The organism is Actinomadura xylanilytica, from assembly GCF_030283145.1.
GTDB classification, from domain to species: domain Bacteria; phylum Actinomycetota; class Actinomycetes; order Streptosporangiales; family Streptosporangiaceae; genus Spirillospora; species Spirillospora xylanilytica.
Window position 1 is genome coordinate 799,704 of sequence record NZ_JASNWE010000004.1, and the last position, 57,671, is coordinate 857,374.

Annotated in this window: 45 protein-coding genes, 1 other RNA gene and 1 pseudogene (1 of these 47 only partly in view); 18 read left to right on the forward strand and 29 right to left on the reverse strand. The window is 72.9% G+C overall.

The window, feature by feature from the left end:
* Positions 1-11 precede the first annotated feature (11 nt).
* A complete protein-coding gene (locus QP090_RS27600) occupies positions 12-1,190 on the forward strand; it encodes a lipid-transfer protein (RefSeq protein ID WP_285942804.1) in 1,179 nt (392 codons plus the stop codon).
* A gap of 212 nt (positions 1,191-1,402) precedes the next feature.
* A complete protein-coding gene (locus QP090_RS27605) occupies positions 1,403-1,795 on the forward strand; it encodes a J domain-containing protein (RefSeq protein WP_285942334.1) in 393 nt (130 codons plus the stop codon).
* A gap of 65 nt (positions 1,796-1,860) precedes the next feature.
* Here QP090_RS27605 and QP090_RS27610 read toward each other — a convergent pair whose 3' ends face one another.
* A complete protein-coding gene (locus QP090_RS27610) occupies positions 1,861-3,144 on the reverse strand; it encodes an ABC1 kinase family protein (RefSeq protein ID WP_285942335.1) in 1,284 nt (427 codons plus the stop codon).
* Positions 3,145-3,298: 154 nt separating this feature from the next.
* Here QP090_RS27610 and QP090_RS27615 point away from each other — a divergent pair, with 154 nt between their 5' ends.
* Positions 3,299-4,492 carry a sensor histidine kinase gene (locus tag QP090_RS27615; protein ID WP_285942336.1) on the forward strand — a complete coding sequence of 398 codons (1,194 nt, stop codon included), beginning with the start codon at positions 3,299-3,301 and terminating at the stop codon, positions 4,490-4,492.
* Positions 4,489-5,139, forward strand: coding sequence for a response regulator (locus QP090_RS27620; RefSeq protein ID WP_285942337.1), 651 nt, complete (start codon positions 4,489-4,491; stop codon positions 5,137-5,139). The genes QP090_RS27615 and QP090_RS27620 overlap by 4 nt, the downstream gene beginning before the upstream one ends.
* 67 nt (positions 5,140-5,206) lie before the next feature.
* Here QP090_RS27620 and QP090_RS27625 read toward each other — a convergent pair whose 3' ends face one another.
* Positions 5,207-5,677, reverse strand: coding sequence for a MarR family winged helix-turn-helix transcriptional regulator (locus tag QP090_RS27625; RefSeq protein ID WP_285942338.1), 471 nt, complete (start codon positions 5,675-5,677; stop codon positions 5,207-5,209).
* Positions 5,678-5,947: 270 nt separating this feature from the next.
* Here QP090_RS27625 and QP090_RS27630 point away from each other — a divergent pair, with 270 nt between their 5' ends.
* On the forward strand, positions 5,948-6,469 hold the full coding sequence (locus tag QP090_RS27630; RefSeq protein WP_285942339.1) for a hypothetical protein: 522 nt from the start codon (positions 5,948-5,950) through the stop codon (positions 6,467-6,469).
* Here QP090_RS27630 and QP090_RS27635 read toward each other — a convergent pair.
* The 5 genes from QP090_RS27635 to QP090_RS27655 are packed head-to-tail and all read right to left on the reverse strand — an operon-like array spanning position 6,404 to position 12,753.
* Positions 6,404-7,981: an acyl-CoA synthetase gene (locus QP090_RS27635; protein ID WP_285942340.1), complete on the reverse strand. Its 1,578-nt coding sequence runs from the start codon at positions 7,979-7,981 to the stop codon at positions 6,404-6,406. The two genes, QP090_RS27630 and QP090_RS27635, sit on opposite strands and share 66 nt — an antisense overlap.
* 54 nt (positions 7,982-8,035) lie before the next feature.
* Entirely contained in the window at positions 8,036-9,193 is a 1,158-nt protein-coding gene (locus QP090_RS27640; protein ID WP_285942341.1) for a thiolase family protein, read from the reverse strand.
* The gene (locus QP090_RS27645; protein WP_285942342.1) at positions 9,193-10,242 is read right to left on the reverse strand and encodes a thiolase family protein; all 1,050 of its coding nucleotides are present in this window, start codon (positions 10,240-10,242) and stop codon (positions 9,193-9,195) included. Before QP090_RS27645 ends, QP090_RS27640 begins: the two co-directional genes overlap by 1 nt.
* Positions 10,242-11,198 carry a Zn-ribbon domain-containing OB-fold protein gene (locus QP090_RS27650; RefSeq protein WP_432763082.1) on the reverse strand — a complete coding sequence of 319 codons (957 nt, stop codon included), beginning with the start codon at positions 11,196-11,198 and terminating at the stop codon, positions 10,242-10,244. Before QP090_RS27650 ends, QP090_RS27645 begins: the two co-directional genes overlap by 1 nt.
* The gene (locus tag QP090_RS27655) at positions 11,188-12,753 is read right to left on the reverse strand and encodes an acyl-CoA synthetase (protein WP_285942806.1); all 1,566 of its coding nucleotides are present in this window, start codon (positions 12,751-12,753) and stop codon (positions 11,188-11,190) included. Before QP090_RS27655 ends, QP090_RS27650 begins: the two co-directional genes overlap by 11 nt.
* Positions 12,754-12,913: 160 nt before the next feature.
* Here QP090_RS27655 and QP090_RS27660 point away from each other — a divergent pair, with 160 nt between their 5' ends.
* From QP090_RS27660 to QP090_RS27670, 3 genes are all read left to right on the forward strand, one after another.
* Positions 12,914-13,726 carry a crotonase/enoyl-CoA hydratase family protein gene (locus QP090_RS27660; RefSeq protein WP_285942343.1) on the forward strand — a complete coding sequence of 271 codons (813 nt, stop codon included), beginning with the start codon at positions 12,914-12,916 and terminating at the stop codon, positions 13,724-13,726.
* Positions 13,727-13,823: 97 nt separating this feature from the next.
* Positions 13,824-14,453, forward strand: a complete 630-nt coding sequence (locus QP090_RS27665) for a class I SAM-dependent methyltransferase (RefSeq protein ID WP_285942344.1) — start codon at positions 13,824-13,826, stop codon at positions 14,451-14,453.
* Between the two features lie 81 nt (positions 14,454-14,534).
* Complete coding sequence (locus tag QP090_RS27670; protein WP_285942345.1) at positions 14,535-15,077, forward strand: dihydrofolate reductase family protein; 543 nt, start codon at positions 14,535-14,537, stop codon at positions 15,075-15,077.
* A gap of 55 nt (positions 15,078-15,132) precedes the next feature.
* Here QP090_RS27670 and QP090_RS27675 read toward each other — a convergent pair whose 3' ends face one another.
* The 3 genes from QP090_RS27675 to QP090_RS27685 all read right to left on the reverse strand — a co-directional run bounded on the left by QP090_RS27675 (position 15,133) and on the right by QP090_RS27685 (position 17,989).
* Positions 15,133-16,248, reverse strand: coding sequence for a hypothetical protein (locus QP090_RS27675; protein WP_285942346.1), 1,116 nt, complete (start codon positions 16,246-16,248; stop codon positions 15,133-15,135).
* Between the two features lie 102 nt (positions 16,249-16,350).
* Positions 16,351-17,466, reverse strand: a complete 1,116-nt coding sequence (locus QP090_RS27680) for a hypothetical protein (protein ID WP_285942347.1) — start codon at positions 17,464-17,466, stop codon at positions 16,351-16,353.
* Positions 17,467-17,695: 229 nt separating this feature from the next.
* Complete coding sequence (locus QP090_RS27685) at positions 17,696-17,989, reverse strand: hypothetical protein (RefSeq protein ID WP_285942348.1); 294 nt, start codon at positions 17,987-17,989, stop codon at positions 17,696-17,698.
* 290 nt (positions 17,990-18,279) lie between these two features.
* Here QP090_RS27685 and QP090_RS27690 point away from each other — a divergent pair, with 290 nt between their 5' ends.
* A complete protein-coding gene (locus QP090_RS27690; RefSeq protein WP_285942349.1) occupies positions 18,280-18,786 on the forward strand; it encodes a SigE family RNA polymerase sigma factor in 507 nt (168 codons plus the stop codon).
* 1 nt (position 18,787) lies between these two features.
* Positions 18,788-19,678, forward strand: a complete 891-nt coding sequence (locus QP090_RS27695; RefSeq protein ID WP_285942350.1) for a hypothetical protein — start codon at positions 18,788-18,790, stop codon at positions 19,676-19,678.
* Positions 19,679-19,729: 51 nt separating this feature from the next.
* Here the strand turns inward: QP090_RS27695 and QP090_RS27700 are convergent, their stop codons facing one another.
* On the reverse strand, positions 19,730-20,842 hold the full coding sequence (locus QP090_RS27700; protein WP_285942351.1) for an NAD(P)H-dependent flavin oxidoreductase: 1,113 nt from the start codon (positions 20,840-20,842) through the stop codon (positions 19,730-19,732).
* 114 nt (positions 20,843-20,956) lie between these two features.
* On the reverse strand, positions 20,957-22,009 hold the full coding sequence (gene pgfA / locus QP090_RS27705; protein WP_285942352.1) for a cell envelope lipid trafficking protein PgfA: 1,053 nt from the start codon (positions 22,007-22,009) through the stop codon (positions 20,957-20,959).
* A gap of 98 nt (positions 22,010-22,107) precedes the next feature.
* Between pgfA and QP090_RS27710 the strand changes: the two genes are divergently transcribed.
* From QP090_RS27710 to QP090_RS27720, 3 genes are read left to right on the forward strand one after another with little or no spacing between them, the layout of a single operon-like run.
* Positions 22,108-23,673, forward strand: coding sequence for an MFS transporter (locus QP090_RS27710; RefSeq protein ID WP_285942353.1), 1,566 nt, complete (start codon positions 22,108-22,110; stop codon positions 23,671-23,673).
* Between the two features lie 11 nt (positions 23,674-23,684).
* Complete coding sequence (locus QP090_RS27715; protein ID WP_285942354.1) at positions 23,685-24,491, forward strand: glycosyltransferase family 2 protein; 807 nt, start codon at positions 23,685-23,687, stop codon at positions 24,489-24,491.
* Positions 24,488-25,786 (forward strand): acyltransferase family protein, encoded by a 1,299-nt coding sequence (locus tag QP090_RS27720; RefSeq protein WP_285942355.1) that lies wholly within the window; start codon positions 24,488-24,490, stop codon positions 25,784-25,786. The genes QP090_RS27715 and QP090_RS27720 overlap by 4 nt, the downstream gene beginning before the upstream one ends.
* Before the next feature lie 1,075 nt (positions 25,787-26,861).
* On the opposite strand, the pseudogene QP090_RS27725 reads toward QP090_RS27720, so the two are convergent.
* The 8 genes and pseudogenes from QP090_RS27725 to QP090_RS27760 all read right to left on the reverse strand — a co-directional run.
* Positions 26,862-30,104 (reverse strand): annotated as a pseudogene (locus QP090_RS27725) (alpha-(1->3)-arabinofuranosyltransferase domain-containing protein); the annotation flags it as partial.
* Positions 30,105-30,163: 59 nt separating this feature from the next.
* Positions 30,164-31,549, reverse strand: coding sequence for a glycosyltransferase family 4 protein (locus tag QP090_RS27730; RefSeq protein WP_285942356.1), 1,386 nt, complete (start codon positions 31,547-31,549; stop codon positions 30,164-30,166).
* Positions 31,549-32,400, reverse strand: a complete 852-nt coding sequence (locus QP090_RS27735; RefSeq protein ID WP_285942357.1) for a glycosyltransferase — start codon at positions 32,398-32,400, stop codon at positions 31,549-31,551. Before QP090_RS27735 ends, QP090_RS27730 begins: the two co-directional genes overlap by 1 nt.
* A 37-nt stretch (positions 32,401-32,437) precedes the next feature.
* The gene (locus QP090_RS27740; RefSeq protein ID WP_285942358.1) at positions 32,438-32,569 is read right to left on the reverse strand and encodes a hypothetical protein; all 132 of its coding nucleotides are present in this window, start codon (positions 32,567-32,569) and stop codon (positions 32,438-32,440) included.
* Between the two features lie 17 nt (positions 32,570-32,586).
* Positions 32,587-34,305 (reverse strand): MmpA family trehalose lipid delivery protein, encoded by a 1,719-nt coding sequence (locus QP090_RS27745; RefSeq protein WP_285942359.1) that lies wholly within the window; start codon positions 34,303-34,305, stop codon positions 32,587-32,589.
* A 387-nt stretch (positions 34,306-34,692) separates the two neighbouring features.
* Positions 34,693-36,477, reverse strand: a complete 1,785-nt coding sequence (locus tag QP090_RS27750; protein WP_285942360.1) for a hypothetical protein — start codon at positions 36,475-36,477, stop codon at positions 34,693-34,695.
* An 87-nt stretch (positions 36,478-36,564) separates the two neighbouring features.
* Entirely contained in the window at positions 36,565-37,368 is an 804-nt protein-coding gene (locus tag QP090_RS27755) for an EI24 domain-containing protein (protein WP_285942361.1), read from the reverse strand.
* 146 nt (positions 37,369-37,514) lie between these two features.
* Positions 37,515-38,390 carry an SDR family NAD(P)-dependent oxidoreductase gene (locus tag QP090_RS27760; RefSeq protein ID WP_285942362.1) on the reverse strand — a complete coding sequence of 292 codons (876 nt, stop codon included), beginning with the start codon at positions 38,388-38,390 and terminating at the stop codon, positions 37,515-37,517.
* Between the two features lie 137 nt (positions 38,391-38,527).
* On the opposite strand from QP090_RS27760, the gene QP090_RS27765 reads away from it, so the two are divergent.
* On the forward strand, positions 38,528-39,487 hold the full coding sequence (locus QP090_RS27765) for an ATP-binding protein (protein ID WP_285942363.1): 960 nt from the start codon (positions 38,528-38,530) through the stop codon (positions 39,485-39,487).
* A 196-nt stretch (positions 39,488-39,683) separates the two neighbouring features.
* Positions 39,684-40,475 carry a GntR family transcriptional regulator gene (locus tag QP090_RS27770; RefSeq protein WP_285942364.1) on the forward strand — a complete coding sequence of 264 codons (792 nt, stop codon included), beginning with the start codon at positions 39,684-39,686 and terminating at the stop codon, positions 40,473-40,475.
* Positions 40,476-40,524: 49 nt separating this feature from the next.
* Here the strand turns inward: QP090_RS27770 and QP090_RS27775 are convergent, their stop codons facing one another.
* The 6 genes from QP090_RS27775 to ftsE all read right to left on the reverse strand — a co-directional run bounded on the left by QP090_RS27775 (position 40,525) and on the right by ftsE (position 46,955).
* Complete coding sequence (locus QP090_RS27775; protein WP_285942365.1) at positions 40,525-40,911, reverse strand: SCO5389 family protein; 387 nt, start codon at positions 40,909-40,911, stop codon at positions 40,525-40,527.
* Positions 40,912-41,666: 755 nt separating this feature from the next.
* Positions 41,667-42,039, reverse strand: a transfer-messenger RNA (tmRNA) gene (ssrA, locus tag QP090_RS27780).
* A gap of 369 nt (positions 42,040-42,408) precedes the next feature.
* Positions 42,409-44,331 (reverse strand): penicillin-binding transpeptidase domain-containing protein, encoded by a 1,923-nt coding sequence (locus QP090_RS27785; protein ID WP_285942366.1) that lies wholly within the window; start codon positions 44,329-44,331, stop codon positions 42,409-42,411.
* A 105-nt stretch (positions 44,332-44,436) separates the two neighbouring features.
* Positions 44,437-44,910 carry an SsrA-binding protein SmpB gene (smpB, locus tag QP090_RS27790; RefSeq protein ID WP_285942367.1) on the reverse strand — a complete coding sequence of 158 codons (474 nt, stop codon included), beginning with the start codon at positions 44,908-44,910 and terminating at the stop codon, positions 44,437-44,439.
* A gap of 304 nt (positions 44,911-45,214) precedes the next feature.
* Positions 45,215-46,120, reverse strand: a complete 906-nt coding sequence (gene ftsX / locus QP090_RS27795; RefSeq protein ID WP_285942368.1) for a permease-like cell division protein FtsX — start codon at positions 46,118-46,120, stop codon at positions 45,215-45,217.
* A gap of 145 nt (positions 46,121-46,265) precedes the next feature.
* On the reverse strand, positions 46,266-46,955 hold the full coding sequence (gene ftsE / locus QP090_RS27800; RefSeq protein WP_285942369.1) for a cell division ATP-binding protein FtsE: 690 nt from the start codon (positions 46,953-46,955) through the stop codon (positions 46,266-46,268).
* Between the two features lie 548 nt (positions 46,956-47,503).
* On the opposite strand from ftsE, the gene QP090_RS27805 reads away from it, so the two are divergent.
* Positions 47,504-47,686: a hypothetical protein gene (locus QP090_RS27805; RefSeq protein ID WP_285942370.1), complete on the forward strand. Its 183-nt coding sequence runs from the start codon at positions 47,504-47,506 to the stop codon at positions 47,684-47,686.
* A gap of 37 nt (positions 47,687-47,723) precedes the next feature.
* Here the strand turns inward: QP090_RS27805 and QP090_RS27810 are convergent, their stop codons facing one another.
* Positions 47,724-48,782 carry a DUF8094 domain-containing protein gene (locus tag QP090_RS27810; protein WP_285942371.1) on the reverse strand — a complete coding sequence of 353 codons (1,059 nt, stop codon included), beginning with the start codon at positions 48,780-48,782 and terminating at the stop codon, positions 47,724-47,726.
* A 145-nt stretch (positions 48,783-48,927) separates the two neighbouring features.
* On the opposite strand from QP090_RS27810, the gene prfB reads away from it, so the two are divergent.
* The gene (prfB, locus tag QP090_RS27815; RefSeq protein WP_285942372.1) at positions 48,928-50,037 is read left to right on the forward strand and encodes a peptide chain release factor 2; all 1,110 of its coding nucleotides are present in this window, start codon (positions 48,928-48,930) and stop codon (positions 50,035-50,037) included.
* Positions 50,038-50,161: 124 nt separating this feature from the next.
* Entirely contained in the window at positions 50,162-51,127 is a 966-nt protein-coding gene (locus QP090_RS27820) for a DUF8094 domain-containing protein (RefSeq protein WP_285942373.1), read from the forward strand.
* A gap of 174 nt (positions 51,128-51,301) precedes the next feature.
* Here QP090_RS27820 and QP090_RS27825 read toward each other — a convergent pair whose 3' ends face one another.
* Both QP090_RS27825 and QP090_RS27830 read right to left on the reverse strand, forming a co-directional pair.
* Positions 51,302-56,161, reverse strand: a complete 4,860-nt coding sequence (locus tag QP090_RS27825; RefSeq protein ID WP_285942374.1) for an NAD-glutamate dehydrogenase — start codon at positions 56,159-56,161, stop codon at positions 51,302-51,304.
* A gap of 198 nt (positions 56,162-56,359) precedes the next feature.
* Positions 56,360-57,671 carry the 3' portion of a serine/threonine-protein kinase gene (locus tag QP090_RS27830; RefSeq protein ID WP_285942375.1) on the reverse strand. 287 nt of this gene lie beyond the right edge of the window, so only the last 1,312 of its 1,599 coding nucleotides appear in the window; its start codon lies off the right edge, out of view; the stop codon is at positions 56,360-56,362.

A 57,671-nucleotide genomic window follows, 5' to 3' on the forward strand; every position in this document is an offset into this window, starting at 1 on the left:
TGAGCACAGATATCGCCGTGCTGGGCGCCGGGATGCACCCGTGGGGGAAGTGGGGGCGCAACTTCGTCGAGTACGGGCTGGCGGCGGCGCGGGCGGCGCTCGCCGACGCGGGCGTGGCCTGGCCGGACGTGCAGTACGTCGCGGGCGCCGACACCATCCGCAACGGGTACCCGGGGTTCATCGCGGGGGCGACGTTCGCGCAGGCGCTCGGCTGGTCGGGCGCCCGGGTGTCGAGCAGCTACGCCGCCTGCGCGTCCGGCGCGCAGGCGATCAACTCCGCCCGCGCGCAGATCCTGGCGGGCCTGTGCGACGTGGCGCTGGTCGTGGGCGCCGACGCCGCGCCGAAGGGGTTCTTCAAGCCGGTCGGCGGCGACCGTCCCGACGATCCCGACTGGCTGCGGTTCCGGCTGCTCGGCGCGACCAACCCGATCTACTTCGCGCTGTACGCGCGGCGCCGGATGGCGATGCACGGCGCGACGCTGGACGACTTCGCCGCCGTCAAGGTGAAGAACGCGCGGCACGGGCTCGCCAACCCCAACGCCCGCTACCGCAAGGAGGTGACGCTGGAGGACGTCCGCGCGTCGGCGGTGGTCGCCGACCCGCTGCGGCTGCTGGACATCTGCGCGACCAGCGACGGCGGCGCGGCGCTGGTGCTGACGTCCATGGACTACGCGCGCCGGCACGGGATCGCGAGCCCGGTGCGCATCCCGGCGCTGTCCACCGTCACTCCGACGTTCCCCAAGACCGTGCTGGACCTGCCCGACTTCGCCACCGACTCGGCGATGACGGCGCCCGAGCCCGAGCGCCCGTTCCGGGCGGCGATGACGCACGCCGCGTACGAGGAGGCGGGGATCGGGCCGGACGAGCTGTCCCTGGCCGAGGTCTACGACCTGTCCACCGCCCTGGAGCTCGACTGGTACGAGGACATCGGCCTGTGCGCGCCGGGCGGCGCGGAGAAGCTGCTGCGGTCGGGCGCGACCGCGCTGGGCGGCCGGATGCCGGTCAACCCGTCCGGCGGGCTGGCCTCGTTCGGCGAGGCGATCCCGGCCCAGGCGATCGCGCAGGTCTGCGAGCTGACCTGGCAGCTCCGCGGGCAGGCCGAGGGCCGCCAGGTGGACGGCGCCCGCGCGGGCATCGCGGTCAACCAGGGCCTGTTCGGCCACGGCTCCGCCGTCGTGGCCGTCCGCTGACGGAGGCGGCGGGCAGAAGCGGCCCCACGCTCGGTGGGCTCCCCGCGGTCAGGCGGACCGGGCGACGCACCGAATACCCGGAATCAGGACACGCATTTAAAGGCTCGCCATAAACGCCGGTGCAACCTTTCGCAATGACACAAAGATGAGCACCGGCGGACCTTTTATGGCCGGGCTAGTACGATGGTCCCTTCGGTAGCCGAGGAGGAGCTATGACCGCAGCCGCGTGGGGGCCCGCCGAGACGGAGGGCGAGGGGCCGTGGGAGGCCCGGTGGCGCTGGTCGACGGGCCTCCGGGGCGCCGATCGCTTTCTGGACGAGAACAAGGTCATCACCTTTTGTGAAGAAATGTTCCGCCGGGCCGATCCCCCCGAACTCGACGTCAGCATCTCGGTGCGGAACCGGGAAACCGGTGAGGGGCTGAGAGATTATCTTCACCGGTGTTACGGCGAGGTCCCCGATTCGGTCCTGGTGCACCTGCCCGAACAGTGGCAGGCTCCGGACACGGCCGCCTGCGGAACCTGCGGCGGAACCGGAAGGATCACGATAATCCAGACCGGCAAGCAGAAGGCGTGCACCAGGTGCAGGGGAACCGGCAAGGAATGACGGGACGGGCCGCGCCGGATACGGAGTACCGGCGGCCGTCTGGACGGCCCCCGAGGGCTCGGCCGTCACTCGCCGAGCCAGCGCAACGCCTCCGCCTGGAAGGGGACGTCGGCCTCGAGCTGGCAGAGCACGCCGATGCCGACGCCGAGCGCGCGCTGAGCGTGCACGAAGTCCGGTGGGAAGGCGAGGCTGAGCCCCACCGACAGCGACGACGTCATCCGCTCCAGGGTCTCGCGCAGGTACGTGCCGTCGAACCTGAACACCTCCGTCCGTGCCGGAGCACCGGACCGGTCGAACAGCTCCAGCAGTCGGCCGCCGTCCGCCCGCACTCCCGGCCGTAGGAACTCCAGCTCGCGCAGCACCCGGACGAGCTCGTCGGGATCCTGCGCCAGATGGATCCGCATCCACTTCCCCAGCGGGCTCTCGGTGCCGGGCGGGTGCCGGTACATCGCGCCGAAGTCCAGGACGCCGAGGCCACCGCCGGCGAGCAGGCGGAAGTTGCCCGGGTGCGGGTCGCCGTGCAGCAGCCCCGAACGCGGGACGGCCGCGAACATCAGCCGGGTCAGCAGCAGCCCGGCGCGGTCGCGCTCCGCCCGGCTCCCGGTGGCGATGACCTCCGCCAGCGGCGTGCCGTCGATCCACTCGGAGATCAGCACCCGGCCGCGTTGCAGGACGACGTCCGGGACACGGAAGTCGGGATCCGCGCGGAACCCGGACCGGAACCGCCGCTGCGCCCCGGCCTCGCGCGCGTAGTCGAGCTCCTCGGCGAGCCGGTCCATGAGCTCGGCGGCCAGCGCCCCGCCGTCCAGCTCGGGCGCCACCACCTTGGTGAGCAGGCGCATCGCCAGGATCACCGCTTCGCGGTCACCGAGCAGGTGGTCCCGTGCGTACGGGTACTGGACCTTGACCGCGACCGGCCGCCCATCGCTCCGGACGGCCCGGTGGACCTGGCCGAGCGACGCCGCTGCCGCCGCGTCGGGTTCGAAGGAGCCGAACAGGCCGCGCCAGTCCGGGCCGAGGTCCTCCTCCAGCACCCGGAACACCACGTCGGCGGTCTCCGGCCGCGCCTGCTCCTGCAACCGGGCCAGCCGTTCCCGGTAGACCGCGGAGATCGACGGCGGCAGCACCGTCTCGTACACCGACAGCACCTGACCGAACTTCATCACCCCGCCCTTGAGGCCCCCGAGCACCTCGAAAAGCTGGTCGGCGGTGCGTTCGTGCAGCTCCAGGGCGGACTCGTCGGTCAGCCGGCCCAGGGCCTTGAGCCCCCCGGCGGTGGCGAGCCGCCGGGTGACGCCCAGCGGGACCCGCGACAGCCGGGCCATCCGGCCCAGGGTGTGCATCTTCATGGTGGCCAGCATCGCCGCGGGACGGCGGCGGCCACATCGGCCGCCGGTCCCGAACCGGCTCCGACCGTGGGCCCGCCGCCTCCGACCGTGGTCGGAGCGGGCCCGGCCCACGGTCGGATGTGGCCGGCCGCCGGCGAGATCTAGGATCTGCACCATGGCACGCGCCCAGGCAGCCCTGCGCGGCGGCGATCCGCCGTGGCCGCTGCTCCGCCTGTCCGCCGCGACAGGGGTCGCCTGGACGGTCCTGGCCGTCGCGCTGTCGCCGGCCCCGCCGGCACGGACCGTGCTCGTCTCCGCCGTCGCGGTGCTGTGGACCTGGCAGCTGGCCGGGCCATGGCGACCGCCTCGTCAGGCCGTCCCGCTGCTGGCGCTCGCGGCCCTGGCGCTGCTGGCCGCGGCACCGACCACGGACGCCGACCTTGCGGGCTTCCGTCCGTTCCCGTCCGCCGAGGGCAGCTTCGCCGACGGGGCGCTGGCGGTGGCCACCGCCCCCGCGTGGACCCACCTGGTCGTCCTCTCCCGGGGCCGCGACCTGGTCTGGTCCGTGCCGCTGGCACTCGCCCTCGCCCCGGCCCGGCACCTGCTCGCCGGAGACTTCCCGCTCTGGCCGGCCTGGCTGATGTGGGGGGTCGGGTTCATGCTGCTCGGCGCGGCCTTCCGGATCCACGGCATGCTGTACGAGGCGCGCCTGCGGCTGGACCGCGAGGCCGTCGCCGAGGAACGCCGGAAGATCGCCCGCGAGGTCCACGACCTGGTCGGCCACGGGCTCGGCGTGACCCTGCTGAACCTCACCGCGGCCCGGCTGGCCGTCCTGCGCGGCGACGCCACGGCCGCGGTCACCGCCCTGGAGGAGGCCGAACGGGTGGGCCGGCAGAGCGTCCGCGACGTGCACCGCGGCCTCGTCCTGCTCCGTGATCCGTCACCGCCGGACCACCGGGCGTCCGTTGCCCCGGCGCCTCCGACCGCCGAGGACGTCCGCGCTCTGGTCGCCCGGTTCCGGGCGGGCGGGCTCGCCGTGGACCTCACCACCCGGGGGGACCTGTCGGCGCTCGACCCCGCGGTCGGCCTGACCGTCTTCCGGATCGTCCAGGAGGCGCTGTCCAACACCGCCCGCCACGCCCCCGGCGCGACCGCCGGCGTCACCATCGACCTGGGCGGCCGGCACGCCGAGGTGACGGTGGACGACGCCGGCGCCGGGACGGGCGGCGGGCGCACCCCGCGGGGCGGCTTCGGCCTGGTCGGCATGCGCGAGCGGGTGGCCGCGCTCGGCGGCACCCTCCGCACCGGGCCGACCCCGGCCGGGTGGCGGGTACGGGCGACCATCCCCACGCCGGGGACGTCCGGATGAGCCCGATCCGGCTCCTGCTCGTCGACGACCAGCAGCTCGTCCGTGCCGGGCTGGCCCGGATCTTCGAAGGCCGGCCCGACCTGCGGATCGTCGGGGAGTGCTCCGACGGTGACGAGGTGGTGGACGCGGTCGTCCGGCACCGGCCCGACCTAGTGCTCATGGACGTGCGGATGAGACGCCTGGACGGGGCCGAGGCCACCCGCCTGCTGACCCGCCTGCCGGACGCGCCCCCGGTGCTCGTCCTCACCCTGTTCGACGATCCGGAGGTCGTCTCGGCCGCCCTCACCGCGGGCGCGGCGGGCTTCGTGCTCAAGGACGCGCCCGGCGAGGAGATCATCCAGGCGGTACGGGCCGTGGCCGCGGGCCGGGGCTGGCTGGACCCCTCCATCGCTCCTGCGGTCCTCGCCGTCTACCGGTCCCTGCGCCCCCGGGCCGGCGGATCCGCGGCGGCCGCCGAGCTGTCGGCACGCGAACGCGAGGTGCTGGCCCTGATGGGCGGCGGCGCCACCAACCAGGAGATCGCCGCCCGCCTGCACATCGCCGAGGGCACCGTCAAAGCGCACATCGGCAACATCTTCGCCAAGCTGGACCTGCGCGACCGGGCGGCGGCCGTCGTCTTCGCGTTCCGCCACGGCCTCGCCGAGTGACGGCGGGCGGGCCGCGTCCGTCGGGTCGTCGGGCCCGGCCGCGACGCGCCGCCGGACGGGGGACCGGTCAGGGGAGCCTGCGGATCTCCTCGATGATCTCCGGCATGGCGTCGTTGTTGTGGCGGAGGTAGTCGAGCAGGAAGCCCACCTGCTCGTCGCTGTAGGAGTCGATCCGATCGCCGAACGCCCGGCCGATGGGGGCGAAGTACTGCCCGAAGCGCTGCACGTTCTCCTCCACCAGCTCGACGATCACGCGGCGGCGGTCGTCGGAGTCGCGGCTGCGGCGGACGTAACCGGCCTTCTCCAGCCGGTCGATCACCGCGGTGATCGCACCGCCGGTGGTGATGCCCATGAGGTGCGCGAGCTGGCCCGGGGTCTGCGGGCCGTCCAGGTAGAGCGCGTTGATGCACTGGGCGTCGGTCACGTTCATGCCGGCCTTGCCCGCGGTGGTGTGATGGAGCAGCACCGTGTACATGGTGCTGCGCCGGACCGCCGCGGTCAGGTCGCGCACCATCCGCTCGCGTTCTGGGGTCGGCACGCGGAACCTCGATTCCTTTGTAGAGAAACTCTCATATCGAGCAACTCTCTACGGGAGACTCTAGTCTCCCCGCGGACGGACCGCCACGGCCGCCGGACCTGTGGCGGACGAGACAGGCCGGCACCCGATGACGGATATCAGTCAAGACGTATCATGGATTTCGGTTAGGGCCGCTGACAGTCGCCCTGGCGTGGCCCGGGTCCCGCGAGGCCCCCGGGCCCACCTTCCCCGGGCACCGCGGCCGAGTATCGCAAACTCGGAGGGCGGCAATTGAGCACCCACTCCCTCTCCGCCACGACGATCGATCTGGACGGCGCGGCGGCCGGCACCACCCGGCTTCACCTGGACGGCCTCACCTCCGGCGAGCGCGGCACCGAATCGGTCACCGCCCACTACCGGGGCGACGCCGACGCCACCGTCGCGCTCTACGTGTGCGCCGCGCACGCCGCCGACGGCGGGGACTTCGCCCAGCGGGTACGGATCGGCGTCTTCGAACGCTCCCGGGACCTGCTCCCCTTCCCCGTCTTCACCGGCACGCTGGCCGATCTCGCCGAGCGCGACCGCTTCGAGCGGGGCGTCGGCCGCTGGACGGGCCGGGGCGACGGCGCCGACCACGAGGTCACCTACGAGATCACCTGGCGGGCGCCCGCCGACGCCACCGGCCTGGACGACCGGGGCGCCGACCTCGGTCTCGTGCTCGAGGCCCGGCCGGAGCCAGCCCCCGGGTCAGGCCCCGGCGACCCCCTCGGCGATCTCCCGGGCCCAGCGGTAGTCGGCCTTCCCGGCGGGTGACCGCTTCATCTCGGGCACGAACGCGTACACGCGCGGGACCTTGTAGCCCGACAGGGCCTTGCGGCAGTGCGCGTCAAGATCGGCCTCGAGCGGCGGCCGGCCGCCCGCGGGCTGGACGACGGCCGCGACCCGGCTGCCCCAGCGCTCGTCCGGGACGCCGGTGACGACCGCGTCGTACACGCCCGGATGCCCCTTGAGGACGGCCTCGACCTCCTCCGGGTAGACCTTCTCGCCGCCGGTGTTGATGGTCTGCGAGCCGCGCCCGAACACCGCGATCGACCCGTCCGCCTCGACCGTGGCGATGTCGCCGGTCAGCAGCCAGCGGCGCCCGTCCACCACGGGGAACGTCCGCGCGGTCTTGTCCGGGTCGTTGTAGTAGCCGCGCGCGATGTGCCCGCTGCGCGCGACCTGGCCGAGCACCCCCGACCCCGGCCGGACGGGCCGCAGCGCGTCGTCCAGCACCGTCACGTCGGCCACGTCCGGCGCGAAGCGCAGGCCCTTCTCGGGCGCGGAGCCGGCGACGGCCTCGGCGGTGGAACCGGACTCGGTGGACCCGAACCGGTCCATGATGATCGTGTTGGGCAGCAGCGCCTGGATCCGGTCCCGGACGGTGCCGGTCAGGATCGCGCCGGTCGACACGTACGCGAGCAGCGAGGACGTGTCGTAGGAGGCGCGGGCCAGCTCCTCGGCCATCGGGATCGCCATCGCGTCGCCGGTGACGGTGAGCGAGTTGACCTTCTCCCGCTCGATCGCCCGCCACACCCCGGCCGCCTCGAACTTGCGCGTGTAGACGACGGTGGCGCCCATCCACCAGGCGATGAACGTGGCCATCTGCGCGGCGCCGTGCATCAGCGGCGCCACCGGCATCATGGTCATCGGGCCGGAGTCGCGGGCCAGCCCGACGACGTCGGCGGGCTTGTCCGGCCGGGGGAAGGTCGGGTTCCAGAACGCGAACAGGAGCTGCTCGGTCGACCACATGACGCCCTTCGGCATCCCGGTCGTCCCGCCCGTGTAGATCACGTAGAGGTCGTCCGCCGACCGGGCCGCGAAGCCCCGCGTCGCCGGGCTGTCGCGGACGGCGTCGGAGTAGGAGACCGCGCCCGGGATGCCGGGCTCGCCGCCCACCGCGATCAGGTGCCGCAGCTCCGGGACCTGCGGGGCGGTGGCCCGCACCCGGTCCTCGAACTCCACGTCGTACAGCAGCGCCACGCTGTCGGAGTCCCGGTAGAGGTAGAGCAGCTCGCTCTCCACGTACCGGTAGTTCACGTTGATCGGCACGGCGCGGATCTTGAGGGCGGCGAGCATCGCCGCCGCGTACTCGACGCCGTTGTAGAGCTGCACCGCGACGTGCTGCCCGGGGCCGACCCCCACCGACTCCAGATGGTGGGCCAGCCGGTTGGCGTGCGCGTCCAGCTCGGCGTAGGTGAGCCGCTCGGCGCCGCAGACCAGGGCGGTGCGGTCCCCGATCGCGTCCGCGACTCCCTCGAACAGGTCAGCGTGGTTGAACTCCATCGGACGTCCTCCGGAGGGGGGTTGGGGATCGTGCCGGGTCCGGGCGGGCGGGGGTCAGGGCTTGTCGTCGCCGACGATCCACATCGCGAAGAACTGGGCGCCGCCGCCGTAGGCCTGGCCGAGGGCCCGGCGCGCGCCGTCCACCTGGTGCTCGCCCGCGAGGCCGCGCACCTGGAGGGCCGCCTCGGCGAACCGGATCATCCCCGAGGCGCCGATCGGGTTGGACGACAGCACGCCGCCGGAAGGGTTCCAGGGGATGTCGCCGTCCAGCGCGGTCGCGCCCTCCTCGGTGAGCTTCCAGCCCTCGCCCTCGCCGCAGAACCCGAGGTTCTCCAGCCACATCGGCTCGTACCAGGAGAACGGGACGTACACCTCGGCGCAGTCCAGCTCGGTGCGCGGGTCGGTGATGCCGGCCTGCCGGTACACGTCGGCCGCCGCGTCCTTGCCGCCCTGCGGGTTCACCGTGTCGCGCCCGGCGAAGAAGATCGGCTCGGACCGCATCGAGGTGCCGTGCACCCACGCGGGCTTGTTCGGCGTGCTCTTGGCGGCGTCCTCCGAGGCCAGCACCATCGCGCACGCGCCGTCCGAGGACGGGCAGGTCTCCAGGTACCGGATCGGCTCCCACAGCATCGGCGTCGCCTCGACCATCTCGCGCGAGATCCCGGGGATCCGCAGGTGCGCGTACGGGTTCTTCAGCGCGTTCTGCCGGTCCTTGACCGCGACGAGCTGGCCGATGTGGTCGGGCGCCCCGGACCGCCGCATGTACGCGCGGATGTGCGGGGCGAAGTAGCCGCCCGCCCCCACCACCAGGGACGTGGTGAACGGGCCGCTGACGGTCAGGCCCCAGGTCGCGTTGGACTCCGACTGCTTCTCCCACGCGATGGTGAGCACCCGGTCGTGCACGCCGCTCTGCACCAGCCCGGCCGCCACGATCGCGGTGGACCCGCCGACCGACCCGGCGGTGTGCACCCGCATGATCGGCTTGCCGGCGGCGCCGAGCGCGTCGGCCAGGTACGCCTCGGGCATCATCACGCCCTCGAACAGGTCGGGCGCCTTCCCGATCACGACGGCGTCGATGTCCTTCCAGGCCAGCCCAGCGTCGTCCAGCGCCCGCCGGGCCGCCTCGCGGAGCAGGCCCGCCATCGAGACGTCCAGCCGCTTGGTCTTGTAGGCCGTCTGACCCACGCCGATGATCGCGCAGGGATTACCCATCACTTCTCTCCCGACAGGACGCAGACGAGGTTCTGCTGGAGGCAGGGGCCGGACGAGGCGTGGCCGAGCGCCCGGACGGCCGTGCCGCCCTGCACCCGGGCCGCGGCCTCGCCGATCCGGATCAGGCCCGCGGCCATCAGCGGGTTCCCCGACAGGGGGCCGCCGGACGGGTTGACCCTCACCGCGTCGCCGAGCCCGAGCGCCTCCCGCAGGATGAGCTCCTCGTGGCTGAACTGGACGTGCAGCTCGGCGACCTCGACGCCCGCCGCCCCGGCCTTCTCGGCGGCGAGCCGGGTGGACTCCGACCGGGTCAGGTCGCGGACGCCCGGCGAGTGCGGCTCGGCCCGGTGGTCAATCCCGGTGATCCACGCGGGCCGCTCGCACAGCTCGCGCGCCTTGTCGCCCGCCGCCAGCACGATCGCGGCGGCGCCGTCGGCGCCCGGCGCGACGTCGTGCGGACGCAGCGGCGCCACGTCGTACCCGTCGCCCGCCGCCGGATCGGGCAGGTGCAGGGCGAACGGGTTGTCGCGGCCGGCGCGGCGCGAGCGGTCCGCCACCGCGCGCAGGTCGTCCTCCTTGGCGCCCGACCGCTCCAGGTAGGCGCGGGCCTGCAACGCCGCCAGCGACACCTGGTCGACGCCGAGCGGCGCCAGGTAGTACGGGTCGAGCTGCTGGGTCGCGATCTCGCGCGGCACGCCCTGGGACGCCTTGCCGAACCCGTACACCAGCGCCGTGTCGATCTCGCCGTGCCGGAGCTTGACCCACGCCTCGTACAGCGCCCAGGCCGCGTCCATCTCGACGTGGCTCTCGGAGATCGGCGGCCAGGCGCCGACCGCGTCCAGCGCCGAGACGAACGAGAACGGCGCGCCGGCCAGGTAGTCGTTGGACCCCGAGCAGGTGAAGCCGAACCTGGTCAGCCCGGTCCGCGCCTTGATCTCGGTGATCACCGGGGCGAGCAGCTCGGTCTCCGAGAGCCCGGTGTCCTCGGCGGTGTGCTCGCTCTGCACGAAGGCGACCACGGCGATGTCGGTGTTGGGCGCGCTGCGCATCAGAGGTAGTCCTTGATCGCGTCGAACGGGACGTCGGGCTCGTCGAGGGGCTCGAACCACTTGATGTTGGCCATCGTCCGGCCCCACTCCTCGCGGGGACGCCACGCGGCGCGCACCCGCATGCCCATCCGGACCTGGTCCGCCGGGAGGCCCGCGACCAGCGCGAGCATGGTCAGCCCGGCGCCGTCCAGCAGGATGTAGGCCGACACGAACGGCACCTCGGGGGCGCGCGGATCGGGCAGGTTGTTGACCGCGTAGGTGGTCACGGTGCCGGTGTCCGGCAGCTCGACCTCCTCGGTCGTCGGCACCCCGTCGCGCGGGCACAGCCCCTTCATCGGCACGATGACCTGGCCGCACACGTCGCAGCGGTGCCCGATGAGGCGGCCCTCGGACACGCCCTCCAGGAACCGGTCCATGGCCCGCCCGCCCTTGAGGCGGTACTCCAGCCGGGACGGCGCCCCGATCATGGTCACCTCGGGCCGGAAGCACTCGATGTCGCCGATCGCCCCGGTGCGCTCGGCCCGCCACTTGGGCCGCACCCGCATCCCGGTCTTGAGGAACCGCGGCGCCTCGGCGCCCACCTCGAAGACGCCGAGGTCGAGCGCGTGCAGCAGCGCGGTGTCGGCGCCGTCCGGCCGGATCAGCGCCCACGCGAACGGGCGGTCCAGCGGGTGGGTCCGGCCCGGCCGCGCCACCCACGACCAGGTCGTGACCGTCCCCGCCGGGCCGACCTCGACGAACTCCGCGGTGACGTCCTCGCCGGTGTCGGGGTCGTACTCGGTGGGCGGGACGAGCACCCGCCCCTCGCGGGTCCGCACGCCGACCAGCCGCCCGTCGCGCAGCTCGCTCAGGAACCGCCCGATGACCGGCCCGACCGACCGGGTGTACCCGCCGGGGAACTCCAGGACGTGGTTGGGCGCGGCGGGCACCGCTGCTTCCGTCACCTCAGATGGCACTCTCGCGGTCCTTCCAGTAAGGGTCGCGGAGCTTGCGCTTGAGGAGCTTGCCGTTGGGCTCGCGCGGCATCGTCTCGATGAAGTCGATGGTCTTGGGCCACTTCATCCGGCCCAGCCGGCCCTCCAGCGCCGCGAGGATCTCGGCGGCCAGCTCGGGGCCGGGCGCGCTGCCCTCGGCGGGCTCCACGACCGCCTTGATCTGCTCGCCCCACTCCTCGTCGGGGATGCCGAAGACCGCCACGTCGGCGACCTTGGGGTGCAGGGTGATCTCGTTCTCGATCTCGGCCGGGTAGATGTTCGCGCCGCCCGAGATGATCAGATCCGACTTGCGGTCGGACAGGAACAGGAAGCCGTCCTCGGTCAGGTGGCCGATGTCGCCGACGGTGAAGAACTCCTTGAGCCGGTTCTCCTCCGTCTTCTCCCGGTCGCCCTTGTACTCGAACTCGGTGCCGGCCATCTTCATGTAGATGGTGCCGTGCGTCCCGGCCGGGACCGGCTCGCCGGCGTCGTCGACGATCAGCAGCTCGCTGATCGGCCACGCGTTGCCGACCGTCCCGGGGTGCGCCCGCCAGTCCTGCGGGCTGGCGATCGTCCCGCCGCCCTCGGTGGCCGCGTAGTACTCCCAGATGCAGTCGCCCCACCAGTCGAGCATCCGCTGCTTGATCGGCACCGGGCACGGGGCCGCCGCGTGGATCGCCCACTGCATCGACGACACGTCGTAGCGCGCCTTGACCTCGTCCGGCAGATTGAGCAGCCGCTTGAAGTGCGTCGGCACCATGTGCGTGTTGGTGATCCTGTGGTCCTGGATCAGCCGCAGCGTGTCCTGCGCGTCCCAGCGGTCCACGTAGACGAGCGTGTGGCCCATCTGGAGGGCGCTGCCGCCGAACTGGGTGACGGCGGTGTGGTAGTTCGGCGAGGTGATCAGGTGCGCCTGCGGCTCGCGCCCGGCGGGCCGTCCCGGCTGCATCCCGAACATCGACAGCAGGAAGGTCATCAGCTCGGCGGCGTCGTCGGGGTCGATGCCCGCGAGCCGCCGCCTGACGCCCTTCGGCCGCCCGGTCGTCCCAGAGGTGTAGTGCATGGTGGCGCCGGCGCTGCGGTCGTCCGGCAGCGTGTCCGGCTGCGCGCCGACCAGCTCGGCGAAGGGGCGAAAGCCCTCGACGTCGCCGAACGCGAAGCGGCGGCGCGGGTCGAGCCCGGCCTCCTCGGCCGCGCGCACACCCTCGGTCGCGTACCGCTCGTGGACGAAGAGCGCCTTGGCCTCGCTGTCGGCCAGGATGTAGCCGAGCTCCGGTCCGGTCAGGTGCCAGTTCAGGGGCGTGTAGTACCAGCCGGCCTGGAGCGCGGCCAGGTACAGGACCAGGCCCTCGACCCCGTTCGGGACGAGCCCGCAGATCCCGTCGCCCTTCTCGAGTCCCAGCTCGCGCAGCCCGTGGACGAGCCGGTTCGCGCGGCCCAGCAGGTCACCCGCCGCGTACTCGGTCCCGTCCGGGTCGACGGCGGCGATCCAGTCCGGATCGGCCTGCGCCAGCCGCCAAAAACCCAACGACCCCATCGGATCTCCCTTGGTGATCACGGTGAGCACCGTCACACGGCGGCGCCCGGCGACCAAAGTAGATCACGTTCTCGTTTTAGAGGGCAAGACCTGTTAGAGGCGCAGCCGCTTCACTAGAATCTGTTCTTGTTTTGCATCGACCGACTGAGCTGGAGGAACCGTGCCGGAACGCCTGCCGATCAGCACCGAGCACTGCACCGTCGAGCGGGACGGGCACGTCGTCACCGTCACGATGAACCGCCCCGAAGCGCGCAACGCGCTCAGCTCGGCCATGCTCGTCGGCCTCGCGAGCGCCTGGGCCTACATGTCGGAGACCCCCGAGGTGCGGGTCGGGATCCTGACCGGCGCGGACGGCCAGTTCTGCGCGGGCGCCGACCTGAAGGCGATGGGCACTCCCCCGTCCGACCCCGCCGTCCAGGAGCGGATGGCGCAGATCCCCGACTTCCACTGGAAGGGCCTGCTCCGCGAGGGGCAGCCCACCAAGCCGCTCATCTGCGCCATCGAGGGCTTCGCCGTCGCCGGCGGCACCGAGCTGCTGGCCGGCACCGACCTGCGGGTGGTCGCCGAGGACGCCACCCTCGGGCTCTACGAGGCCAAGCGCGGCCTGTTCCCGATGGGCGGCTGCGCGATCCGGCTGCCCCGCCAGATCGGCTACGCCGCCGCGATGGACATCCTGCTCACCGCCCGCTCGGTCTCGCCCGAGGAGGCCCTGGCGATGGGCCTGATCAACAAGATCGTCCCGTCCGGACAGGCCCTCGCCGCGGCCCGCGAGCTGGCCGACCAGATCGCCGCCTGCGGCCCGCTCGCCGTCCAGGGCATCCTGCGCACCTACCGCGAGACCCAGCACCTGCCCGAGGCGGAGGCCCTCAAGATCTCCGACGAGATCGGCTGGCCGATCATCGGCTCCGAGGACGCCAAGGAGGGCTCCCGGGCATTCAAGGAGAAGCGCCCCGCCGTCTTCAAGGGCGCCTAGGGATTTATTGCCGGACCGGCAACAACGTTTGTCATCGGGCCGGGTATGAGTCGACCATCTCCAGGAGAGGGAGCGCCGTCGACACGAGGAGGACCCGATGACCGAGAGCAATGCGTCCGGCCAGGAGTACTGGGACGGCCGCTACAGCGAGAGCCACCATCTGTGGAGCGGGAAGCCCAACGCCGCCCTCATCCGCGAGGTCTCCGACCTGAAGCCCGGCACCGCCCTGGACCTCGGGTGCGGTGAGGGGGCCGACGCGATCTGGCTGGCCCGGCGGGGATGGCGCGTCACCGCGACCGACATCTCCGGCGTCGCCCTCGAACGCGCCGCCGGGCACGCGGCCTCGGCGGGCGTCGCCGTCGACTGGCGGCGGCACGACCTCGGCGCGTCCTTCCCCGGCGGGACGTTCGACCTCGTCTCCGCCCACTTCCTGCACTCGCCCGGGGGGCTGATGCCGCGGGAGGCGATCCTGCGGTCCGCCGCGGCGGCCGTCGCCCCGGGCGGCGTGCTCCTGATCGTCGGGCACGCCGGATGGCCCGCGTGGGACCACGACCACGACCACGACATTCACTTCCCCACCCCCGACGAGGTCTTCGCATCACTGGACCTCCCGGCCGGGGCGTGGGAGGTGCTCGTCCGCGATGAGCACGAGCGGATCCAGAACGACCCCGATGGCAACCCGACCACCCGCACCGACAACACCCTCAAGATCCGCCGCCTGGACTGACCCGGCCGCCGCCGCTCCACCGATGAGTTCTGGCCCGGCCCGCCGTCTCATCAGGAGACGATCTCCCAGGGAGGCGAAACCATGGCCACGATGCTCTACTCGGCCACCATGTCGCTGGACGGCTTCATCGCGGGCCCGGACGGCGACATGTCCTGGCTCACCGAACACCTCGGCCCGAACCCGGAGGCGGAGGGCCTCGTCGACCGGATCGGCGCGCTCCTGGTCGGCAACCGCACCTTCCGCGGCGACGACCCGAACAAGGGCGACCCCGAACGGGAGGGGGCGTTCGGCGGCCGATGGACCGGACCGCAGATCGTCCTCACCCACCACATCCCGGACACGGCCGTCCCGGACGTCACCTTCGTCGGCGACCTCGGCGGCGCCGTCGCCGCCGCCAAGGCCGCGGCCGGCGACAAGTACGTCAACGTCCTCGGCGCCGACGTCGCCCGGCAGTGCCTGGAGGCGGGCGAACTCGACGAGATCCTCGTGCTGATCGCCCCGGTCATGCTCGGCGACGGCGTCCGACTGTTCGACCACCCGGGCGGCACCGACGTCAGGCTCGAACGCCTCAGCCTGACCGAGGCCCCGACCGCGACCAACCTCTGGCTGCGCGTCCGCCGGTGAAACGCCGGAACGCCCGGCCGGGACGACCCGGCCGGGCGTTCAGGGTGCCGCGAACTCAGCTGTTGCTGCGCCAGATCGCCGTGGCGGCCATCCCCTTCGCGTCGATGGTGTTGCCCGCGACCCAGATGGTCTTGGTGCCCGCCTGACGGGCCATCCCGTACACCAGGGCGGTCCGGCCCGCCGGGGCGGCGAGGGTCTCGGCGGTCCAGGCGCCGGCCGCGGTGCGGTGCCTCAGGGTCTTGGTGTCGTCCAGGATCCAGATACCACCGGCGCCGTCCGACTCGACCTGGGCGAAGCCCGTGCCCGGCGCGCCGAGGGTGTGCGACCACGCGGCACCGTTCCAGTGCGCGAACAGCGAACGCATCGCGGTCTTGCCCGCGGCGTCCTTCACCGGGACCGCGCCGACCGCCCAGACGTCGTTCGCGGCGACGACCTCGACGTCGTTGAAGGCCGGCGACCGCTGGGACTGGTCGATGCCGCCGATCTTCGGGAATGGCACCCGCGACCACGCCGTCCCGTTCCAGCGCGCCACCGCCGGCTGGGCCTCCTCGCGGACGAAGCCCGCCGCCCACGCGTTCGACGCCGACAGCGCGTCGATCTTCACCGGGTTGATCCCGATGGTGCTGTCACTCCACGCGGTGCCGTTCCACCGCTTGCCGACCGGGCCGTAGCCGGTCATCCAGGCGTTCTTGGCGTTCACCACCGCGAACTGGTCCGGGGTGAACGACGCCGGGAGCGCGGACTTCGCCCACTTCGTGCCGTTCCAGTGCAGCAGCGCGGGCGCGCCCGAGACCGTCGGACGCCCCAGAGCCCACACGTCGCTCGCCGACGAGGCGCCGAGCGTGCCCATGTCGTAAGCGCCCAGGCTCGCCGGCAGCGCGACGTCGCTCCACTTGCCGCCGCTCAGCTTCTTGAGCAGCGACTTGCGCTGGGTGACCAGGCTGCCGCCCGCCCACACGCTGCCGTCCGGCGCGGCGACGATCCCGTTGAGCTGGCTGGTGCCGCTGTAGGCGCCGCTCTGGACGAGCGGCCACACGGTCGCCGCCGACGCCCCGACCGAGGCCGCGGTCTTACTCTCACCCGGATCGGTGACCACCAGTGCGCCGGTCACCGCGAGGCCGCCGGCCAGCACCGCCGAACCCGCCACGGCCAGCTTCTTGCTCGTCTTCACTCGCTGCCTCATCCACTCGTAAAAGATCTTGATGGGGAGGGCGCCAGCACCCGGAACGCCCGGCCGGGCGGACCCGGCCGGGCGCTTCGCGGTGCCATCGGCTCAGCTGTTGCTGCGCCAGATCGCCATGTCGAAGGTCCGGTCCGCGTTCTCGGTCGTCCCGGCGACCCAGATGGTCTTGGTCCCCGGCTGGAGGACCATCCCGGTCGCGCGAGCGCGCTTCCCCGCCGGAGCGGCCAGGGTCTCGGTCGACCACACGCCGGCCGCGGTGCGGTGCTTCATGGTCGCGGAGTCCGACTGGACCCAGATGCCGCCCGCCCCATCCGACTCGACCTGCATCAGGTACGTGCCGTCCGCGCCGACGGTGTGGGTCCACTTGGTGCCGTTCCAGTGCGCGAACAGCGACCGGCTGACCTGCTTGCCGGCAGTGTTCTTCACCCGGACCGAGCCGACGGCCCACACGTCGTTCGCGGAGATGACCTTCAGGTCGCTGAAGGCGGGCGCGATCTCACCCCGGACGATGCCGTCGATCTTGGGGAACGGCACCCGGGTCCACGCCTTCCCGTTCCAGCGCGCCACCGCGGGCTGGGCCTCGTCCGCGGAGAAGCCCGCCGCCCACACGTTGGTCGCCGACGACGCGTCGAACACCCTGGTGTTGATCCCGATGTTGGTGTCGGACCAGGAGGTCCCGTTCCAGCGCTTGCCCACCGGGCTGAAGCCCGCGGTGAACGCCGTCTTCGCGTCCGCCGCCACCATGCTGTCGGGGAAGAAGCTCAGCGGGACCGTGTACTTCCCCCACTTCGAGCCGTTCCAGTGCCCCAGCGGCTGCCTGTCCCCGGACACGTTCAGCTGGCCGGCCCACCACAGGTTGTTCGCCGCGGGGGCGGAGAGCGAGTTCACGTTGGCGTAGCCGAGGCTCGCCGGCAGCGCCACGTCGCTCCACTTGCCGCCGCTCAGCTTCTTGAGCAGCGTCTTGTGCGAGGTGGTCTGGCTGCCGCCCGCCCACACGGTGCCGTCCGGCGCCGCGGCGATCGAGCTGAGGGAGCTGAGCCCCTGGTAGGTGCTGCCCTGGACGAGCGGCCACGCGGTGGCCGCCGCCGACCCGACCGTTCCCGCCGACTTCTTCTCACCGGGGTCGGTGGCCATCACCACGACCGTGGCAGCGAGAGCGCCTACCAGCACCGTGGATCCCGCGACCGTCGTCAGCTTCTTGCTCATCTTCAATCGCTAGCCCTATCCCGCTCGCAATGATCTTGATCGGAAGCCGGACAGTACCAGCACCCACCACCACCCCTCCGATCTTTTCGGGATGTTAGGACCAGTGACTCAATCCGCCGCCCCGGCGACTCAACCGGCGAGGAACGGGCCGTCCCGCCCGACGGCGCGCACACCCCGTGAACGCCGACGTCCCCGGCCGGCACCAGCCGACCGGGGACGTCACCACGCACTATCCGGAGTGCTTCAGCAGCTCGCGAGCGGAGTCCACCGTCACCGCCATCCGGATCCAGGCACCGAGACGATCCACGTCGTCACAGCCGACGATCTCCTTCCGAACATCGTCGGGCACCTCCAGCCCGCGCGCCGACAGAACACTCAGGAGCGCATCGACCTGCCCCTTGACCTCGCCCTGGGCCACGTTGGCGCGGGCCCAGTCGCTGAAATACTCGCGCTTCTCCGTCTGCATGAGGGTCTCCAGGTGGTTCCAGGTGTCTGCGGGCAGCACGCGCTTGGTGTTAGGCACTGATCACACGATCACGTTATGGAGTCCTTCGAACACGCATTGTCCTTTTGCGTCGAACGATCCTTGAACGACCCGTTGGGGTCAGGCAGTGATGGTTACCGCCATTTCTTGGCAGCACGGTGGCACTAACGGTGGCGCTAAGGGACGGGTTGTACTGGCGAAACGAAGTTGTGTCGGGCGGGAGGTACTAGTCATCCGGGGCTAGTGCAGACGGTCAGGAACATTTGGAGGGACGGCATAGATGCGCCGCGTTCGGGTGTCTATGGGGATGACATCCAGGAGGAGGCTCCGTGAACCGAGATTCCCGCGAGAGCTTCACGAGGTTCGTCGCGGCGCGGTCGCGCGGGCTCATGCGGACGGCGTACGTCCTCACGGGCGACCAACACTCCGCCGAGGACCTGTTGCAGACGGCGCTGACGAAGACCGCCGCGCGGTGGCGGCACATCGACGGGAACCCCGAGGCCTACGTGCGCCGGGCCATGTACAACGAGCAGGTCAACCGGTGGCGGCGGCGGAGGCGGGAGGCGTCGATGGCCGTCCTGCCCGAGCGGGCGGGGGACGATCCGGCGGACGCGGTCGATCTGCGGCTGGCGCTGGAGCAGGCGCTGCTGGCGCTGCCGCCGCGCAAGCGGGCCGTGCTGGTGCTGCGGTACTTCGAGGACCTGCCCGAGGCGGAGGTCGCGGCGATCATGGGCTGCTCGGTGGGGACGGTCCGCAGCCAGACGCACCGGGCGATCGCGCGCCTGAGGGAGCTGGTGCCCGACCTGGCCCTTCGACTTGAGAGCGCGGAGATCTGAGATGACCGACGAGACATTGAGGGACGCCCTCGAACGGATCGCGGATCGCGCCCAGCCCACGGACGACCTGGCCGAACGGGTGCTGCGGCGGGTGGCGCGGCGGCGCCGGGCGCAGATGGCGGCCGGGGCGGCGGGAGTGGTGGCGGCGATCGCGGTGCCGACGGTGGCGGTCCAGACGCGTCCGGCGGAGGCACCGCCGGCGGCCACCCGCGTGCAGCAGGGTTCGGCCGAGGAACGGGAGGTCGCGGCGGCCTGCCTGCGCGAGGAAACGCCCGAGGACCGGACGGAAGGGGCCCGGTCCGGCCTCGGGGAGCCGGACGACGTCCGGCTGCTCGCCCGGGTGCGGCTCAAGCGCGGGTACGTCGCCGCGGTGGGAAGCGAGCGCGGGTTCGTGCTGTGCTCCGCCGTCGCCGGGGGCCAGAACGTGGAGGAGCCGAACGTCCACCAGTGGCCGTCCACGACCGGGAAGGGCGGCCTGTGGTCGTTCAACACGGCGCTGCGGGTCGACGCGATCGTCCACCTCGCCGAGGCGGCCGATGCGGCCACCACCAGCCCGTTCGGGATGCACTTCGTCACCATGGGACGGGTGAAGCCCCAGATCAAGCGGGTCAAGGTGACCTGGAACAAGCGCCGGAGCGCCGACGCGGCGGTGCAGCGGGGGTTCTTCCTCGCCCAGTACGCCTCGGGTTCGGACCCCGTGGACGGGCCGGGGCCGCTGTCCGAGGACGCGTCGTCGACCGACGACGACGCGGTGGTCGCGGTGACCGGCTACGACGACGACGGCCGCGTCCAGCAGACCTGGCGTCCCAGCGGGGACGAGGGCGGCCGGTTCACGCCCGACGACTGCGCCGACGGCCCGGGACCGCGCCATCCGGCACTGTGTGAGGGGTGACGTGCGAGGGCCCCGGCCGAGGGGATCGGCCGGGGCCCGCGACAGGACGGCTCAGTCCGATTCGGTGATGGTGTTGAGGCGTTCGATCGCCTCGACGTACTCCTCGATCAGGTCGTAGACGACCTGGCCGGCGGGCTTGACCTGGTTCATCGACCCGACGATCTGGCCGACCGGGAAGGTGACCAGCTCCCCGTCGCCGGACCTGGCGATGCGCGGCAGCGCGTCGGAGACCAGCATGAACTGCATGGGCATCGGCAGGTAGCCCGGGGACTTCTCGCCCTCCCACGCCTCGGTCCAGGCGGTCTTGAGGAAGCGGGCGGGCTTGCCGGTCCAGGCGCGCGACCGGACGGTGTCCCGGGAGGTCGCGTTGATGAGCTTCGGCAGGGCCCGCTCGGGGGTGTCGGCCTCCTCGACGGTGAGCCAGATCGAGCCGGTCCACACGCCCTCGGCGCCGAGGGCGAGGCCCGCGGCCATCTGCCGGCCGCGGCCGATGCCGCCCGCCGCCAGGACGATGGTGTCGGCGCCGACCGCGTCCACCACCTCGGGGATGAGGACCATGGTGGAGACGTCGCCGGTGTGCCCGCCCGCCTCGGTGCCCTGCGCGACGATGATGTCGACGCCGACCTCGACCTGCTTGCGGGCGTGCCGGGCGTTGGAGGCGAGGCCGGCCACCTTCACGCCGTGCTCGTGGGCCAGCTCGACGACGTCGGCGGGGGGCGGGCCGAGCGCGTTGGCCAGCAGCGCGATCGGATGCTTGAGCGCCACCTCGACCTGGGGCCGGGCGGTCTGGTCGGTCCAGCCGAGCAGCGCCCGGCCGGCCGTCTCGGTGGACGGTTCGACGCCGTGCTCGGCGAGCAGGTCCTCCAGGAACCTGCGGTGCTCGGCGGGGATCATGCCCTGGAGCTTGCCGAGCAGTTCCGAGGCGTCGCCGAGGTCGGCCCCCTCGTACTTGGCGGGCATCACCACGTCCACGCCGTAGGGCTTGCCGCCGACGTGGTCGTCGATCCACTTGAGCTCGACCTCGAGCTCCTCGGGGGTGAAGTACAGGGCGCCGAGGACGCCCATGCCGCCGGCGCGGCTCACCGCCGCGACCACGTCGCGGCAGTGACTGAACGCGAAGATCGGGTATTCGATGCCGAATAGTTCGGTGACTCGTGTCCGCACAGCCCCGACCCTAGGTGCCCGTCCAGCAAACTGCAACAGGTTCTAGTTCATAACCTTGGATCCGGGCATGCCAAGGAGCACACACACCTAGAACACGTATCAGCAACAGGCGGGTCAGGAGGTCCGGGGAGCCCGGGAAGCCCGGCCGGCGGGCGGCGGGCCGGCGGCCGGCGCGGCGTTGCCGAACTTGCCGTCCGAACGGCGCGGGGCCGTGGGCGGCGCAGGCGGGCCGGACGGCTCGCCGGCGGACAGCGCGACCATCGCGCCGATCAGCAGCAGGCTCAGCCCGAGGAGCACCGAGCCGAGCGGGACGACGGTCCGCACCATGGCGATCTTCAGCGCCTCGTCGCCGCTCATCTCGGCGAGCCGTTTCTGGTCGGCGTCCACCGTCACCAGGTCGGCCGCCGCGACCGTGAGCCGCCCCTTGCCGTCGGCGGTCTGGACGGTGCTCTTGATGTTCTGCCGGTGCTTGACCGGGATCCCGGTGCGCGGGTCGACCCACTCGGTGATCGTCGCCGAGAAGTACCGGTCGACCTTCTGCGAGGGGGTCTTCTTGCCAAGGCCGAGCATTTCGCCGGGGACCTTGTAGTCGACCGCGGCGGTCTTGGCGAGCGGGATCTCCTGGACGAACCGGTAGGTGGCGACCCCGTGCACGGTCTCCTCGCCACCGAAGCGCATCGGCAGGGTGCGCCGGGTCGTCATGTCGAAGACCGGGTAGGAGCGCTTCTGCACGTTCGCCACCGGCAGCAGCAGCCCGTACCCCGACATCGCCACCGAGGTGTCGCCGTCGACCTGCGAGCCGCAGCAGTTGACCAGCTCGGACGTCCGGCGGTCGAAGGCGATGCGGTAGCCCTGCATGTCGACCTGCTTGCCGGTCGCCCTGTCGGTGATCTCCGTGGACGAGTCCCAGACCGCGACCCGGTCGTCGCCGTTGTTGGCCCGGACGTCCCCGCGCAGCGTGTTGGCGGCCACGAGCGTGGCCCCGGTGACCACCTTGAACGCCGCGGTGTCGAAGTAGCTGGCGTTGGGGGCCTCCAGCTTGGTCTGCTGGTAGCGGTCGAGCGGGGCGAGCACGAATTTGTCGGCCACGTAGAACCGCACCAGCGGAGCCAGCGTGAGGAAGAAGGCGCCCAGCGCGATGAGGATCAGGCCGAGCGATCGCCGCATGTCCATCTCCCCAGACCGCCGTCACCGCGTGACCATCATGGCCGGTGCCGCTATGCCCGGGATACCCTACCTGACCCGCCAGTAGGGTCCCGTACGACGTGTCCGACAGTCCCCTCTCCCCGGAAGGCGGCGACGCGATGAGCCGCCCGCGCGGGCCGGACCGGCGGTGGCTGGCGCTCGGGGCGGTGCTGCTGGCCACGTTCATGGACCTGGTCGATGTGACGATCATGAACGTGGCGCTGCCCCGGATCCAGCGCGACCTCGGCGCCGGGTACGCCGCCGGGCAGTGGACGGTGTCGGCCTATGTCCTGGCCTACGCGCTGCTGCTGATCACCGGCGGACGGCTCGGCGACATCCTCGGCCGCCGCCGGGTGTTCCTGGCCGGCGTCGCCGGGTTCACGCTGGCCTCGCTGGCCGCCGCGGCGGCGGTCTCGCCCGGCATGCTGATCGGCGCCCGGGTCGCGCAGGGCGCGTTCGCCGGGCTGATGGTGCCGCAGGCGCTGTCGGTGATCACGGTGCGGTTCGCGCCCGGACGGGAGCGCGCCCTGGCGTTCAGCCTGTACGGGGGGCTGCTCGGCGTCGCGCAGGTCAGCGGGCCGCTGCTCGGCGGGATGCTGGTCGACCACGGGCTCACCGAGCACGGGCTGCTCGGCCTCGGCTGGCGGGCGATCTTCTACGTCAACCTGCCGGTGGGGCTGGTCGCGCTGGCCGGCGCGGCCCGCTGGATGGACGACTCGCGCGCCGACCCGCCGCCCCGGCTGGACCCGGCCGGGGTGCTGCTGATCGGCGCGGCGTCGCTGCTGGCCACGTTCCCGCTGATCCAGGGGCGCGAGCTCGGCCGGCCGGGCTGGAGCGCGGCGCTGCTGGCGTGCGCGGTGCCCGTCCTGGCGGTGTTCGTCCGCTACGAGCGGCGGCGGGAACGGCTCGGCGCCGACCCGCTCGTCCCGCCCGCGCTGTTCCGGCGGCGCTCGTTCACCGCGGGCCTGCTGCTGGCGCTGGCGCTGTTCGCGGGCGTCTCGGCCTGCTTCATCACGCTGACCTGGGGACTCCAGTTCGGGCTCGGCTGGTCGCCGCTGCGGGTGGCGCTGGTCGGGCTGGCCTGGCCCGCCGGGGTCGCGTGCACCGCGCAGTTCACCCACCGCAGGGGCCTGCGCCGGGCCCGCGCACTGGTCGGCGCGGGCACCGCGGTGATGGCCGCCGGTACGGCCGGGCTGGTCGCGGTCACCGCCGGGGCCGGACGGGGCCTCACCGCCTGGCCGCTGACCCCGTGGCTGTTCGCCTGCGGGCTCGGCATGGGGCTGGCGCTGCCGATCCTGGCGAACGCGGTGATCGCCGACGTGCCCGAGCAGAGCGCCGGGGCCGCGTCGGGGGTCTTCAACTCGGTGACCCAGTTCGCCGGGGTCCTCGGCGTCGCCGCCGCGGGCCTGCTGTTCTTCGGCGCCGGCCCGACGAGCGCCGCGACCACCCCCGGACCGGACGCGGCGCCGCGCGCCCTCGCGTTCTGCGCCGCGGCGTTCCTGCTGGCCGCCGCGCTGTCCCCGCTGCTCCCCCGGCGCCTGCTCCCGGACCGGCCGGACCCGCCGGAGGGAGCCGCCGGGGCACCGGACGGGCGGCGCGTTACCCTCTTCAACACCGGCCAGGCCAGCCCCGGGAGGTCACGCTGACGACGACGCGGATGACCTTCGTGGTGCCGACCCGGAACTCGGCCCGCACCCTCGGCCGCTGCCTGGCCTCGATCCGGGCGCAGACCGTCCCGGTGGAGCTGATCGTGGTCGACAACGGCTCCGCCGACGGCACCCGGGAGATCGCCGCCGGACACGCCGACGCGGTCCTCGCGCAGGGCCCCGAGCGCAGCGCCCAGCGCAACCGCGGCTGGCGTCACGGGCACGGCGACATCGTCGCGTTCGTCGACTCCGACATGGTGCTGGAGCCGACGGTCGCGCAGGAGGCCGCCGCGCTGCTCGCCGCCGACCCCGGGCTCGACGGCCTGGTGATCCCGGAGCTGTCGTTCGGCGAGGGGTTCCTGGCCGCCTGCCGCGCCGTCGAGAAGCGCGCCTACCTCGGCGACGGCACCGTGGAGGCGGCGCGGATCTTCCGGCGCACCGCGCTGGAGAAGGCCGGCGGCTACGCCGAGGACCTCAGCGCGTTCGAGGACTGGGACCTGGCCGACCGGGTCGCGGCGAACGGCGCGCCGCCCGGACGGGTGTCGGCCGCGGTCTGGCATGACGAGGGACGGATCACGCTGCGCGCCGCGTTCGGCAAGCGCCGCTACTACGGCCGCTGGCTGCGCGCCTACCGGTCCCGCGAGACCGCCCGGTCGTTCGGCCGGTCCCGGTCGTTCGGCCGGCTGCTGCGGCTGGGCTCGCCGTGGCACTGCGCCGGCCTGATCCTGCTCAAGGCGGTGGAGGCGGCCGGCCTGCTCGCCGGATCCCGGATACGCTGGCGCGACCCTCCCCCGCAGCCAGGCGATGTGAAGCGATGACCGCACCCGCCCAGCCCGCCCAGCCCGTCCGGCCCGGATTGCCCGTCCGGCCCGTCCGGCCCGTCCGGCCCGGCTTGCCCGCGCAGGCCGCCGCCGCGCGGCTCCCGGCGATCTCCGGGCACCAGGCCGCGCTGGACGGGCTGCGCGCGGTCGCGGCGCTGGCGGTGCTGGTGTTCCACGTCGCGGCGAGCACCGGGTACCTCACCCGTCCGGGGGGCGTGGCGGCGCTGCTGTCGCGCGGCGAGATCGGAGTGCCGATCTTCTTCACGCTGTCCGGGCTGCTGCTGTACCGGCCGTGGGCCGCTGCGGCGCTCGGGCTGCGGCGCCCCCCGGGCACGGGCCCGTACCTCTGGAAGCGGGCGCTGCGGCTGCTGCCCGCGTACTGGCTCCTCGTCGTGGTGAGCACGCTGCTGTACTCGCGCGACCATCTCGCCGACGTGTGGCACTGGGTCCAGATGCTCACCCTCACCTACAACTACGATCCGCACCCCTGGTGGAACGACCACCTGGGGCCCAAGGGCATGGGGCAGATCTGGAGCCTGACGGTCGAGGCCGCGTTCTACGTGACGCTGCCGCCCACCGCGTTCGTCCTGGGCCGCTGGGCGGTCCGGGCCGCCGACCTCGGCGGACGGGCCCGGCGGCTGCTGTACGGCATCGGCGCCTACTCGGCGCTCGCCGCCGTCTACGTGGCGGCGCTCTCGCCGAGCGCCGACCGCGAGTTCCTCGGCAACTGGCTGCCGCGCTACCTCGCCTGGTTCGGCGTCGGCATGGCGCTCGCGGTGCTCTCGGTGTGGGCCAACGCCGAGCCCGGCCCGGACGGTCCGGTCCGCCGGTTCTGCCGGACGGTCGCCGGGTCGTGGGGACTCTGCTGGACGGCCGCCGGGCTGTTCTACTGCGTCGCGGCCACTCCGATCACCGGCCTGTCCCGGCTGTACGAGGTCAACGTCTGGACCTCGGAGCTGCAACTCGTCCTGTACGGGCTGGTCGCGGCGTTCCTGGTCGCGCCGGTCGCGCTGGCCCCGGCCGCCCACCCGGTGACGCGGCTGGTGCTGGGCAACCGCGCGATGGCGTTCCTCGGGAAGATCTCCTACAGCATCTTCCTATGGCAGTTCGTGGTCATATTCGTGTGGTTCGGCGTCACGGGGCATCCGCCGTTCACCGGCACCCTGCTGATCGACCTGCCGGTGTGCGCCGCGCTGACCATCGCCCTCGCGGCGCTGAGCCACCGGCTCGTCGAGGAACCCGCCCGCCGCCTCGGCACCCGCGTCCTGTCCCGTCCCCGGACCCGCGCCTGACCCCTCGCCCGCTGCCGGGGCGCCGCGCGGGGCAGGTGTCGGGGTCGCGGGGCGCGGCCAGCATCGCCGCGAGCCGTCCGACCACGACCAGGCACAGGAGCTGCGGGGCGACGTCGCGCACGGCGGTGAGCACGGTGCCCTCGGCACCGTGCCCGGCCATCCGGTCGCCCGCCGCCAGCAGGACCCCGCCGGCCGTCATCGCCGCCACCACCGGCCACACCGAGCGGAGCCCGCGCGCCGCGTCACCGGAGCGGCGCTGCGCCCAGTCGGTGACCAGCGCCACCGCCGCCGTGACCACCGCGCCCAGCGGCCCGCCGAGCCAGAACCCGAGGGCGGCAGCGGTCGCGAACGCCGCCGCCCGGCGCGCCGTCCCCGGCGCCGGTCCGGCACCCCCGCCGAGCAGGACGTCCGGGCCCCTCCGGACGGCGGCGGCGACGGCGGGACGGGCCCATACCGCCGCGATCAGCAGCACCACGAGCAGGCTGAGCCCGGCCAGCAGCGCGCCCCGGTAGATCCCGTCGGGCCCGTAGGTGAGCCGGACCGTCCCCGTGGTCCCCGCCGGGACGGCCCACGCCTGCCGCCATCCGTCCAGCCGGACGGGCCGCAGCTCGGGGCCGTCGCCGACGCGCGCGCGCCAGCCGGCGTTGAAGTTCTCGTTGACCACCAGGTAGGACGCCTTCGCCGCGTTCACCTCGACCTCGCGCTCGCCCTTGCCCCACGTTCGGACGTCGACCGGGCCGCTCTCCTCCCGGCTCGCCAGGCCGAGGCGGCTGCCGGGGTCGACCACCAGCGAGTCGACCCGGTAGCCGCCCCCGCCCGCGCCGATCGCGTTGCCGCCCTGGGCGACCTGGGGGGCGGCGCCGCAGGTCTCGAAGCGCATCGCGCGTCCGCCGAGGACGTCGCCGGCGGTCCCGGTGATCCGCGTCTCGGCCCGCGTCCCGTTCACCCGGACGGCGGGGCCGAGGCCGCAGCGGGTGGTGAACGGGGTGCCGCCCGGCACGCTGAGCGGCCGGACGCCCGGGACGGCGACCTCGCCGATCTGCACCGGCACCGGCACGGAGCCGAACCGCAGCGTCAGCCGGTCGGTGGTGATCGGCTGGAAGCGCAGCCTCCCGGCCCCGTCGAGCAGCCCCTCCCGCACCTCGCCGTGCGCGCCGGTCACGGTGAGCCGCAGCGCCGTGCCCGTCCCGGATGGCCGCCGGACGGTCAGTTCCCCGATCCGCCGGGCCCTCCCCCACGAGATCGTCAGGTGCGGGTCGCGGTCGTCGCCCGCCGCCGTCCAGGTGGTGGCGGGGTCGCCGTCGAACGCCGAGCGGGGCAGCCCGGCGGGGTGCCGGGTCCAGGTGGAGCTCGCGGTCACCCGCACCGGGGAGCGGCCCCGGGTGACCCGCTCGGCGAGCGCCGGGTCGGTGAGCACCGCCGAGCCGGTGATCCGCGCCGCCGCGCCGGACGGGGACGAGAAGCGGCGCTCGAAACCGTCCCCCTCCTCGTCGCCCCGGCCGAGCTCGGGCGAGCAGACCCAGCGCGCCGAGCCCTTCATGCACTCGGGCCGCGGCGGGACGGACCGCGCCATCACCTGCGCGGGCACCGCCCCGTCCGGCCCAGCCCCGTCCGGCCCCGCCGCGGACGCGGGCGGCGCGGCGGGCATGGCCAGGTAGCGGGTCGCGCGCACGCCCTCGATCTTCAGGTCGGAGATCGCCACCCGCGCGGCGGCCGTCGACACCGGCTCGCGCGCGAGCGCCAGCACCCGGATCCGCACCCAGCCGGTGCGCCCGGCGGGGACCTTCAGGCGCTGCGGCCCGGCCACCGCCCGCACGTCCTGTTCGGCCGTCCCCGCCGCGGTCTCCACCGCGATCCGGGACGGCGGCGGGCCGAGGAACGCGTTCTGGCCGAACGACGCCTCGACCGTGCCGGGCTCGCGCTCGCCGTCCAGGTCGACCCGCAGCCACTGGCCGACGGGCCCGCCGAACCCGCCGGTGATCCAGCGGGTCCCGGGGTCGCCGTCCAGCGCGGCGTACGGGAGCGCGCCCGGGTCGTCGAACCCGGGGATCGCCTCGGCGTCGGACGCCGACGACGACGCCACCACGTTCCTGATCCCGTCGTACCCGGCGGTGGTGCGGTACCCGCGCCAGCCCGCCTCCTCCGGGTCGGCGCCGCGCCCCCGGGTGTCCGAGCGCGGACGGTCGCCGGTCATCGTCGGCGAGATCTGGGCGCGGATCTCGCCGAGGGCCCGCTCCCGCCAGCGCAGCGCGTCCGACACGACCGGTTCGGCGGACGCGCCCGGGTCGTCGTCGTCCAGCAGCACCGGGCGGCCGTTCAGCAGCCCGTTGTCGGCGAGGCCGAGCAGCCCCTCGGGGGCGCCGTGGACGCGGAGCGCGCGGCCCGCGTCGAGCAGGCCCACCACGTCGTCGGCGCCCGCCACCTCGAACACCTCGACCGGCGCGTACGGCTGGTCGTACGCGCCGATCGCGTCGCCCGCCCAGCCGCCGGCGTTCTGGTCGCCGAACGACGCCACCCGGGTGATGCCGGGCGAGGTCTCCAGCGCCTCGTGCACCCGCGCGGGCCACGCGCCCCGCAGGTCGGCGCGGGTCAGGTCGTTGCGGACCAGCAGGTACCGCACGCCCATCCGGGCGAGGATCTCGGTGAGGCCGGGCGAGCCGCGTCCGGCCGACACCCGCTGGTCGATGGCGTCCATGACCCGCGCGTAGCCGGGCGACCCCTGCGGGACGAGCTGCCGCGCCCCCCACCGCGCCCGCAGCAGGGGCTGCATGATGTCGTCCATCGGACGGCCCCAGGAGTAGTCGCCGAACCGCGCCCCGGGCAGCGCCACCACCGCCTGCTCGCCCGCCCGGCCGTTCAGCCACTTCGCCGCGTCCTTCCAGTACTTGGGGACGGCCGCGAAGTCGCCGGTGCCGGCCAGTCCGTTGGTGAGCGCCGGGGTCGCGACGGCGCCGAGGGCCGCGACGGCCACCGCCAGCAGACCGAGCCGGGCGCGTGGCCGGCGCAGCGTGCCCGGCAGGTGCGCGAGGCCGAGCGCGAGCGGCAGCCGGATCAGGCCGTCGAACTTGTACAGGTTGCGGAACGGCGCGAGCGGACCGTCGAGCAGGTCGCGCACCGGCCCGGCGGCCGGGCTCTGCACCGGCCCGGAGTGCCCGGCGGCGACGATCGCCACCCCGGCCAGCAGCACCAGCAGCAGGAAGCCGCGTTCGGGCAGGTCGCGGCGGGCCAGTCCGGCCAGGCCGAGCGCGGCGAGCAGCGCGGTCACCACGATCGGCGCGGTCTGCGCCGAGAGCGCGTGCCCGACCGGCAGCGACGAGGCGTCCAGGTAGTTGAGCCAGCGCTCGGCGCCGCGGAACACGTTCACCAGGCTGGTCGGCGCGGTCGTGGTGTCGGCCTTCTCGGTGTAGCCGAGCCACGAGAACCCGTACCTGCCGGTCAGCAGCAGCGGGACGAGCCACCAGGCCACCGCGGCGCCGACCGCGCCCGACCACCACGCCGCCAGCCGCCACCGTCCCGGCGTGCGGCGCGGACGGGTCACCAGGTACAGGGCCGGGACGGCGAGCACCGCGACCGTCGCCGAACCGTTGATCCCCCCGCACAGCGCCACCGCGATCCCGGACTGGGCCGCCGCGCGAATCCGCCCGCCGCGGCCCCCGCCGCCGCGGGCCCCGCCGCCACGGCGCCGGGCGCCGCGCCCGGCGCCGCCACCACCACTCGCGGCGCCGCTTCCGACGTCCATCACGGTGACCAGCGGCAGCACGATCCACGGCAGCATCGCCAGCGGCAGGTACTCCCAGGAGTTCTGGCCGAGCGCGGACAGCCCGTGCGGGCCGAGCGCGTACGCCATCGCGCCGATCAGCCGGGTCACCGGACCGCCCGCGCCGAGCCGCGCCGCCAGCCGCCGGGCCCCGAGGAACGCCGCGCACAGCAGCGCCGCCAGCCACATCCGCTGCGTGATCCACGCCGGGACTCCGGCCAGCTGGCCGAGCGCGTAGAACGGGCCCATCGGGAAGAAGTAGCCGGCCGCCTGGTTCTGGAGTTGCCCGAACTGCTCGGGGTCCCACAGGTGCAGCGCGCGGCCGAGGAACCCGACCGGGTTCACCGCCATGTCGATCTTGGTGTCGGACAGGATCCGGCCCGGCCGGGTGGAGGTGGCCAGCACGGTCAGGGCCAGGCAGCACACCAGCGTCCGGAACCGGTCCCGCAGCCGGTCGTCGACCTCGGCGCGGGGCGGGCGGTCGTCGCGGTCTGCGGCGTCCACCCGGCGCGCCAGCCGCTCGGCGGACCCCGCGAGGTCCCTGCCCGTACCGACCGCCATGACGCTCGCGCTCCTCCCCGACCCCGTCCACCCGGGCGTCCCGGCCCTCGGAAGTACGGTCAGGCCCCGCCGTCCTGGACCCGGCCGAGCAGCCGTTCCAGCGGGCTCGCGGGCCGCGCGCCGAGCGCCGCGCCGTGGTCGCGGAGCAGCTCGTCCCGGAGGGGGCCCTCCACGACCCGTGGATGCCCGTCACCGTACCGTTCGACCACATGTGCGCCGGAATCAGCGGTGGAGCTGGTGCCCATCCGCACCGCCGCCGCGACCAGCTCGCCCAGCCGCGCGGCGCTGCGCGCCCAGTCGAACTCGCCCGCCCAGGCCCGGCAGTCGGCGGCGATCCGGGCGCGGCGGTCCGGGTCGTCCAGTTCCTTGAGCGCCCGTTCGACCGTCCCGGCCAGCTCGTCGCCCTCGGGCACGAGCCACCCGGTCACCCCGTCGCGGACGGCGTCGCGCAGCCCGTCGACGTCGTAGGCGACGGTCGGCACGCCGAACGCGGCGGCCTCGGCCACGCACAGCCCCCAGCCCTCCCCCTGCGAGGCGCTCAGGTGCAGGTCGGCGCGGGCCACCAGGGCCGCCTTCTCCGCCTCGGACACGAACCCGTGCAGGACGACGGCGCCGTCCAGCCCGCGCTCGGTGATCTCGGCGGCCAGCCGGTCGTGCTCGGGCCCGCGCCCGACGACGCCGACCCGCAGGCCGGGCCACCGCTCCCGGAGCCGCTCGGCGAGGTCGAGGATCAGCCCGACCCGCTTGTGCGGGACGAGCCGCGTCACGCACACCAGCTCAGGCCCCCCGGTGGGCGCGCCGGACGGCCCGCCGGACGGAGCGCGGACGGGCTCGGCGGGACGCCCCGCCCGGACCGGGCCGTCCGGGACGGTCACGCCGACCGGCACCAGGTAGACCGGGCCCGTCCAGGCCAGCCGCTCGCGCAGCGCCGCCATCGTGGTGAGCGAGATCGCCGTGCAGGCGTGCCGCCGGTAGGCGCGGCGCGCGACCGGTCCTTCGAGCATCCGGCCCACCCACGCCAGCCACGCCGGGAAGTACAGGCCGAACTGCGCGTCGTGCACGTGGAAGATCGAGCAGAACACCGGCACCCGGCGCGGCAGCGCCCACGGGGTGAAGAACGGGATGCCGTTCTGGCAGTCGATCACCGCGTCGAACCGGCGGCGCCGCGCCAGCATCCAGCACCACACCAGCGGGTACACGGTGAACCGCCCGCCCAGCCGGACGAAGTCGACCCCCTCGACCCGGCCCCAGCGCCGCTGGCCCGCGGCCTGGCAGGTCACGTAGGTCACCCGGGCGCCGCTCGCGGCGAACCGCCGCGCCATCTCCCAGGCGTACCGCTCCGCCCCGCCCGCGGCCGGATGCCAGGGATCGCGCCAGTTGACGATCGCGATGCGCAGGCCGGAGACGTCGGGTGCGCGGCGCACGCCGGAGGGGCGGGTCCGCATCAGGGCCCGGACCCCGAGGTCTCGGTCACCGCGAGCGGCATCGCCCGAGCCCGCCCCTCGCGCGCGCCGTCCGCGCCGTCCGCCGAGGCGGACGCGGTGGAGGTGGGCGCGGCGGACGCGGCGGGTTCGGAGGCGGCCCGCCAGGTGAGCGCGCGGATCCGGGCAAGGTCGCACAGGCAGGCGACCGAGTGCCGCCGGACCGAGAAGGTGCTGCCGGGGACGTCCCGCCACTCGACCGGCACGTCGGTGACCGCCGCGCCGCGCCGCGCGCACTGCATCAGCAGCTCGGCGTCGAACGCGAAGCCCGTGGTGCGCAGATCGGCGGCGGCGGCGCGGGCGAGCGGCCCGGCGAAGAACTTGAAGCCGCACTGGGTGTCGGTGACGCCGCCCGCCAGGTCGCGGATCAGCCGGTTGAAGGTGATCGCGCCGAGCTTGCGCAGCGGGCTGCTGTAGTCCTCGACGCGGGAGTCGGGGTGCCGGCGGGAGCCGACGACCACCGGGTCGCCCGCCCGCAGCAGCTCCAGCACCTGGCCGAGCGCCGCCAGGCCGGTCGCCATGTCGGCGTCGCAGAACCCCACGTACGGGGCGCGGGTGGCCAGCAGCCCCGCGCGCACCGCCGCGCCCTTGCCGCGCCGCGCGCAGCCGAGCAGCCGCACCGGCACCGGCCCCGCCCACTCGCGCGCGATCGCGGGCGTCGCGTCGTCGCTGGCGTTGTCGACGACGATCACTTCGGCGGGCACGTCCAGCCGGCGCAGCGCGGCGCTCAGCTCGGCCAGCCCGCGCGGCAGCCGGGCGGCCTCGTTGTGCGCCGGGACCACGATCTCCAGGAGGACGGGGCCGTCCGCGTTCATCGGAACGTCGGTGCGGTGTGCCCTCGGAGGGCCTCGGTCATCGAGAGCCGTAGTTGTAGAGCGGCTTGATCACGGGGTCGCTCTGCGAGGCGTTGGCCAGGTGGACCACGCCGAACGACGCGAGCGCGGCCAGCAGGACGCCTGTCACGGCCGCGATGGCAATGCGCATCTGGGGGCCCTTCCACGTCAGGGGAGGCGGGGGGACGTGCGAGTGGCCAGGGTAGTCCGTGAGGGGAGAAAGCACCAGGAGATCAGTCCGATCCAGACCGCCCACGCGAGGGCCGCGGGCACCGCCGGGGCCGCCTGGTCGGGCCCGGCCACCGGGTCGGGAATGCGGTAGAGCACCAGGTCGGGGCCGTCCACGACGCGTTCGGCGCCGGCCAGCCGGGCCATCGCCGGATTGCCGGGATCGGTCTCGGCGTCGAAGGCCGCGTACCGGACGCCCGCCGCGGCCAGCGGCCCGGTCAGGGGCCCGGCCGACTTGATCACCGCGTCCAGCCGCCGCGCCTTCGGATCCTCCGCCGGAATGGTGGCCGCCCCGATCACCACCGCGTCGCTGGTGACCACCCGCCGGCCGAGGTAGCGGGGCAGCGCGTCCAGCGAGGTGCGGCGGTGGTTCCACGGGTACGAGCGGTAGGTCGCCCACGGCAGCGCCACCACGTCGCCCGCGACCCGGTCGGCCCGGATCACCTCACGCGCGCGCGCCCAGCCGGCCGGGTACTGGACGGGTTCGAGCCGTCCGGCGGCGCCCCAGGCCAGCGACGGGAGCAGCACGACCGGCACCACGAGGGCGAGCACGCCCAGCGCGGCGCCCGCGGCGCTCATCAGCCGGTCGGCGAGCACACCGAAGCCCACCGCGACGACCACCGCGAGCGGCGCCGTGTACTGCTGCCCGTCCCGCAACACCGCGAACCCCGACCACGCATCGATCATGCCCTTGAGCAGCGGCGCCGCGTAGGCCCCGAACGCCGCGAGCACGAACCCCGTGCCCGCCGCGACCGCCAGGCCGCGCGCCCACGGCGTCCGGACCGCCCGCGCGTACATGACCAGCGAGGCCACGACCACGACCAGCGAGCACACGGCGAGCAGCGGCACGCCGTACCCGGTCGGGACGGCCTCGGCGTTCCACACGCCCCCGAGGAGCAGCAGGCTGCCGAGCGTCCCGAACGGGGTGTCGGCACGGGCCGCGAACGCGTCGACGGCCCCCGGGTCCCCTGGCATTCCGGACGGTCGCAGCCATCCCGTCACCAGCCACGGCAGGCTGAACAGCGCCAGCGTCCCGGCCGCCCACGCGACCGCCCGCCACCGCCCCCCGCCGCGTGCGGGTCCCTCGCCGCGCTCATGCCGTCCGGCGCTCCACCCGGCGACGGCCAGGGCCGCCAGCCCGGACACCGCCATCGCCGCGAACCCGCCGATCGCCGCCGGGACGAGCGCCCGCCCGAGCCGCCGCGCCCCGTGCCGCTCCACCACTCCGGCCGAGGCGGCCACCACCCACGGCAGCGCCGCGTATCCGAGCAGGAAGGCCCAGTGGCCGAGCAGCAGACGCTCGGCGACGAACGGGTTCCACGCGTACAGCACCCCGGCCGCCAGCCGCGGCGCGAGCCGCCGCGCCGGGACGAGCGAGGCCGCGCCCGCGCACGCCATCACGAAGATCGCGAGCAGCACCGCCTTCTGCGCCAGGCCGCCGGGCAGGACGGCGCCGAGCGCGGTCACGAACGCGTCGCTCGGCACGTGCCGCGGGACCGTCCCGGTCAGCCCGAACGTCATCCGGGTGAAGGAGGGGTCGGGCACGAACACCATGTCGAAGGACAGCAGGTAGCCGGGTGCGAGGCCCGGCCCCAGCGCCAGCACCCCCAGCACCAGGCCGGTGAGAGCGGCCACCCCGTGCCGCGTTCGCCCCTTCATCGCGCTTGGACGCTACCCGATCACGCCCCCCACCCCGGTCCCATTCCGGACCACTCGGTACGATTCGCCCGCCGGTGAGCGCGCCGTCCGCGCCGAGCAGCGCAAAGCCGAACTCGGTTACCTGCTGGCCGTGCTCCATCGCCACCAGCGTGCGGACGTTCGCGGTGGCGCCCGGGTCGGTGCCCGAGAGCCGCTCGAGCGTGACGGCCGCGTCCCAGAACCCGGGCCGTCCCGCACCGCCGCCCACGCCCTCCGCCGCACCGGCGCCACCCTGCCTGCGGGCGGCGTCCTGCCCGGCGGCGCCGACGGCCGCCCTGACGTGCTCGGACGTGATGGTCCGCGTGACGAAGCCGCGCACCGACGCCGCCAGTGCCTCGTGCTCCTCGGTCAGGGCGCGTTGGTCACCCTGAGCTGGCCGACGAACTGGTTGAGGTCGGGCCACATCTTGCGATGGGTGTTGGGCAGCGACGCGAACACCACGGCCGGCGTCGGCCGGCCGTTGTCGATCACCGCGGTGACCACCACCTCGCCGGTCGCCTTCACCCCGGCCCGCTTGTAGGTGAGATACGAGGCGATCAGCCAGCCCTTGTGCCCGCTGACCACCAGCGGCGCCGACGCCAGCGGCGCCGACTTGTGCTGGAAGGCGTAGTAGTCGCCCTCGAAGCCCTTGGCCGCCAGCGCCGTGACGTTCTTGACGCTCTGCGGCCCCTTGTAGGAGCCCTGCAACGCCGGGACCAGGCCACCGGTGAGCAGTTGCCCGTACCAGATCCGCCCGCCCTGCTTCTCGGTCACCAGGACCTGCTGTCCGGACCAGCCCGCCGCGCCCAGCTTGTTCTTCTTGGTGGGCGGCTGCCAGGGCGCCGCCAGCCGCGGGAACGACAGTCCCGAGCGCGCGTCGGCGACCCGGCCCAGCACCTTGCTCGGCTTGCCGGGGAAGCGCTTGAACGGCTTGTCGGCGGGCAGCCGGGCCTGGACGTTCTGCGACGGCTCGGGCGGCTGCTGCGCGGCGGCCGTGCGCTTCGCCGTCGGGTCGTTCGCGGCGGGCGCGGCACCGTCCTTGTTGCGCTTCATGAGGTACACGCCGCCGGCCGCCATCAGGGCCAGCACGAGCAGCCCGACCCCGCCGACGAGCATCAGCCGGGACCGGCCGCCCTCGTCGTCCAGGCCCTGCGACTCGCCGAGCATGCCGTCGGCGGCGCCCTCGTCGGCCATCCAGTCGGGCATCTGCCAGTTGCCGCTGCTCGGCTTGCCCGACCGGCCGGACGCCGGTCCCGCGGCACCGCCGGCGTCGGCCGGGACGTACCGCGCGTCGCCCTCGCCGTCGGCGTCCGCGCCGGACCCGTCGAACAGCGAGCCCTCCCAGCCCGGCCCGCTCTCGGCCCGCGGGCCCCTCGGCCCGTCGGCGGACCCGCCCGGCATGGGCGGCTGCGGCTTGAGGGGCTCGGGCGACCCCGCCGGAGCCATCGGCGGACGCGCCCCGTCCTGCGGGCGCGCGTCGTCCTGCGGCCACGCGTCGCCACCCGGCCGGGCCTCGACCACGGGCGCGACCTTGACGTCCTCGGCGTCCGGAAGCCCTCCGGCCGGGCCGCCGCCCGGCGGCGCCACCGGAACCTCATCGCGCACCTCAGGAACCTCCCGCATCTCCTCGCCGGCCTCCGGAACCCCCCACGCGCCGGGCTCGGCGCGCACGCCGGCCGCACCGCCCGCCTCGAACGGCCGGAGCGGCTCAGGCGCCGCGAACGCCTCGGAAGGCGCGTGGGCCTCGGGCGCCGCGAACGCGTCCGGCGGCGCGAAGACCACGGACGGCTCGGCCCTGGGGGACGGCTCGGGCACGGCGAACGGCTCGGGCACGGCGGACGGCTCGGGCACGGCGGACGGCTCGTCGACCGCGGACGGCTCGGGCACCGGGGGCGACTCGACCTTGCCCCAGACGTCGTGCGGGACCTGCCCGCCGAGCGCGGGGCCGGAGAAGTCGGTGCGCCCCGTCGGCGCCGGCATCCGCACCTCGGGCACCTTGGCCTCGGGGAAGACCGCCCGGGCCCCGGGCTCCTCGTCCACCTGCCCGGCGACCTGGGGCAAGGGCCCGGTCGCCGTTCGCCGCTCCTCGCGGTCGCCGGTGCTGCTCTCGCTCATATCGGTCCAGCGCACGCCGCGCTCCCCCTGATCGGACATGCGGCACACGTTACGGCAAGATCATCCATTACGACCGGGCCGGTAATCACGCTCAGGACACATCTTCCTATCGCCTCAGTGATGGCGCTAGGCGCCGATGTCACCCTCGTTGACCAGCATGTTGACCGCCAGACGCTCTCTGGCCAGCAATGTAGCCCCCGCGACGGCGCCCGGCATCGCGAGCACGGCGCCCAGCGGAATGAGGAAGACCACAAATGTGGCCGCTCCGAAACCCACCGCCAGGGCGCGATGCCGCTTCAGCAGCGCGAACCGGTCCCTCCGCAGCAGGCCCCGCCGCTCCAGCGCGATCGCGGTGAGCTCACTGGTGAGAAAGTAGCCCGACACGCACGCGGCGACCACCGGCACCACCGTCTGCCCCACCACCGGCAGGAACCCGCACGCGAAGAAGACCACCGCGAACAGCACCGCGACGGCGCCGAGGATCAGCGCGTCCCGGATCGCCCGCCCGATCTGCGTCAGCAGCGGCACGTCCGGCTCGGGCGGGGCGCCGCCCTGCGAGTCCTCCACCTTCACCGCGATGCTCTCGTAGAACGGGTCGCCCACCAGCAGCGTCAGCGCGGTGAACGTCAGGACCGCCAGGAACGCCGCCGTCCCGAAGACCGCGATCCCGGCGACCACCCGGGTGGTCTTCCGCAGACCCTCCGACCAGTCGTCGGCGAACGGCGTCACCCACCCGGCGACGTCGTCCAGGTTCGCCGCCAGCAGCCCCAGCACCAGCACGTACACCACGAGCACGATGACCGCCGGGATCAGCCCGAACAGCCACTGCAGGGGATGCCGGGCCACCCAGCCGAGGCCGCGGAGGAAATAGCCGACGCCGCTGAACAACTCCTTGACCGCCGACCTGCGCGGCGGCTCGGGCGGCGGCACCGGCGGCCCCCCCGGCTGCGGCTGCGGCTGCTGCGGCCCTGGTCCCGGCCCTGGTCCCGGCCCTGGTCCCGGCTCCGGTCCTGGTCCGGGCGGGGGGACGGGCGGAGGGCCCGGCGTGTAGGGCGTGCGCGGATCGTGAGGTGGGTTCACCTGCCCAAAACTATCGGGCCGGGAAGCCCCACAAGGTGGGATGAACGCTCCCAGACCGCCTTTTGCAGCGCGCGGTCCTTGAGCGTCCGCGCCCCCGGGAGCGCCCGCGCGCCGGGCGTCGAACTGTAGAAGCCGCCGCTGCACCCCTCGAACCGCCGCTCGGTCGCGAGCCGCAGCGCCATCCGCGCGCCCTGCTCGGGCCTGCGCAGCACCGGTGTCCGCGAGAGCCACCCGCCCACCTGTCCCGCGCCCGGGACGTCCCGGGCGAGCGCGGTCGCGACGAGGCCGGGGCACATCGCGTTCACGGTGATGCCCGTCCCCTTCAGCCGCTCGGCCAGCTCCTGCGTGAAGAACAGGTTGAGGAGCTTGGACCGGCCGTACACGCGCAGCGATCCGGCCGGCCCGTAGCGGCCGGGCTCGGCCAGGTCCGCCGGCTCGAACGGGTCGGCGAACCGGTGCGCCTCCGAGGCGACGACCACGATCCGCGCGGTCTCGTCCAGCACCCCGAGCAGCCGGTTGGTGAGCAGGAACGGGCCGAGGTGGTTGGTGGCGACCATGCGGTCGTACCCGTCCGCGCTGACCTTGGCCCGCAGCAGGTGCGCCCCGGCGTTGTCGACCAGCACGTCCACCCGCGGGTACCGCTCGCGCAGCTCGCCCGCGACCCGGCGCACGTCCTGGAGCACCGACAGGTCGGCCAGGAAGATCTCCGCCTCGGCGCCGGGCACGCTGCCCGCCAGCTCCGCGGCCGCGGCCTCGCCGCGGGTCCGGTTGCGGCAGACGATCCCCACCCGGAAGCCCTTCCGCGCCAGCCCGAGGGCGATCGCCTTCCCGATCCCCGACGTCGCCCCGGTCACGATCGCGATCTTGTCCATCCCCCCACCTTCCCGGAGCCGGGGCGCCGTCCGGAAGACCCCGGCGCCGGGCCGTCTTGCCGAGGTCGCTTGATTTGATCTCCGCCACCCAGGAGACTCGAACCGACAATGATTTTCATATCCAAAATGGGGGACTTGTGAAGGTTGCCTTCGTGGGCAAGGGCGGCAGCGGCAAGACGACCGTGTCGTCCCTCTTCATCCGGCATCTGGCCGCCGAGCGGCTCCCGGTCGTCGCGATCGACGCCGACATCAACCAGCACCTCGGCGCCGCCCTCGGACTGAGCGACGACGAGGTGGCGGGCGTCCCGCCGCTGGGCGGCCACCTCGACGTGATCAAGGAGTACCTGCGCGGCGACAACCCCCGCATCGCGTCCGCCGCCGCGATGGTGAAGACCACGCCCCCGGGCCGGGGCTCCAAGCTGCTGCGGGTCGGCGGTGCCGACCCGGTCCACGCGATGTCGCTGAGCGTGCGCGGCGTCCGGTTCATGGCGGCCGGCCAGTTCGACGAGGGCGACCTCGGCGTCTCCTGCTACCACGGCAAGACCGGCGCGGTCGAGATGTACCTCAACCATCTGGTGGACGGCCCCGGCGAATACGTCGTGGTCGACATGACCGCCGGCGCCGACACGTTCGCCTCCGGCCTGTTCACCCGGTTCGACGTGATGTTCCTCGTGGTCGAGCCGACCCGGAAGGGCATCGCCGTCTACCGGCAGTACACCGACTACGCGGCCGACTTCGGCGTCACCATCGCGGTCGTCGGCAACAAGGTCCAGACCGCCGACGACGTGGCGTTCCTGCGCGAGCACGTGGGCGACGCGCTGCTGACCTGCGTCGGGTTCCAGCCCGCCGTCCGCGCGATGGAGCAGGGCCGCCCGTTCGACATCGGCACCCTGGACGGCTCCGCGCGCGAGGTCCTGCGCCTGCTCCAGCGGACGGTCGACGCCCAGCCGAAGGACTGGGAGCGGTTCAGCCGCCAGGCCGCCGAGTTCCACGTCAAGAACGCCGAGAGCTGGGCCAACCAGGCCGCGGGCACCGACGTCACCGAGCAGATCGACCCCGACTTCCGGCTGGGCCCCGACGCGCTGATCCCCGCCTGATCCGGCGGACGCGCCGCGGCGGCGCACCGCACCCGCACGCGCACGCACCCGTGCACCCCACCGCGCAGCACCACCGCACGACGAGAACCGGCCCCGGGGGACATCTCCCGGGGCCTTGGCATACCAAGAAGCGCCGGTTTGGGGGATAGTCGGGGCAGGAGTGCGACACGCCGGGAGAGGCAAGGAGAATCGCGCCATGACGGAGTTCTTGTACGAACGCATAGCGGCCGTCCTGCGGGAGCAGATCCTGAGCGGCGCGCTGAGTCCCGGCGACCGGCTCCCGACCCAGGACGCGCTCAGCACCCGCTACAAGGTCAGCCGGGTGGTGGCCCGCCAGGTCGTCGAACTCCTGGAGACCGAGGGGCTCGTCGACCGGGGCAAGGGCGCGGGCACCTTCGTCCGCGAGTACCGTCCCCTCATCCGCCGCTCGACGCTGCACTACCGGCCCGACCCGGGCACCCCGTACGCCGAGGAGTCCGTCCGGGCCGAGCGGGTTCCGCGGTACACCCACCACTCGCACGAGGACGGGGCCGGGACCGAGATCGCGCGGCGGCTGGACGTCGAGCCCGGCGACGCCGTCATGGTCACCGAGTACGTCTCCTACTCCGACGACGAGCCGACGATGATCGTCACCTCCTACGAGCCCCTGGAGATCACGCGCGGCACGCCGATCGAGCACCCAGAGGAGGGCCCCCTGCACGGCGCCGGGGTGGTCGACCGCTTCACCTCGATCGGACGCCGCCCCGTCCGGGTTGTCGAGCGGCTGCGGTCGCGGATGCCGCGTCCCACCGAGGCCCGGCGGCTGCACCTGCGGCCCGGCGTGCCCGTGATCGTCATCGTCCGCACCACCCGCACCGCGGACGGCCCGGTCGAGACGGCCGACCTCGTCCTGGCCGCCGACCAGTTCGAACTGGAGTACCCGATCCAGGTCGGCGGCCACCCCGCCCCGGACGGGCGCCCCGGCGAGAGCGAGCACGCCGGGGCATAGGCGAACGCCCCCACGGTGCGCGCCGTGAGGGCGTTCTCAGCCGGCCCCGTCAGCAGTTGACGAGAGTCGGGTCCTGGTTGAGGAGCTGCGCCTCCGGCGACACGAACGCCTCGTAGGCGTCCTTGGCGTCCGGCCGGAAGACGCCCGGCTTGCAGCAGTTCTGGAACGCCAGGCGCACGCCGAAGTGCCGCTGGATCGCGTTGCGCATCGAGTCACTGGAGAACATCCGGAACATCTGGCCCCACTGTTCCTCGGTCTCGGGGACCGTGAGGTTCTGGACGCCTTCCTCGCCGCCGTCCTTCAGCTCGCCGACCAGCCGCGTGACCATCCCCCACGCGTAGGGCAGGGACTCGGCGATGCACGCGATGAACTCATCATGCCCGACCTTCCCGTTCTGCGCCTTTTTTAGCAGTTCGGGGGAAACAGTAAGAGACATACCCTCACCTCCGCTTTGGAGGCTAGGCATACCAAGGTCCCCCGTCCACCCCGGGTCCGGAGATCTAACCGAACAGACAGCTTTCGACCTCCCCTGGTCGTCGTGCGGTCACGGCGATCGCCTCTCGCACGACAGCCACCCGCCATTACAATGAGTTGCCAATCGGTCGCTTATCGTCACTGAAGTTGATGGTGAACCGTCTCGCGTGCGTCTCGGCCGCCCTCACTGTTTCCGCTCTCACCGCTGTACCGGTGGGTGCTGCCGTCGCCACCAGCTCTGAGGCCGCTGTGGCCAGGACGCCGAAGAATGCGCACACCGGCCAGTGCCTGAGCCACTACGTCGCTAACGAGCCTGTTGTCGGGCAGGCCTGCAACGGCGGCGCCGGCCAGCGCTGGGCGGTGAGCTAGGGCCTGTCTCAAAGTGCCTCGGGCGTCGCGTGAGCGCGTTATCTGGCCGGTGGGGCGATGCCGGAGGCGAGCCCCACCGGCCAGATCGCGAAGCGATGTCGCGCTCGCCCAAGCACGGTCGGCGTCCGAGCCGCCAGGCGAGGACACCGGGCCGGGCTTGGAAACACGGCCTAGGCGTGAGGCTGTGGGCTCGCCAAGCCGTCGGTGACGCAGGACGTGAACATGGGGCGCAGCGTGGCGTCCGTCCAGGCCGCCGAGGTCCTCCAGAAGGATTCATGGAGTGGGCGTAAGTGGGCGCACACGCAAGAAGCCGCCGACCAGATGTGCTCTGGCCGGCGGCTTCTTCATGGGTGGAGGTGGCGGGAATCGAACCCGCGTCCTTCGGTAATGAGTCAGGGCTTCTCCGGGTGCAGCCTGCTAGGCGTTTTCTCAGTCCCGGCGCTCATGCAGGCAAGTCGCCGACGGGCTCAGTCGCTGTTAGGTGTCCCTACCGACCCCGCGACCGGGTCGGGCGGTGAAGTCTCCTTACGATGCCAGACCCCGGGTCGGAGACTCTCCCGGGCTGACAGAGTTCGCTACTCGCTCAGGCGGCGAGAGCGAACTCGGACTGCTTCTTGTTGGCAGTTTTTGTTTTGCTGTCACAGGATTTACGAGGTCACGACAGCAACCCTCGACCCGCTTCCCCTGGCTCGATCGACCGAAGTCGAAGCCGGTCACCCCCATGTTGAGTTGTCAACGCGGATGCCGGAGCACCCGCAGCAGACGCTACAGGCATAACGCGCGGGACGCCAACGGGATTCCCGGGGCCGGGGGGGTCCGGAGAAAGTGACGCCCCGGTGGGCGACGATCGCGTCGTGCCCACCGGGGCCGACCGGCAGGGTCGGGCCGGTCCGGACGGCAGAGCCTCCCCCGAGACGAGGCTCTGGTCTCATCACGGCGACCGGGGTCCGCAACCCCCCGAAGCGGAGTCCCGATCACCTGTGAAGACGCTCGCGCGGCCCGGGGAGGTTGCGCCCTCCCGGGCAAAGAGATCACAAAACCGCGACGGTGACCATGGAACCTGTGGGAACGGCCCGTCCGGACGGCGATCCTAGCGGGCGGACGCGGCGGTCTTGCCGGCCGTCGCGGTGCCGGTCAGGAACTTGGCCGCGATCTTGGACGCCGAGTACTTGCCCTCGATCGCGACGGCGAACGCCAGGTCGCCGCGCGACCCCACGAACCACGACACGGTCTTGGTACGGCCGCCCTCCTGGTAGTCGACCGAGGCCGCCACGCCCGAGACGCTTCCCCCCGCGGTGTTGGCCTCGTGGGCGGTGCCGACGGTGACCGAGCGCCGCAGGAGCTTCTTGAGGTCGCTCAGCGGCAGCGAGTCGATCGGCTGGATCAGCGAGTTCTTGGGCTCGCCGGTGTCCTTGGTCAGGTACGGGGGCTTCCAGGCGCCGTTCTCGGCGGCGGCGGCGACCAGTGCCATCGACAGCGGGCTCACCTGGACCTTGCCCTGCCCCACCGCGAGGGCGGCCTTCTCGGCGTCGTTGGCGGGCGTGGGCACGCTGCCGGCGAAGTGCGGCACCGACAGCCCCCAGCTCTTGCCGATCCCGAACCGGCCGGCCTCCCCGAGCAGGGTGGCGGCGTCGAGCTTGCCGCTGAGCTGCGCCAGCGTCGTCGCGCACGAGAACGCGAAGTCGTTCTGGAGGCTCGACGCGGGACGCCCCTGCTTGGACGGGTTGGTGATCGTCTGACCGCCCACGTTCGCGGTGGCGGGGCAGTCGAACTTGGTGGCCTGCGAGACGCCGCTGCGCAGCACCGCCTCGGCCGAGATGATCCCGAACGTCATGCCGGGCGGGTAGCTGCCCTCCATGGCCAGGTTCCGGCCGGCCGACCCGTGGTTGGCCACCGCCCACACCTCGCCGGTGCTCGGCCGCAGCGCCACCATGGACGCGGTCACCGGCAGCCCGGCCAGCGCCTGGTCGGCGCGGGCCTGCATCTTCGGGTCGATGGTGGTGCCGAGCCCGGCCGGGGGCTGGCCCGTCCAGGACTTCAGCTCGGCGACGTTGCGGCCGAGCGGGTCCTGGGCGACGACGCGGACCGTGGGCGTCCCGGCCAGCCGGCGCTGCTGGAGCAGTTGCAGCCCGCTGACGCCGATGGTGTCGCCCGGCTGGTACGGCGCGCCGACCTGCTGGAGCCGGTCGGCGGTGGCCGGGCCGAGGCCGCCGACGAGCTCGGGCGCCTGCAATGGCGCGATCGGGGCCTGGACGGCCTCGGCGCGCACGTCGGGGATCTGCTGAAGCCTGGCGATCAGCAGGTTGTGCGTGGGCCGCTGCAAGGTCAGCAGCGGCAGGAACTTCTGCGGAGGGGCGGAGCGGACCCGGCCGAGCAGCCGCTCGGCGTCCAGCTTCCGGCCTCCGTCGATCTTGGTGCCCTTGGCGAGGGCGTCCACGGTGGCCTGCGGGTCCTTGAGCCGGCCCGGGTAGACCCCGATGTTGACGGCGTTGACCTTGCGCAGCAGCGTACGGTCGTTGCGGTCCTTGATCGCACCACGCGGCGCGACCTCGGTCACCACGGCCAGCCGCTGGCCGGGCTTGAGCGCGGGGTTGATGATCGAGGGGTCCCAGACCACCTTCCACTGGCCGCCGATCCGCTTGAGGCTCATCAGGCCGGTGTAGGTCCAGGGCTGGCCGTTCTCGCCGAGGTCGACCTTGACCGAGAAGCGGGCGCGGGCGGTCTCGCCCTTCTTCTCGATCGCCTTGGGGCCCTCGCCGGAGTCGCGGCCCGACTCGGGCGGCACGCCGAGGGCCAGCTTCAGGGACGCGGCGTCGAGCTGCCCGCGGACCTCACCGAGCGCGTTGGCCACCGCGCTCTGCGCGGCCCCGGTCGTCTTGGCGGCGGCGGCCTTGTAGTTGCCCACCTGCCAGGCGATCAGGAAGTCGCGGACGGTGGGCATCGCGGAGGGCTCCGCGAAGCAGCCGGCCGTGGTGCCGGCGACGAGCACGACGCCGGCGGTCGCCGAGATCACCCGCCGTCGCAGCGGATGCGGACCGTGCGGGCCCCGGACGACTCCGCCCGTCGACGCCGCCCTGCGCGGGGCACGCCTCCGGCCTCGGTTGCTCATCGACACCCTTCACCGTCTCCTGAACCGGGCCGACGCCGCCTTCTGCATCTCGCGGTCGGCTTCCCGCTTGGCGAGGGCCTGGCGTTTGTCGTAGGCCTTCTTACCACGGGCCAGGCCGATCTCGACCTTGGCCTTACCGTCCTTGAAGTACAGCGCCAGCGGGATCAGCGTCCATCCCGGTTCGGACGACTTGGCGATGATCTTCTGGATCTCGCGCTTGTTCAGCAGCAGCTTGCGGCGCCGCCGGGGGGCGTGGTTGGTCCAGGTCCCCTGGGTGTACTCGGGGATGTGCACGTGCTCCAGCCACACCTCGCCGTCCATCACGTGGGCGTAGCCGTCGGCGAGCGAGGCGCGGCCGGCGCGCAGCGCCTTGACCTCGGTGCCCATCAGCACCATGCCGGCTTCCCAGGTGTCGTCGATGTGGAAGTCGTAACGGGCACGCTTGTTCTGGGCGATGAGCTTGCGCCCTGTCTCACGTGACACGTAAATCAGCCTCGGTCCTTGTCAGGCAGCGTGACGAACCGCCCGCGCGGCACCCGGTGGGCGCGCCGCCCGGACGCTCTGGGCGGGCGGTCCGCGGAGACCGCCACGCCGGGTTCGGTTCCGACCCCGTCGAGGTTACGGCCGTCGGGGGTGCGGTAGCGACCCGCGGCCCGTCACCCAGGCAGCCGATCCTATGATCATCGGACCGTCGCGGGCGCGCCGGGGGTCCGGCCCCGTCCCGGCGGCGCGGCCGGTGGCCGGCGCGGCGGGACGGGCCGACCGGGCGAGAGCGGCCGGACGGGCGTCAGATCCGCAGGTAGCGGCGCAGCGTGAGGAAGGACGCCGCGGCGCAGAGCAGCACGCCGAAGCAGATCGACACGATGATGACGTAGACCACCGTGCTCCAGCCGAGCTGGCTGACCATCTCCACGTTCCCGGCGAGCCGGTCGATCAGCAGCTTCTTACTGAAGATCAGCAACACCGAGGCGAACAACCCGCCGATCAGGCCGGCGATCGCGCCCTCCAGGATGAAGGGCATCTGGATATAGGTGTTGGACGCGCCGACCAGCCGCATGATCCCGGTCTCCCGGCGCCGGTTGAACGCCGACAGCCGGACGGTGTTGCCGACCAGCAGCACCGCGGCGATCACCTGGATCAGCGCGATCAGCAGCGCGGCGCCCTGCAACCCGTTCAGGATGTTGAAGAACCGCTTCAGGATCTCCCGCTCGTTGATCACCTGATCCACCCCGCCGAGCGAGCGGGCGACCTTGGCCACCTCTTCGTACTGCTCGGGGTTCTTCAGCTTGATTCGGTACGAGTCGGGAATGTCACCCTGCTGGGTGCTCTCCACGAAGCCCGGGGAGCCGGAGAAGCGCTCCTTGAAGCGCTTGAACGCCTGCTCCTTGTTCTCGTACTCGACGCCGGCCACCTGCGGCAGCTTCTTCAGCTGGCCCTCGATGACCTGCTTCTGCTGGTCGGTGACGTCCCGCCTGGAGCACGACGGCGTGGAACTGGTCTTGGCGCACAGGAAGACCGAGACCTCGATCCGGTCGTACCAGTAGCTCTTGGACGAGTCGACCTGGCTCCTGATCAGCAGGCCGGTGCCGAAGAGTGCCATGGCGATGGCGACGGTGATGACGAGGGAGATCGTCATCGTGAGGTTCCGGCGGAGACCGATCCAGATCTCCTGGAAGACGAACTGTGCGCGCATGCCTCGCTGTCCTTGATCGCCGTTGTCCCGCGGGCGGTGTGCCCCGATGCGGGCTGGTTGTCATACGTCCGGTTGTCGGTACGTCCGGGGAGTCGTACGACCGTGCCCGAGCCGCGGGTTCAGTTGGGAGGGGGACGGTACCCGCTCAGTACGCCTGACCGTAAACGCCGCGCGACTGGTCGCGGACGACGCGGCCGTCCTCCAGCTCGACGACGCGCTTGCGGAACGCGTCGACGATCGCGGCGTCGTGGGTGGCCATGACGACGGTGGTGCCGGTCCGGTTGATCCGGTCCAGCACCTTCATGATGCCGATCGAGGTGGCCGGGTCGATGTTCCCGGTCGGCTCGTCGGCGAGCAGGATCATCGGCCGGTTGACGAAGGCCCGCGCGATCGCGACGCGCTGCTGCTCACCGCCGGACAGCTCGTCCGGCATCCGGTGCGCCTTGCCCTCCAGCCCGACCAGGTCGATGACCTCGGGGACCACCTTGCCGATGAAGCGCCGCGGCTTGCCGATCACCTCGAGGGCGAACGCGACGTTCTCGAAGACGTTCTTGTTGGGGAGCAGCCGGAAGTCCTGGAACACGCACCCGATCCTGCGGCGCAGGTGCGGCACCTTCCAGTTGCTCAGCCTGCTCAGGTCCTTGCCCGCCACGTGCACGTGCCCCTGGGAAGGACGCTCCTCTTTCAGCACGAGGCGCAGGAAGGTCGACTTACCGGATCCCGACGGGCCCACCAGGAACAGGAACTCGCCCTTCTCGATGGCGACGTTCACATGTTGCAGGGCTGGCCGGTTCTGGGTCGGGTAGGCCTTGGTGACGTTGTCGAAGTGGATCACGGCTGCATCACGGCGGTTCAGCACCATTCTTGCGAAGGACCCGCGCGGTCACGAACGGGAGGAATCGCGTCTTCTATCTTGTCGTCCCCAGGAGCGGACTGTAGTTTTTCCGTAGCAGTTCGTGAACCTGTGGCCACGAACCGGCCGTCGGCCGGGGATCACGGTCCGGCGGGCGCCGAGACGAGAGGCGCCCGAGTGGTCCGTCACCCTGCTGGGGCGGCATCATACATGCGCCGATCCAGCCGATGCGCGCCTGCGATGGCGGGCACGATCTGCCGGTCCAGGCCTCGAGCCACGGGCGATGGGCTCCAGGGGTGGGCATCCGGTGCCGGTGTCCGGCGGTCAAGCGCCGCGCACCGGCGGGGACTCCCGGGCCGCACGGTCGTCGACCGTTCGGCCCTCGTGCAGTGTAGAGGTGGGACTCGACCACCTCGACCCAGCCGGCCCCGGCTTGCATCAGGACTTTACAGTCGGGGCAGACGGAATACCGCGGAATAGCACCTAAAGTTCTCAGTGACAGGAACTTCCCTATGAGGAGAGGCAGCCCCATGAGCTGCGAACATCTGATCTGCGCTCAGTGCTCGCATCCGGTGGCCGAGGCGCGCTGCCCCACTTGCCGGGCTGCCCGTTCCGAGATGCACCGGCACGGCCCTTCCCTCTCGCCGTACCTGGTTCTGGCCGTGCTCGTCGTGGCGCTGTTCGCGGCCCTGGTGCTCCAGCGGGTGTACTGACGGCACGCCCGGGCCGCTCGTAGCCGCCCGGCAGGGCTCAGGGCTTCTTGATGGGCGGCGTGCTCGCCTTGGTGACCGCTCCGGTGTTGGCGACCACGTCGGCCTTCGGCTGCGACTTGCCGCCCTTGACCGTGCCCGGGACGTAGGTGGCGAACTGGAGCGTCTCCGCCATGTTGATCACGGTGCCCTCGACGGTGCCGTCCAGCAGGTGGGCGGCCTCCGGCGGGATCGGCGGCTTCTCCGTCGAGCCGTCCGGCGTGCCGATGACGCTGCTGCGGAACATCGAGTAGAGCACCATCCCGCCGCCGTGCAGGGTGCGCAGCGGGAAGTACTGGTAAGGCGTCGCCGTGTAGACGAGCTGGAGGACCAGGTCCTTGGCCCTGGCCTTCTTCCTGGCCACGTTCGTCTGCCGGTAGTACCCGGTCGTGACGGGTCCGGACCTCATCACCTTGGCAGCCACGCTGCCGGGGCCCTCCGAGGCGATCGTCGCCTGGATGCCCGGCACGTCGCGGGGCCGGATCAGCACCGAGTCGTCGCCGGTCGCCAGCGGCGTCGCGTACCCGTCGCGGTCGATCAGCACCTTGGGCTCCCTGGCCTTGGGCGCCAGGAGCGTGGTCAGGCTGAGCCGCCAGCGGTCGGACGCGCCGCGCAGCATGAACGCCATCAGCGCGGTGCGGGTGCTCTTCTTCTTGCCCTGGACGGTGCGCGGCACCGACGCCACGAACCACTGGGGATAGGACTCGGGCTTCAGCTTCGGCACGTACAGCTTCGCCTCGCCGTACTCGTACCGCTCGACCGGGTCGCCGTCGAACGCCGCCCTGCGGAAGTCGGCGGCGGTGATCGCCGACTGGCCGTCGGAGGTCCAGGTGAGCGCGAGCCGCTCGTCCCCCGCCGACCGGGCCACGTCCTCGTTGGTCACGTAGGTGCGGAACTGGCGCTCGGCGACCCGCGGGGTGAGGTCCACCGGCACCGGCGGCGAGAGGGTGGGGACGGGGCTCGGGCGCGCCTCGGACTTGCTGTCGGCGCAACCCGCGCCGGCGAGCGGGGCCGCCAGCAGCAACACCGCCGCCGCCACCGCCCGCGTGGTCCTCTGCACCGCCGCTACCCCCGGCCCTTCCGCTTGGCTCGTCCGAGCGGAACCGGTTCCGCGACGATGACCCGTGATGATGAGCGTGATTCTGCCACTCACAGGGTATTGTGCGGACGCTCGGGCACTCCGCGACGACGATAGGCTCGAGAGCGTGGCAGGAATCGAACCCGAAGATCAGCTCAAGGAGCTCGGCTCGACCCTCGCCGGCATCGAGCAGGTGCTGGATCTCGACGGCATGCGGCGCGACATCGCCGAGCTGCGCGAGCAGTCGGCCGACCCGGACCTGTGGAACGACCAGGAGCGCGCCCAGTCGGTGACGCGACGGCTGTCGTACCTCGAGAGCGAGCTGGGCAAGGTCGAGGCCCTGCGCCAGCGCCTCGACGACGCCGGCACGCTCTACGAACTCGCGCGCGAGATGGAGGACGCCGACGCCCGCAAGGAGGCCGACGACGAGCTGGCCGGGCTGCACAAGGCGGTCCAGCAGCTCGAAGTGCGCACCCTGATGTCGGGCGAGTACGACGAGCGGGCCGCGCTGGTGACCATCAACGCCCAGGCGGGCGGGGTGGACGCCGCCGACTGGGCCCAGCAGCTCCAGCGGATGTACCTGCGCTGGGCCGAGCGGCACGGCTACCCGACCGAGATCTACGAGACCTCCTTCGCCGAAGAGGCCGGCATCAAGTCGACCACCTTCACGGTGAGGGCCCCCTACGCCTACGGCACGCTGCGCGGCGAGCACGGCACGCACCGCCTGGTGCGCATCTCGCCGTTCGACAACCAGGGACGGCGGCAGACCTCGTTCGCGGGGCTCGACGTCGTGCCGGTGGTGGAGCAGAGCGACCACGTCGACATCGACGAGAGCGAGCTGCGCATCGACGTCTACCGGTCCTCGGGCCCCGGCGGCCAGGGCGTCAACACCACCGACTCGGCGGTGCGCATCACCCACATCCCGTCCGGGATCGTGGTCTCCTGCCAGAACGAGCGCAGCCAGCTCCAGAACAAGGCCACGGCGATGAACGTGCTCCAGGCCAAGCTGCTGGAGCGCAAGCGGCAGGAGGAGGCCGCCGCGATGTCGCAGCTGCGCGGCGAGGGCACCAGTAGCTGGGGCACGCAGATCCGCAACTACGTTCTGCATCCGTACCAGATCGTCAAGGACCTGCGCACCGGCGTCGAGGTGGGCAACCCGACCGCGGTGCTCGACGGCGAGATCGACGAGTTCATCGAGGCCGAGATCCGCTGGATGCGGCAGCAGGAGGCCGGCTAGACAGGCTTCAGGCCCCCGGAGGGGCGTCCGAAACATAGCGCTCATTTCGAATTCGCTACGTGATCACTCGATCACTCTGCGAGAATTTCGAGTGGATCGGACCGCCTCTCCTTCGGGGGCCTGTATGCCCGCACGCACCGTCGGCACCGCACTGCTGCTGCCGTCGTTCCTGCTCGCCGCCACGGCGGCCTGCGGGAGCGACTCCTCGGCGGGCGCCGAACCTCCCGCGCTCACCAAGGACCAGGCGCGGCGGGTGCTCGACCGGTACACCGCCGCGGTGGCCAGGGCCGGTGCGAACCTCGACGGCGCCGCGCTACCCGCTGTCCAGGCCGATCCCCAGCTCGCGATGGACACCGCCGCGTTCAAGTTCCGGCGGGCCTCCCGGCAGAGGTCGCCCGCCCTGGCGTTCGCCAAGCCCGAGTTCTACATCCCCCGGATGGCCGGCTACCCGCGCTGGTTCGCCGCCGCCGCGGTCACCGGGCAGGGCGGGCGGGCGCTGCGGCACGCGCTGCTGTTCACCCAGGCCCGGCCCGGGGAGCCGTGGCTGCTGACCGCCGACCCGTTCCCCGCCGACGCCGCGCTGAGCCGGGTCGCGCTCGACCCCGGCGGCTACGCCACGCCGGTCAAGCCCGGGGCCGAGGGGCTGGCGGTGCCGCCCGCCGGTCTCGCGGCGGCGCACGCCGCGCTGCTCACCTCCGGCCCGGCGGCGCCCGGTGCGGCCGTGCTGGCCCCCGGTCCCAAGACCGACGAGGCGTACGGCGCGCTCCGGCAGGGCCAGGCCGACCTCAAGCGCGCCGGGGTGGCGCTCGCCTCCCGGTTCAGCGCCGCGCCGTCCCCGGTCTACGCGCTGCGCACCAAGGACCGCGGCGCCCTGGTCTGGTACCTCGTCCGGCAGAACGAGGCGTACACCAGCGCCAGGCGGGGCAGGCTGGCAGTGAGCGGTGACCTGGTCGGGCTCGTCCCGGCCCGGGCCGCCAGGAGGCGGATGGACACCACCGTGCTGGTCCAGTATCTGGCCACCGTTCCACCCGAGGGCCGCGCCACGGTCGCCGGCATGTACCGCAAGGCCATCGCCGTCCGGGGCTCCTGATCTCGTCGGGTGCCGGTGCGATTCCGCTCTTCTTGACCGCTGCAGCGGCCCCGCACCGGCACCCGGCGTCTTTCCTAGAATGCGCAGATTCGCGCTCGTGGTGCCGGGTGGTCCGGTCGCCGGCCGCGGCGGCGCCCGCCGGATGGTCGCAGGACCGTCCGGCGGGCGCGGTGCTCACGCCTCGGTGGTGGGCAGGGCGCTCGCGGTGACCAGGGTGCGGATCGAGCCGAGCGCCACCGACAGGGTGGCCAGGTCGAAGCTGTCGCTCTCCCAGATCTCGCTGAGCGTCTGCTGGGCCCGCGACACCGCGGTCTGGTTCTTGTCGCCCCAGTGCCCCATGCGCTCCTCGGGCAGCGCGCCGGGCAGGCTGCTCAGCAGCACGTCCCTGGTCAGCGCGGCGTGCGCGGCGTACAGGTCGTCGCGGAGCGCCGAGCGGGCCATCGAGCGCCACCGGTCGTCGCGCGGCAGCGCGATGATCCGCTCGCGCAGCCGGGAGAGCTGGAGCCGGTCGGCCAGGTCGAAGTAGACCTCGGCGACCTCCTCCACCGGCCGGCCGCTGTCATGCGCGATCTCCACCAGGTCGAAGGTGGAGTAGGCGGCGACCAGCATCGCGCACTGCTCGGCCAGCTCGTCCGGCACGCCCAGTTCGGCGAAGCCGTCGCGGCGCTGCTCGAACGCGGCCAGGTCGAGGCCGACCAGCAGCTTGGGGAGCTGCGGGCCGAGCGCGACCGCGCCGGGGGCGAAGAAGTCGATCGTCTCGCGGATGTCGAACGGAGGCCGCCGGTTGTGCAGCAGCCAGCGGGCGCCGCGCTCGGTGAGCTTGCGCGCCTCCAGCAGCATCGCGATCTGGGTGGACTCGTCGACCTGGTGCGACAGGCCCTCGACGCTGCGCCAGAACCGCGGCATGTCGAAGACCTCGCGGGCGACCAGGTAGGCGCGGGCGATGTCGGACGACGACGCGCCGGTCTCCTCGTTCATCCGGAACACGAACGTGGTGCCGGAGTTGTTGACCACGTCGTTCACCACCGCGGTGGTGATGATCTCGCGGCGCAGCGGGTGCCGGTCCATGTGGCCCTGGAACCGCTCGCGCAGCGGGGTCGGGAAGTAGTCGACCAGCCACGACTCCAGGTAGGGGTCGTCGGCGAGGTCGGAGGCGACCATCTCCTGGTCCAGCGTGAGCTTGGCGTAGGCCAGCAGGACGGCGAACTCGGGGCTGGTCAGCCCGTCGCCGGTCTGCCGCCGCTCGGCGAGCGCCTTGTCGTCGGGCAGAGACTCCAGCCGGCGCTTGAGGCTGCCGGACCGCTCCAGCCGGCGCAGGTAGCGGGCGTGCACGTGCAGCAGGCCCGCGGCCTGCGCGCGGGCGGCGGCGAGCACCACGTTCTGCGCGTAGTTGTCGCCCAGCACGAGCCCGCCGACCTCGTCGGTCATCTCGTACAGCAGGTGGTCGCGCTGCTTGCGGGTCAGCTCGCCGTCGCGGACCACCTGGTCGAGCAGGATCTTGATGTTGACCTCGTGGTCGGAGGTGTCCACCCCGGCGGAGTTGTCGATGAAGTCGGTGTTGATCAGTCCGCCGGTGCGGGCGAACTCGATCCGGCCGAGCTGGGTGACGCCGAGGTTGCCGCCCTCGCCGACCACCTTGCAGCGCAGCGTGCCGCCGTCGACCCGGACCGGGTCGTTGGCCTTGTCGCCCACGTCGGCGTTGTTCTCGGAGGCGGCCTTGACGTAGGTGCCGATGCCGCCGTTCCAGAGCAGGTCGACCGGCGCGCTCAGCGCCGCGCGGATCAGCTCGAACGGGGTGAGCGCCTTGACCTCCTCGGCGATGCCGAGCGCGGCCCGGATCTGCCCGGTCAGCTTGATCGACTTGGCGGTGCGCGGGAACACCCCGCCGCCCTTGGAGATCAGCGAGGCGTCGTAGTCGGCCCAGGAGCTGCGCGGCAGCTCGAACATCCGCCTGCGCTCCTGGAAGGAGCGGGCGGCGTCGGGGTCGGGGTCGATGAAGATGTGCCGGTGGTCAAACGCGGCGACCAGCCGGGTGTGCTCCGACAGGAGCATGCCGTTGCCGAACACGTCACCGGACATGTCGCCGACGCCGACGACGGTGAACGGCTCGTTCTGAATGTCCTTGCCGAGCGAGCGGAAGTGGTACTTCACCGACTCCCACGCGCCGCGCGCGGTGATGCCCATGCCCTTGTGGTCGTAGCCGACCGAGCCGCCGGAGGCGAACGCGTCGCCGAGCCAGTAGCCGTAGGACGCGGCGACCTCGTTGGCGAGGTCGGAGAACGTGGCGGTGCCCTTGTCCGCGGCGACGACCAGGTAGGTGTCGTCGGCGTCGTGCCGCACCACCTTCTCGGGCGGCACCACCTCGCCGTCGACCAGGTTGTCGGTGAGGTCGAGCAGCCCGGAGATGAAGTCCTTGTAGCAGGCGATCCCGGCCTGGATGTAGGCCTCGCGGTCGGCGGACGGGTCGGGCAGCTGCTTGCCCACGAAGCCGCCCTTGGCACCGGCCGGGACGATCACGGTGTTCTTCACCGCCTGCGCCTTGGCCAGCCCGAGGATCTCGGTGCGGAAGTCCTCGCGCCGGTCCGACCAGCGCAGCCCGCCGCGGGCGACCGAGCCGAAGCGCAGGTGCACGCCCTCGACCGTCGGCGAGTACACGAAGATCTCGAAGTTGGGCCGGGGCAGCGGCAGGTCCGGGATCCGCCCGGGGTCGAACTTCAGCGCCAGGTAGGGCTTGCGCTGGTAGTGGTTGGTGCGCAGGGTCGCCTGGATCATCGCCAGGTAGGCGCGCAGGATGCGGTCCTCGTCGAGGCTGGCGACCTCGTCGAGCTTGCCGTTCAGCTCCTCGGCGATGCCGGCGCTGCGCTCCTCGTGCCCGCCCGCGATGGACGGGTCGAGGCGGCTCTCCCACAGCCGGATCAGCAGCCGGGTGATCTGCGCGTTCCCCAGCAGCACCTGCTCGATGTAGCGCTTGGAGAAGGTGGTGCCGGTCTGCCGCAGGTAGAGGGCGTAGGCGCGCAGGATCATCGCCTGCCGCCAGTTGAGCCCGACGTGCAGGACCAGCGCGTTGAAGCCGTCGTTCTCGATCTCACCGCGCCAGAGCGCGATGAACGCGTCCTGGAACAGCTCCTTGACGGCCTCCTCGGCGGTGCCGGCCGGCGGCTCGTAGCGCAGCCCGAGGTCGTAGACCCAGGCGCGGCGCCGGTCGGCCGGCATGATCTCGTAGGGCCGCTCGTCGATCACCTCGACGCCCATGTTCTGGAGCAGCGGCAGCACCCGGGACAGCGAGATCGGCTCGCCCAGCCGGTAGATCTTCAGCCGGCGCTCGCCGGGCTCGGCGTTGAACGGCTCGTACAGGCTGATCGAGGTGTCGGCGTCCTCGGTGAGCTCGTCGAGCCGGCGCAGGTCGGAGACGGCCGTACGGGCCGGGAAGTCGGCCTTGTAGCCCTCGGGGAACGCGTCGCCGTAGCGGCGACCGAAGACTCCGGAACGTTCCTCTCCGCACTGCTCGACGATCGCGTCGGACAGGTCGTCCTCCCACGACCGGGTCGCGGACGCGAGCCGCGCCTCCAGCTCGTCGACGTCGACGATCGGCAGCGGCCGGCCGCGCTCGCCGCGCACGACCACGTGCAGCCGGGCCAGCATCGACTCGGTCACGTTGGCGCTGTAGTCGACGCTGACGCCGTCGAACGCGCGGCGCAGGAGCTCCTGGATGCGCAGCCGGATCTTGGTGGTGTAGCGGTCCCGCGGCAGGTACACCATGCACGACATGAACCGGCCGTACAGGTCCTTGCGCAGGAACAGCTTGAGCTGGCGGCGCTCGCGCAGCCGCAGCACGCCGAGCGCGATCTTCAGCAGGTCGTCGACGGAGATCTGGAACAGCTCGTCGCGCGGGTAGCTCTCCAGGATCTCGATCAGGTCCTGGCCGTCGTAGCTGTCGGGGCTGAACCCGGCGAGCCGCAGCGCCTCGTCGAGCTTGCCCTTGAGCACCGGGATGTGCGCGATCGACTCGCTGTAGGCGACGTGCGTGAACAGGCCGAGGAACCGGCGCTCGCCGATCACCTCGCCGGCCGCGTCGAACTTCTTCACGCCGATGTAGTCGAGGTAGGCCGAGCGGTGCACGGTGGACCGGGAGTTGGCCTTGGTCAGCACGAGCAGGTGCTTCTCGGTGGCCTTCTCGCGGACCTCGGGCGGCAGCGCGGCGAAGCTGCCGGACTCATGCTTGTCGTTGCGCAGGATGCCGAAGCCGGTGCCCGGCTCGGGGCGCAGCGCGGCGCCGTCCTCGGTGAGGGTGTAGTCGCGGTAGCCGAGGAAGGTGAAGTGCCCGTCGCCGAGCCACTCGAGCAGCTCGACGCCCTCGTCGCGCTCCTTGGCCGGCAGCGGCGGCGGGTTCGTCCCGATCTCGGCGGCGATCTCGGCGGCGCGGGCCCGCATCCGCGGCGCGTCCTCGACCGCGACCCGCACGTCGTTCAGCACCCGCAGCAGGTCGCGTTCGAGCCGGTCGAGCAGGGCCCGGTCGCTGGTGCGGTCGATCTCGATGTGCATCCACGACTCGACGCCGTCGCCGTCGCCGTCGCCGTCGCCGTCGCCGTCGAGCTTGCCGCGGAACGCGCGCAGGTGCCCGGCCACGTCGCGGTCGACGCCGAGCAGCGGGTGGACGATCAGGTGGGTGGCCAGCTGGTGCCGGCTCAGCTCCATCGTCACCGAGTCGACCAGGAACGGCATGTCGTCGGTGACGATCTGCACGATGGTGTGCCCCGGGTCCCAGCCGTTCTCCTCGACCGAGGGGGTGAAGACCCGGGCCTTCGCGCGCCCCTGGGGCCGTTCCTCGCCGAGCCTGCGGTGCGCCATCGCGGGCCCGTAGATGTCGGCCGGGTCGCGGGCGAGCAGATCCTCGGGCGCCACATGGCGGTAGTAGAGCCGGAGGTAGGCGACCGCCTCCTCCAGATCGCCGCCGGACCCGCCCGGCGGCTGGGCGCAGGTCTCCGCCGCCCTCCGGAGCAGATCGTCCTTCGCTTGTTCGAGCTTGCCGCCCATCAACACTCCCCTATGAGACCCTTCGCCACCTCGTTGTGGCGCTGCTCACTGGGTCAGCGTAGTCAGGAATCATCCGAAAGCCGACCTGCTTGAGCGCGAGGTGTACGTGGTCCTCACCACCCTGCCAGCCCGCCGGACCCGACTCACCGTGATCAACGTAATCGGTTGATCACCGCGCGGGTCCGGGGGCCGGCCGGATCAGCCCTGCGGCAGGGCCGCGGCGCCCGTGCCCTGGCCCCGTCCGCCCGGGGTGACGGGGGTTTCGGTGCCGGGCTCGTCCGGGGGCTCGGTCGTCGGGTCAGGGCTCTTGGTCGGCGTGGTCGGGGGGTCGGTCGGCGTGGTCGGCGGGTCGGTCGGGGTCTCCTCGGTCGGCGGGCCCGTCTCGGCCGGGCTCGTCGGCACCTCGGTCGACGGGCCCGGCTCGGTGGGCGTCTCGGTGACCGGCGGTTCGGGGTCCACGGGGACGTAGCTGTGCGTGCGGACCGGGCTCGGCACCGCGGTCTGGCTGGTCGGCAGCGGGCTGTCGCTCGGGTCGCCGACCGTCTGCCCCGCCTTGCCCTTGTCGCCCGAGCCGAGCGCCAGCGCCACCGAGGCGACCACGACCGCGATGATGAGCGCGCCCGCGCCGGCCAGCACGGCGGGACGGTGCCGTCCGGCCAGGGCGGCGCGGAGCGGGTTGCCGCCGCCCGCCGCGCCCCTGGGCAGGGTGTTCTGCGCCGCCCACTCGGCCGGGCTCGGCAGCCGCGCGGGCTCGCCGCCGGCGCCCGGGTCCGCCACGGAGGCGAGGCCATGGTCATAGTCGCGGTCGCGGTCGAAGCCGGTGCCCGGGTCGAAGCCCGGGTCGGAATCCGGGTCGGGCTCGAATCCGGCGGCGATGGGCGCCTGGGCGGCCAGCACGCTGCCGACCTCCAGCATCGCGGTGCCGTCGGTGTCGTCGTCCGCCAGCGCGGCGGCGGCCGGATTCGGGCTCTCGGCGGCCGGGGCCGCCGCCTCGTCGTGGCCGAGCAGCCGCATCAGCACCTGCCGGGCCCCCGGCCGGAGCGCCGCGTCCTTGCTCATGCAGTCCTCGACCAGGTCGCGCAGCGGCCCGCTGAGCCCGCCGAGCTCGGGCTCCTGGTGCAGGATCCGGTTGATGACGGCCGGGATGCTGTCCTGCCCGAACGGCGGCTCGCCGGTCGCCGCGAACGCCAGCGTCGCGGCCCAGCAGAACACGTCGGCGGCGGTGCCGATCTCGTCGCCCTGCAACTGCTCGGGCGCCATGTAGGACGGGGTGCCGATCACCTTGCTGGTGAGCGTGGTGGAACCGCTGATCGCCCGCGCCACGCCGAAGTCGATCACGCGCGGCCCGTCCGGGCCGATCAGCACGTTGTGCGGCTTGAAGTCACGGTGGATGATCTTGGCCTGGTGGATCGCCGCGAGCGCGGTGGCGGTGCCGACCGCCAGCCGGTCGAGGTCTGCCCCGGTGAGCGGGCCCGACTCCAGCACGTGCTCGTTGAGCGAGGGCCCCGGC

Bases quoted from the DNA above. Each gene is read 5' to 3' on its own strand.
- QP090_RS27605 (WP_285942334.1), top strand. From the start codon at position 1,403: ATGACCGCAGCCGCGTGGGGGCCCGCCGAGACGGAGGGCGAGGGGCCG.
- QP090_RS27610 (WP_285942335.1), bottom strand. From the start codon at position 3,144: ATGAAGATGCACACCCTGGGCCGGATGGCCCGGCTGTCGCGGGTCCCG.
- QP090_RS27615 (WP_285942336.1), top strand. From the start codon at position 3,299: ATGGCACGCGCCCAGGCAGCCCTGCGCGGCGGCGATCCGCCGTGGCCG.
- QP090_RS27620 (WP_285942337.1), top strand. From the start codon at position 4,489: ATGAGCCCGATCCGGCTCCTGCTCGTCGACGACCAGCAGCTCGTCCGT.
- QP090_RS27635 (WP_285942340.1), bottom strand. From the start codon at position 7,981: ATGGAGTTCAACCACGCTGACCTGTTCGAGGGAGTCGCGGACGCGATC.
- QP090_RS27640 (WP_285942341.1), bottom strand. From the start codon at position 9,193: ATGGGTAATCCCTGCGCGATCATCGGCGTGGGTCAGACGGCCTACAAG.
- QP090_RS27645 (WP_285942342.1), bottom strand. From the start codon at position 10,242: ATGCGCAGCGCGCCCAACACCGACATCGCCGTGGTCGCCTTCGTGCAG.
- QP090_RS27655 (WP_285942806.1), bottom strand. From the start codon at position 12,753: ATGGGGTCGTTGGGTTTTTGGCGGCTGGCGCAGGCCGATCCGGACTGG.
- QP090_RS27665 (WP_285942344.1), top strand. From the start codon at position 13,824: ATGACCGAGAGCAATGCGTCCGGCCAGGAGTACTGGGACGGCCGCTAC.
- QP090_RS27670 (WP_285942345.1), top strand. From the start codon at position 14,535: ATGGCCACGATGCTCTACTCGGCCACCATGTCGCTGGACGGCTTCATC.
- QP090_RS27680 (WP_285942347.1), bottom strand. From the start codon at position 17,466: ATGAGCAAGAAGCTGACGACGGTCGCGGGATCCACGGTGCTGGTAGGC.
- QP090_RS27695 (WP_285942350.1), top strand. From the start codon at position 18,788: ATGACCGACGAGACATTGAGGGACGCCCTCGAACGGATCGCGGATCGC.
- pgfA (WP_285942352.1), bottom strand. From the start codon at position 22,009: ATGCGGCGATCGCTCGGCCTGATCCTCATCGCGCTGGGCGCCTTCTTC.
- QP090_RS27715 (WP_285942354.1), top strand. From the start codon at position 23,685: ATGACCTTCGTGGTGCCGACCCGGAACTCGGCCCGCACCCTCGGCCGC.
- QP090_RS27720 (WP_285942355.1), top strand. From the start codon at position 24,488: ATGACCGCACCCGCCCAGCCCGCCCAGCCCGTCCGGCCCGGATTGCCC.
- QP090_RS27730 (WP_285942356.1), bottom strand. From the start codon at position 31,549: ATGCGGACCCGCCCCTCCGGCGTGCGCCGCGCACCCGACGTCTCCGGC.
- QP090_RS27735 (WP_285942357.1), bottom strand. From the start codon at position 32,400: ATGAACGCGGACGGCCCCGTCCTCCTGGAGATCGTGGTCCCGGCGCAC.
- QP090_RS27740 (WP_285942358.1), bottom strand. From the start codon at position 32,569: ATGCGCATTGCCATCGCGGCCGTGACAGGCGTCCTGCTGGCCGCGCTC.
- QP090_RS27745 (WP_285942359.1), bottom strand. From the start codon at position 34,305: ATGAAGGGGCGAACGCGGCACGGGGTGGCCGCTCTCACCGGCCTGGTG.
- QP090_RS27750 (WP_285942360.1), bottom strand. From the start codon at position 36,477: ATGTCCGATCAGGGGGAGCGCGGCGTGCGCTGGACCGATATGAGCGAG.
- QP090_RS27760 (WP_285942362.1), bottom strand. From the start codon at position 38,390: ATGGACAAGATCGCGATCGTGACCGGGGCGACGTCGGGGATCGGGAAG.
- QP090_RS27770 (WP_285942364.1), top strand. From the start codon at position 39,684: ATGACGGAGTTCTTGTACGAACGCATAGCGGCCGTCCTGCGGGAGCAG.
- QP090_RS27775 (WP_285942365.1), bottom strand. From the start codon at position 40,911: ATGTCTCTTACTGTTTCCCCCGAACTGCTAAAAAAGGCGCAGAACGGG.
- ftsX (WP_285942368.1), bottom strand. From the start codon at position 46,120: ATGCGCGCACAGTTCGTCTTCCAGGAGATCTGGATCGGTCTCCGCCGG.
- QP090_RS27805 (WP_285942370.1), top strand. From the start codon at position 47,504: ATGAGCTGCGAACATCTGATCTGCGCTCAGTGCTCGCATCCGGTGGCC.
- QP090_RS27820 (WP_285942373.1), top strand. From the start codon at position 50,162: ATGCCCGCACGCACCGTCGGCACCGCACTGCTGCTGCCGTCGTTCCTG.
- QP090_RS27825 (WP_285942374.1), bottom strand. From the start codon at position 56,161: ATGGGCGGCAAGCTCGAACAAGCGAAGGACGATCTGCTCCGGAGGGCG.